This window comes from Kitasatospora sp. NPDC101447 (assembly GCF_044767225.1).
GTDB lineage: Bacteria > Actinomycetota > Actinomycetes > Streptomycetales > Streptomycetaceae > Kitasatospora.
Window position 1 is genome coordinate 17254 of the sequence record NZ_JBIWNL010000039.1, and the last position, 57432, is coordinate 74685.

At 73.1% G+C, this 57432-nt stretch carries 52 protein-coding genes (1 of these 52 only partly in view); 45 read left to right on the forward strand and 7 right to left on the reverse strand.

Going from position 1 to position 57432, the window contains the following annotated elements; all coding sequences use genetic code 11:
• Positions 1–236 precede the first annotated feature (236 nt).
• Positions 237–422, reverse strand: a complete 186-nt coding sequence (gene rpmB / locus ACIRST_RS35125) for a 50S ribosomal protein L28 (protein ID WP_014138233.1) — start codon at positions 420–422, stop codon at positions 237–239.
• Between the two features lie 303 nt (positions 423–725).
• Here rpmB and ACIRST_RS35130 point away from each other — a divergent pair, with 303 nt between their 5' ends.
• The 10 genes from ACIRST_RS35130 (at position 726) to mutM (ending at position 10762) form a co-directional block, all read left to right on the forward strand.
• A complete protein-coding gene (locus ACIRST_RS35130) occupies positions 726–2459 on the forward strand; it encodes a DAK2 domain-containing protein (RefSeq protein ID WP_402807609.1) in 1734 nt (577 codons plus the stop codon).
• Positions 2460–2531: 72 nt separating this feature from the next.
• Positions 2532–4757, forward strand: a complete 2226-nt coding sequence (recG, locus tag ACIRST_RS35135) for an ATP-dependent DNA helicase RecG (RefSeq protein WP_402807611.1) — start codon at positions 2532–2534, stop codon at positions 4755–4757.
• 105 nt (positions 4758–4862) lie between these two features.
• Positions 4863–5396 (forward strand): hypothetical protein, encoded by a 534-nt coding sequence (locus tag ACIRST_RS35140; RefSeq protein WP_350524609.1) that lies wholly within the window; start codon positions 4863–4865, stop codon positions 5394–5396.
• 122 nt (positions 5397–5518) lie between these two features.
• Complete coding sequence (gene rsmD / locus ACIRST_RS35145; protein WP_350524608.1) at positions 5519–6100, forward strand: 16S rRNA (guanine(966)-N(2))-methyltransferase RsmD; 582 nt, start codon at positions 5519–5521, stop codon at positions 6098–6100.
• A gap of 50 nt (positions 6101–6150) precedes the next feature.
• Entirely contained in the window at positions 6151–6642 is a 492-nt protein-coding gene (gene coaD, locus ACIRST_RS35150) for a pantetheine-phosphate adenylyltransferase (protein WP_350524607.1), read from the forward strand.
• Positions 6643–6859: 217 nt separating this feature from the next.
• Positions 6860–8035 (forward strand): ATP synthase F0 subunit B, encoded by a 1176-nt coding sequence (locus ACIRST_RS35155; RefSeq protein WP_402807614.1) that lies wholly within the window; start codon positions 6860–6862, stop codon positions 8033–8035.
• Positions 8036–8198: 163 nt separating this feature from the next.
• A complete protein-coding gene (locus tag ACIRST_RS35160; RefSeq protein WP_350524605.1) occupies positions 8199–8843 on the forward strand; it encodes a DUF177 domain-containing protein in 645 nt (214 codons plus the stop codon).
• A 2-nt stretch (positions 8844–8845) separates the two neighbouring features.
• Positions 8846–9019 carry a 50S ribosomal protein L32 gene (gene rpmF, locus ACIRST_RS35165; protein ID WP_030275709.1) on the forward strand — a complete coding sequence of 58 codons (174 nt, stop codon included), beginning with the start codon at positions 8846–8848 and terminating at the stop codon, positions 9017–9019.
• A gap of 20 nt (positions 9020–9039) precedes the next feature.
• Positions 9040–9828, forward strand: a complete 789-nt coding sequence (rnc, locus tag ACIRST_RS35170) for a ribonuclease III (protein ID WP_350524604.1) — start codon at positions 9040–9042, stop codon at positions 9826–9828.
• Between the two features lie 55 nt (positions 9829–9883).
• Complete coding sequence (mutM, locus tag ACIRST_RS35175) at positions 9884–10762, forward strand: bifunctional DNA-formamidopyrimidine glycosylase/DNA-(apurinic or apyrimidinic site) lyase (RefSeq protein ID WP_350524603.1); 879 nt, start codon at positions 9884–9886, stop codon at positions 10760–10762.
• Between the two features lie 6 nt (positions 10763–10768).
• On the opposite strand, the gene ACIRST_RS35180 is transcribed toward mutM, so the two are convergent.
• On the reverse strand, positions 10769–11692 hold the full coding sequence (locus ACIRST_RS35180) for a hypothetical protein (protein WP_350524602.1): 924 nt from the start codon (positions 11690–11692) through the stop codon (positions 10769–10771).
• A gap of 320 nt (positions 11693–12012) precedes the next feature.
• Here ACIRST_RS35180 and ACIRST_RS35185 point away from each other — a divergent pair, with 320 nt between their 5' ends.
• The 5 genes from ACIRST_RS35185 to ftsY all read left to right on the forward strand — a co-directional run bounded on the left by ACIRST_RS35185 (position 12013) and on the right by ftsY (position 19494).
• Positions 12013–13365, forward strand: a complete 1353-nt coding sequence (locus tag ACIRST_RS35185) for a hypothetical protein (RefSeq protein WP_402807619.1) — start codon at positions 12013–12015, stop codon at positions 13363–13365.
• A 129-nt stretch (positions 13366–13494) separates the two neighbouring features.
• Positions 13495–13794 carry an acylphosphatase gene (locus ACIRST_RS35190; protein WP_350524600.1) on the forward strand — a complete coding sequence of 100 codons (300 nt, stop codon included), beginning with the start codon at positions 13495–13497 and terminating at the stop codon, positions 13792–13794.
• A gap of 414 nt (positions 13795–14208) precedes the next feature.
• The gene (locus ACIRST_RS35195) at positions 14209–14412 is read left to right on the forward strand and encodes a hypothetical protein (protein WP_045702518.1); all 204 of its coding nucleotides are present in this window, start codon (positions 14209–14211) and stop codon (positions 14410–14412) included.
• 159 nt (positions 14413–14571) lie between these two features.
• Complete coding sequence (gene smc, locus ACIRST_RS35200; protein WP_402807622.1) at positions 14572–18201, forward strand: chromosome segregation protein SMC; 3630 nt, start codon at positions 14572–14574, stop codon at positions 18199–18201.
• A 48-nt stretch (positions 18202–18249) separates the two neighbouring features.
• Positions 18250–19494, forward strand: coding sequence for a signal recognition particle-docking protein FtsY (ftsY, locus tag ACIRST_RS35205; RefSeq protein ID WP_350524598.1), 1245 nt, complete (start codon positions 18250–18252; stop codon positions 19492–19494).
• A 94-nt stretch (positions 19495–19588) separates the two neighbouring features.
• Here the strand turns inward: ftsY and ACIRST_RS35210 are convergent, their stop codons facing one another.
• The gene (locus ACIRST_RS35210; protein ID WP_350524597.1) at positions 19589–20281 is read right to left on the reverse strand and encodes a bifunctional DNA primase/polymerase; all 693 of its coding nucleotides are present in this window, start codon (positions 20279–20281) and stop codon (positions 19589–19591) included.
• Positions 20282–20915: 634 nt separating this feature from the next.
• Here ACIRST_RS35210 and ACIRST_RS35215 point away from each other — a divergent pair.
• The 7 genes from ACIRST_RS35215 to ftsH all read left to right on the forward strand — a co-directional run bounded on the left by ACIRST_RS35215 (position 20916) and on the right by ftsH (position 31613).
• Complete coding sequence (locus ACIRST_RS35215; RefSeq protein ID WP_350524596.1) at positions 20916–22370, forward strand: hypothetical protein; 1455 nt, start codon at positions 20916–20918, stop codon at positions 22368–22370.
• Positions 22371–22668: 298 nt separating this feature from the next.
• Complete coding sequence (locus ACIRST_RS35220; protein WP_350524595.1) at positions 22669–24114, forward strand: ammonium transporter; 1446 nt, start codon at positions 22669–22671, stop codon at positions 24112–24114.
• Entirely contained in the window at positions 24114–24452 is a 339-nt protein-coding gene (locus tag ACIRST_RS35225; RefSeq protein WP_350524594.1) for a P-II family nitrogen regulator, read from the forward strand. Before ACIRST_RS35220 ends, ACIRST_RS35225 begins: the two co-directional genes overlap by 1 nt.
• A gap of 141 nt (positions 24453–24593) precedes the next feature.
• On the forward strand, positions 24594–27038 hold the full coding sequence (locus ACIRST_RS35230; RefSeq protein ID WP_402807627.1) for a [protein-PII] uridylyltransferase: 2445 nt from the start codon (positions 24594–24596) through the stop codon (positions 27036–27038).
• 124 nt (positions 27039–27162) lie between these two features.
• Positions 27163–28725: a signal recognition particle protein gene (ffh, locus tag ACIRST_RS35235; RefSeq protein ID WP_350524631.1), complete on the forward strand. Its 1563-nt coding sequence runs from the start codon at positions 27163–27165 to the stop codon at positions 28723–28725.
• A 118-nt stretch (positions 28726–28843) separates the two neighbouring features.
• Positions 28844–29368, forward strand: coding sequence for a GNAT family protein (locus ACIRST_RS35240; protein ID WP_350524592.1), 525 nt, complete (start codon positions 28844–28846; stop codon positions 29366–29368).
• A gap of 208 nt (positions 29369–29576) precedes the next feature.
• A complete protein-coding gene (gene ftsH, locus ACIRST_RS35245; RefSeq protein WP_402807630.1) occupies positions 29577–31613 on the forward strand; it encodes an ATP-dependent zinc metalloprotease FtsH in 2037 nt (678 codons plus the stop codon).
• 54 nt (positions 31614–31667) lie between these two features.
• Here the strand turns inward: ftsH and ACIRST_RS35250 are convergent, their stop codons facing one another.
• Positions 31668–32372, reverse strand: coding sequence for a class I SAM-dependent methyltransferase (locus tag ACIRST_RS35250; protein WP_402807633.1), 705 nt, complete (start codon positions 32370–32372; stop codon positions 31668–31670).
• A 355-nt stretch (positions 32373–32727) separates the two neighbouring features.
• On the opposite strand from ACIRST_RS35250, the gene proS reads away from it, so the two are divergent.
• The 18 genes from proS to ACIRST_RS35340 all read left to right on the forward strand — a co-directional run bounded on the left by proS (position 32728) and on the right by ACIRST_RS35340 (position 49444).
• The gene (gene proS, locus ACIRST_RS35255) at positions 32728–34140 is read left to right on the forward strand and encodes a proline--tRNA ligase (protein WP_402807636.1); all 1413 of its coding nucleotides are present in this window, start codon (positions 32728–32730) and stop codon (positions 34138–34140) included.
• A gap of 497 nt (positions 34141–34637) precedes the next feature.
• Complete coding sequence (locus tag ACIRST_RS35260) at positions 34638–35216, forward strand: hypothetical protein (RefSeq protein ID WP_350524588.1); 579 nt, start codon at positions 34638–34640, stop codon at positions 35214–35216.
• 459 nt (positions 35217–35675) lie between these two features.
• Positions 35676–36104 (forward strand): 30S ribosomal protein S16, encoded by a 429-nt coding sequence (rpsP, locus tag ACIRST_RS35265; RefSeq protein ID WP_045700219.1) that lies wholly within the window; start codon positions 35676–35678, stop codon positions 36102–36104.
• A gap of 2 nt (positions 36105–36106) precedes the next feature.
• Positions 36107–36346, forward strand: a complete 240-nt coding sequence (locus ACIRST_RS35270; protein ID WP_030056773.1) for an RNA-binding protein — start codon at positions 36107–36109, stop codon at positions 36344–36346.
• A 218-nt stretch (positions 36347–36564) separates the two neighbouring features.
• Positions 36565–37185 (forward strand): ribosome maturation factor RimM, encoded by a 621-nt coding sequence (rimM, locus tag ACIRST_RS35275; RefSeq protein WP_350524587.1) that lies wholly within the window; start codon positions 36565–36567, stop codon positions 37183–37185.
• 122 nt (positions 37186–37307) lie between these two features.
• Positions 37308–38126 carry a tRNA (guanosine(37)-N1)-methyltransferase TrmD gene (trmD, locus tag ACIRST_RS35280; RefSeq protein ID WP_350524630.1) on the forward strand — a complete coding sequence of 273 codons (819 nt, stop codon included), beginning with the start codon at positions 37308–37310 and terminating at the stop codon, positions 38124–38126.
• 154 nt (positions 38127–38280) lie between these two features.
• Entirely contained in the window at positions 38281–38631 is a 351-nt protein-coding gene (gene rplS / locus ACIRST_RS35285; RefSeq protein ID WP_063347674.1) for a 50S ribosomal protein L19, read from the forward strand.
• A 77-nt stretch (positions 38632–38708) separates the two neighbouring features.
• Positions 38709–39680: a signal peptidase I gene (lepB, locus tag ACIRST_RS35290; protein WP_402807640.1), complete on the forward strand. Its 972-nt coding sequence runs from the start codon at positions 38709–38711 to the stop codon at positions 39678–39680.
• Complete coding sequence (lepB, locus tag ACIRST_RS35295; protein ID WP_350524585.1) at positions 39664–40605, forward strand: signal peptidase I; 942 nt, start codon at positions 39664–39666, stop codon at positions 40603–40605. The genes lepB (ACIRST_RS35290) and lepB (ACIRST_RS35295) overlap by 17 nt, the downstream gene beginning before the upstream one ends.
• Positions 40606–40846: 241 nt before the next feature.
• Positions 40847–41851: a signal peptidase I gene (lepB, locus tag ACIRST_RS35300; RefSeq protein WP_350524584.1), complete on the forward strand. Its 1005-nt coding sequence runs from the start codon at positions 40847–40849 to the stop codon at positions 41849–41851.
• Between the two features lie 142 nt (positions 41852–41993).
• Positions 41994–42749: a signal peptidase I gene (gene lepB, locus ACIRST_RS35305; protein ID WP_402807644.1), complete on the forward strand. Its 756-nt coding sequence runs from the start codon at positions 41994–41996 to the stop codon at positions 42747–42749.
• A 112-nt stretch (positions 42750–42861) separates the two neighbouring features.
• Positions 42862–43335, forward strand: coding sequence for an NUDIX domain-containing protein (locus ACIRST_RS35310; RefSeq protein WP_350524582.1), 474 nt, complete (start codon positions 42862–42864; stop codon positions 43333–43335).
• A 54-nt stretch (positions 43336–43389) separates the two neighbouring features.
• Positions 43390–43716, forward strand: coding sequence for a DUF2469 domain-containing protein (locus tag ACIRST_RS35315; RefSeq protein WP_030056781.1), 327 nt, complete (start codon positions 43390–43392; stop codon positions 43714–43716).
• A 372-nt stretch (positions 43717–44088) separates the two neighbouring features.
• Positions 44089–44460, forward strand: coding sequence for a YraN family protein (locus ACIRST_RS35320; protein WP_402807695.1), 372 nt, complete (start codon positions 44089–44091; stop codon positions 44458–44460).
• A 1-nt stretch (position 44461) separates the two neighbouring features.
• The gene (locus ACIRST_RS35325; protein ID WP_350524580.1) at positions 44462–46171 is read left to right on the forward strand and encodes a YifB family Mg chelatase-like AAA ATPase; all 1710 of its coding nucleotides are present in this window, start codon (positions 44462–44464) and stop codon (positions 46169–46171) included.
• On the forward strand, positions 46168–47361 hold the full coding sequence (dprA, locus tag ACIRST_RS35330; RefSeq protein ID WP_402807647.1) for a DNA-processing protein DprA: 1194 nt from the start codon (positions 46168–46170) through the stop codon (positions 47359–47361). The genes ACIRST_RS35325 and dprA overlap by 4 nt, the downstream gene beginning before the upstream one ends.
• 438 nt (positions 47362–47799) lie before the next feature.
• Positions 47800–48633: an RNA polymerase sigma factor WhiG gene (gene whiG, locus ACIRST_RS35335; protein ID WP_396551928.1), complete on the forward strand. Its 834-nt coding sequence runs from the start codon at positions 47800–47802 to the stop codon at positions 48631–48633.
• Positions 48634–48862: 229 nt separating this feature from the next.
• Positions 48863–49444 carry a TetR/AcrR family transcriptional regulator gene (locus ACIRST_RS35340; protein ID WP_402807697.1) on the forward strand — a complete coding sequence of 194 codons (582 nt, stop codon included), beginning with the start codon at positions 48863–48865 and terminating at the stop codon, positions 49442–49444.
• Here ACIRST_RS35340 and ACIRST_RS35345 read toward each other — a convergent pair.
• Positions 49431–49802, reverse strand: a complete 372-nt coding sequence (locus ACIRST_RS35345) for a M23 family metallopeptidase (protein WP_350524577.1) — start codon at positions 49800–49802, stop codon at positions 49431–49433. The genes ACIRST_RS35340 and ACIRST_RS35345 overlap by 14 nt on opposite strands.
• A 1051-nt stretch (positions 49803–50853) precedes the next feature.
• On the opposite strand from ACIRST_RS35345, the gene rpsB reads away from it, so the two are divergent.
• From rpsB to ACIRST_RS35370, 5 genes are all read left to right on the forward strand, one after another.
• Positions 50854–51711 carry a 30S ribosomal protein S2 gene (gene rpsB, locus ACIRST_RS35350; RefSeq protein WP_350524576.1) on the forward strand — a complete coding sequence of 286 codons (858 nt, stop codon included), beginning with the start codon at positions 50854–50856 and terminating at the stop codon, positions 51709–51711.
• A 129-nt stretch (positions 51712–51840) separates the two neighbouring features.
• Positions 51841–52680, forward strand: a complete 840-nt coding sequence (gene tsf / locus ACIRST_RS35355) for a translation elongation factor Ts (protein WP_350524575.1) — start codon at positions 51841–51843, stop codon at positions 52678–52680.
• A gap of 257 nt (positions 52681–52937) precedes the next feature.
• Positions 52938–53702 (forward strand): UMP kinase, encoded by a 765-nt coding sequence (pyrH, locus tag ACIRST_RS35360; RefSeq protein WP_350524574.1) that lies wholly within the window; start codon positions 52938–52940, stop codon positions 53700–53702.
• A 98-nt stretch (positions 53703–53800) separates the two neighbouring features.
• The gene (frr, locus tag ACIRST_RS35365) at positions 53801–54358 is read left to right on the forward strand and encodes a ribosome recycling factor (protein ID WP_350524573.1); all 558 of its coding nucleotides are present in this window, start codon (positions 53801–53803) and stop codon (positions 54356–54358) included.
• Between the two features lie 287 nt (positions 54359–54645).
• Positions 54646–55938, forward strand: a complete 1293-nt coding sequence (locus ACIRST_RS35370) for a phosphatidate cytidylyltransferase (RefSeq protein ID WP_402807700.1) — start codon at positions 54646–54648, stop codon at positions 55936–55938.
• Positions 55939–56121: 183 nt separating this feature from the next.
• Here ACIRST_RS35370 and ACIRST_RS35375 read toward each other — a convergent pair whose 3' ends face one another.
• Entirely contained in the window at positions 56122–57363 is a 1242-nt protein-coding gene (locus ACIRST_RS35375; protein WP_402807651.1) for a tyrosine-type recombinase/integrase, read from the reverse strand.
• 3 nt (positions 57364–57366) lie between these two features.
• Positions 57367–57432, reverse strand: the 3' end of a protein-coding gene (locus ACIRST_RS35380; protein WP_402807654.1) for a helix-turn-helix domain-containing protein. The gene runs 165 nt beyond the window's last position; 66 of the gene's 231 nt are visible here — the last part of the coding sequence; the start codon falls outside the window, past its right edge; its stop codon occupies positions 57367–57369.

A 57432-nucleotide genomic window follows, 5' to 3' on the forward strand; every position in this document is an offset into this window, starting at 1 on the left:
GCCGCGTCCGGGCCCCGGGGGGGCCGGTGCGGGGGCGCGGTGTCCCCGTGGCCCCGTACCCCCGGGACGCCGGGGGGGCGTTGCCCCGGCGCGCGGCGCGCCCGGGGGGCCCCGGGCCGGGGCCCCCCCCACCACCGGTGAGTCCGGAATACGGCGTTGCCGGCCGTGGAAACAGCGAAGCCGGCCCATCCGAGGATGAACCGGCTCACTGGAGGACCGGCATGCCGGTCTGCGCGTCAGCGCGAGACCTTACCGGCCTTGATGCACGAGGTGCAGACGTTGAGCCGCTTCGGCGTCCGCCCAATCACAGCGCGCACCGTCTGGATGTTGGGGTTCCAACGACGGGGGGTACGGCGGTGAGAGTGGGAGATGCTGTTGCCGAAGCCCGGCCCCTTGCCGCAGACGTCGCAGTTGGCAGCCACAGGAGTCACTCCAAGACTTCAGATCAGATACTTTCGAAAACCCCGCCCACCCACCGGAGCACTCACGTGAACCAGACCGGATAAGGGGGTGAGCCTGGACGGTTCCAGGCAACCGGAAGAGCATACAACGCTTGCTTCCGTCCCACGAAACTACCATGACCGGCCGAGTGATCGCTCGGGCCGCCGGTCCGGACGGCCCACTCCGCCCCGCCCCCGATAGCCTGCCGGTATCACCCCTCGCCGCCGCCTCGAAGGTGCTGCCGCCCCACGGGCCGTCGCGGCGTCCCATCCGGAGGAGACCTGGTGCTGCACACGCTCGACGCGCCGGCCGTGCGCAGCTGGTGCCAGCTCGCCCTGCGCGCGCTCGGCCAGGCCCGCGAGGAGATCGACGCGCTCAACGTCTATCCCGTCCCGGACGGCGACACCGGCACCAACCTCTACCTGACCGTCGAGTCCGCCGCCGCCGAGGTGGAGAGCCGCTTCGCCGACCCCGCCGCCGACCCGGCCCCCGGACTGGCCGACGCGGTCCAGGCGATGGCCCGCGGCGCGCTGGTCGGCGCCCGCGGCAACTCCGGCGTGATCCTCGCCCAGTGGCTGCGCGGCACCGCCGAGACGCTCGCCGAGGGCGGCGGCGCCGAACAGCTGCGGGCCGCCCTGCAGCGGGCCGCCGACTCCGCCTACCAGGCCGTCGCGGAGCCCGTCGAGGGCACCCTGCTGACCGTCGCCCGGGTCGCCGCCCGGGAGGCCGTCCGGGCCGGGGACGGGCTCGCGCAGGTCGCCGACACCGCCTACCGGGCGGCCCGGGACGCCCTGCGGCACACCCCGGAGCAGCTCGCCGTGCTCGCCGAGAACGGCGTCGTGGACGCCGGCGGGCGGGGCCTGGTCGCCGTCCTCGGCGCACTCGCCGACGCCGTCGCCGGGCAGCAGCCGATGGGGCCGGTCGCGCTGCGCGGGGACGTCCGGGCCGTGGCGGGCTGCGAGGCGCACGTCCGCCCACCCGTCACCCGCCACCACCCTTCGCTCGGATCGCTGCGCGATGCCCCCTTCGCCGTCACCCGCCACCACCCTTCGCTCGGATCGCTGCGCGATGCCCCCTCCGTGGGCCCCGGCCACCCCGCGTTCGAGGTCATCTACCTGCTGGACGCGCCCGACGAGGCGCTCCCCGTGCTGCGCGAGCGGCTCGGCGCGCTCGGCGACTCCCTGGTGGTCGGCGGCGGCGACGGCCTGTGGAGCGTGCACGTCCACGTGGACGACGCGGGCGCCGCCGTGGAGGCCGGGGTCGAGGCCGGGCGCCCGCACCGGATCCGGATCACGCACTTCGCCGAGGCCGCCGCCAGGGCCGGCACCGCCACCGAGCGCGGCGAGCGCGAGGAGCGGGCGCGCGCGGTGCTCTCGGTGGTCTCCGGCGAGGGCCTGGCCGAGCTGTGCGTGCAGGCCGGCGCCGTCGTCCTGCACGCCGACCCGGACCGGCCGCCGGCCAGCGCCGAACTCGCCGCCGCCGTCCGCCGCTCGGCCGCCCGCGAGGTCGTCCTGCTGCTCAACGACCCGGAACTGCGCGCCGCCGCCGGCGCCGCGGCCGACCAGTTGCGCGAGGAGGGCGTCCGGATCGCCGTGCTGCCCACCCGCTCGCCGGTGCAGGGCCTGGCGGCGCTCGCGGTGCACGAGGGCGGCCGCCGCTTCGACGAGGACGTGGTCGCCATGACCTCCGCCGCCGGGGCCACCCGGTACGCCGAACTCGCCGTCGCCGAGGGGGAGTCCTGGACGATGGCCGGGGTCTGCCAGGCCGGGGACGTGCTCGGGCTGATCGACGGCGACGTCGCGGTGATCGGCACCGGCCTGGAGGAGGTCGGCGCGAGCGTGCTGGACCGGATGCTCGGCGCGGGCGGCGAACTCGTCACCCTGGTCCTGGGCGACGGCACCGACGAAGCGCTGGCCGAACGGCTGGTCACGCACGTGCGGCACGGGCGGCCCGAGGTGGACGCGGTGGTGTTCCACGGCGGGCAGGAGTCGGCGCCGCTGCTCATCGGCGTGGAGTAGCGGCCCGTCCGGGCGCGGCGGCGGGCGGCGCGAGGCCCGGTTCGTCGGTCCCGTGGTGTAAACAGGGCCCTGATGGGCGCTCTCGATGAACCACTGACCAAACTCGTCGGCGACCGCACCGCGAAGGTGCTCGCCGACAGCCTCAAGCTGCGCACGGTCGGGGACCTGCTGCACCACTATCCGCGCCGCTACGTCGAGCGCGGCCAGCTCACCAGCCTGGACGACCTGGAGATCGACGAGCACGTCACCGTGCTGGCCCGGATCGAGAAGGTCACCCTGATCCCGTTCCGCGGCCGCAAGGGCGACCGCCTGGAGGTCGTCGTCACCGACGGCCGCAGCCGGCTCTCGCTGGTCTTCTTCAACCAGGGCTGGCGGCAGAAGGAGCTCAAGGCCGGCGCCCAGGGCCTGTTCGCGGGCAAGGTCGGCGTCTTCAACCGCAGCCGCCAGCTGGTCTCGCCCGACTACCAGCTGCTCGACGAGGAGGCCGGCTCCGACGCCGCGAAGCAGTTCGCCGGCCGGCTGATCCCGGTGTACGGCGCCAGCGCGCAGATGCCCAGCTGGAAGCTGTCGATCTGCATCGAGACCGCGCTCACCAAGCACCTCGGCGACGTCGGCGAACCGCTGCCCGCCGAACTGCGCGAGCGCCACGACCTGATCCCGCTGCCCGAGGCGCTGGAGCTGATCCACCGCCCGCGCAGCCAGGCCGACCGCGAGCGCGCCCAGAGCCGGCTGCGCTGGGACGAGGCCTTCGTCCTCCAGGTCGCCCTGGCCCAGCGCCGGGCCGCGGACTCCGCACTGCCCGCCAAGCCGCGCAAGGCCCGGGCGGGCGGCCTGCTGGACGCCTTCGACGCCCGGCTGCCGTTCACCCTCACCGAGGGCCAGCAGAAGGTCTCCGCCGAGATCGCCGCCGATCTGGCCACCGAGCACCCGATGCACCGGCTGCTCCAGGGCGAGGTCGGCTCCGGGAAGACGCTGGTCGCGCTGCGGGCGATGCTCGCCGTGGTGGACGCGGGCGGCCAGGCCGTGCTGCTCGCGCCCACCGAGGTGCTCGCCCAGCAGCACCACCGCTCGATCGTCGAGATGATGGGGGACCTCGCCGAGGGCGGCATGCTCGGCGGCTCCGAGCACGCCACCCGGGTGGTGCTGCTGACCGGCTCGATGGGCACCGCCGCGCGCCGCCAGGCGCTGCTGGACATGGTCTGCGGGGACGCCGGGCTCGCCATCGGCACCCACGCGCTGATCGAGGACAAGGTCGAGTTCCAGGACCTCGGCCTGGTGGTGGTCGACGAGCAGCACCGCTTCGGCGTCGAACAGCGGGACGCGCTGCGCGCCAAGGGGCAGCAGCCGCCGCACCTGCTGGTGATGACGGCCACCCCGATCCCGCGCACCGTCGCGATGACCGTCTTCGGGGACCTGGAGACCTCCGTCCTGGACCAGCTGCCGGCCGGCCGTTCGCCGATCTCCACCCATGTCGTCCCCGCGCTGGAGAAACCCAACTTCCTCACCCGGGCCTGGGAGCGCGTCCGCGAGGAGGTCGACAAGGGCCACCAGGCGTACGTGGTCTGCCCCCGGATCGGGGACGAGGAGCCCGCAGCCGATCCGAAGGCCGCGAAGAAGAAGCGGAAGGCGGCCGAGGAGGACTTCGAGGAGGTCGCCGACGCCGGCGCCGCGAGCGACGAACGGCGGCCCCCGCTCTCCGTGGTGGAGACCGCGGAGAAGCTGGTCAAGGGGCCGCTCGCCGGTCTGCGGGTGGAGATCCTGCACGGCCGGCTGGCGCCCGACGCCAAGGACGACGTGATGCGCCGGTTCGCCGCGGGGGAGGTGGACGTGCTGGTCGCCACCACCGTCATCGAGGTCGGCGTCAACGTCCCCAACTCCACCGCGATGGTCATCATGGACGCCGACCGCTTCGGCGTCTCCCAGCTCCACCAGCTGCGCGGCCGGGTCGGCCGCGGCAGCGCACCGGGCCTGTGCCTGCTGGTCAGCGAGATGCCCGGCGCCAGCCCCGCGCGCGCCCGGCTGGACGCGGTGGCCGGCACCCTGGACGGCTTCGAGCTCTCCCGGATCGACCTCGAACAGCGCCGCGAGGGCGATGTGCTGGGCCAGGCGCAGTCCGGGGTGAAGTCCTCGCTCAAGGTGCTCTCGGTGCTGGAGGACGAGGAGGTCATCCTCACCGCCCGGACCGAGGCCACCCGGCTGGTCGCCGAGGACCCGGAGCTGGCCGCCCACCCGGAGCTGCGCACCGCCCTGGAGAGCCTGCTCGACGAGGACCGCGCGGCCTACATGGAGAAGGGCTGAGCGGCCCCTCGGGCGAGCCGGATTGTCAGACCCCCGGGAGAGAATGAAGGTGTTCAGGGCGCACCTCCAAGGTGCGTACCTGGCACGACACTTGGGGGTCCTGCCATGGCATTCCGTCATCTCAACGAGCTCCCGCTGGGCGACAAGGTCTTCCGGATCGAACTCGCCAGCGACGACGACCGCGAGGTCACCCTCACCCTCACCGGCTGGCGCGAGGGGGCGGCGGCCGCGCCGCTCGCCTCGGGCAAGCTCCGCCTGCCGGTCGAGGACGTCGCCTCGCTGCGGATCGCGCTGAACCGCGCGCTGCGCGCACTGGCGATCGTCGCCGACGTCTCCGAGCCCATCCCCGACCGCGACGTGCTGCGCGAGCTGTACCCCGGCCACGGCGCCCCCTGGGTCCCGCAGCACGAGGAGGAGCTGGTCCGGCGCTTCCACGACGGCGAGACCGTCGCCCGGATCGCCGCCCGCTTCGGCCGTACGCCCGACTCCGTCCGGACCAAGCTGCGCGAGCTCGGGCACGACCCGCGCCGCCCCGAGTTCTGCCCGCCCGACGGCTGCCTGTCCTGGTCCCGTTACGCCTCGCCGGCCCTGCTCGGCGGGTCGGTCCCGGGCCAGTCGGTGGGTTCCGAGGCGAGCTGACCACCCGAGTGCGCGGGTGCGGCCCGGTGGAGCCGTCCACCGGGCCGCACCCGCTCGGTGTGGGGCCGGTGCGGCGGGCGGGATAGCGTGGTCGGGCAGCGACGAAAGGACCTCCCACCACCATGACCCGCGTGATCGCCGGGGCGGCCGGCGGCCGCCGGCTGGCCGTACCGCCCGGCCGGGGCACCCGACCGACCTCCGACAAGGCCCGCGAGGCGATGTTCTCCACCCTGGAGGCGCTGCGCGGCACCGTGCACGGGGCCCGGATGCTCGACCTGTTCGGCGGATCGGGCGCGGTCGGGCTGGAGGCGCTGTCGCGCGGCGCCGAGCACGTCCTGCTGGTCGAGGCGGACAACCAGGCGGCCCGGGTGATCCGGGAGAACGTCCGCACGCTCGGCCTCCCGGGCGCCGAGGTGCGGGCCGCGAAGGCGGAGAAGGTGATCGCCGGCCCGCCCCCGCAGAGCCCGTACGACCTGGTGTTCCTCGACCCGCCGTACGCCGTGACGGACGCGGAACTCCGCGAGATGCTGATCACACTCCTGGCCGGGGGCTGGCTGGCGGAGGACACACTCGTCACCGTGGAGCGCAGCACCCGCGGCGGCGAGTTCGACTGGCCCGGGGGTTTCGAGGGACTGCGCTCCCGCCGCTACGGCGAGGGCACGCTCTGGTACGGTCGCGCCGCCGCGGCCGACCAGCAGGAGTAGCGGGCCGCGGGCCCGCAAGAGCCGTCACCCCACGAGGGAGCACACACGCCATGCGCCGAGCCGTCTGCCCCGGGTCGTTCGACCCGATCACCAACGGTCACCTGGACATCATCGAGCGGGCCTCGAAGCTCTACGACGTGGTGCATGTCGCGGTCGCGATCAACCGGAACAAGCAGGGCATGTTCACCATCGAGGAGCGGATCGAGCTCATCGAGGAGACCACCGCCAAGTACGGCAACATCGTGGTCGAGTCGCACCTCGGCCTGCTGGTGGACTTCTGCCGGGAGCGCGGCATCCCGGCGATCGTCAAGGGCCTGCGCGCCGTCAGCGACTTCGACTACGAGCTGCAGATGGCCCAGATGAACCACGGGCTGACCGGCGTCGAGACGCTGTTCCTGCCGACCTCGCCGACCTACAGCTTCCTCTCCTCGACGCTGGTCAAGGAGGTCGCCTCGTACGGCGGCGACGTCTCGCACCTGCTGCCCGAGACGGTGCACCGCCGGCTGGTCGAGCGGATCGCGGAGCGCAAGGCCGAGCAGTAGGCGGAGCGGTGGGCGGCCGGTCGGCCTCCCGGGGCAGGACGTCCCTTTCTGCCGGTTCGTCACGTCTTGTCCGATGGCCGGGAGGCCGGTTCGGCTCGGGTGTTGTGACCGTGCCCCGAGGTGGCCGTACAGTCTGTAGTCCTGCCCTGCGGTGAGGTCCACCGCGCCGGGCCTGCCTCCGCCGGACCGTCGGCGGCACACGGAAAGACGAAGCCCCGTGGACGTGCAGAACAAGGTCGACGAGATCGTGGCGGCGGTCGAGAACGCCCGCTCGATGCCGATGTCGGCCTCCTGCGTGGTGAACCGGGCCGAGCTGATCGGCCTGCTCAACGACCTCAAGGCGGCCCTGCCCGCCGAACTGGCCCAGGCCCAGTCGGTGATGGCCGACCACGAGCAGGTGGTGGCCGGTGCCCAGGCCGAGGCCGAGCTGATCATCCAGGGCGCGCACGCCGAGCGCGGCTCGCTGATCTCGGACACCGAGGTGGTCCGCCAGGCGCAGTCCCAGGCCGACCGGATCCTCGCCGAGGCGCGGTCCGAGGTCGACACCAAGCGGGCCGAGGCCGACGACTACGTGGACAGCAAGCTCGCCAACTTCGAGGTGGTGCTGACCAAGACGCTCGGCGCGGTCGGCCGCGGCCGCACCAAGCTGCGCGGGGACTCCGGCGTCTTCGAGACCGAGCACGACGGCGAGACGGACGGCGAGGAGTTCCGGCCGCAGCGGATCAGCCCGAGCCCCGAGGTCGACGAGTACGTCGATGTGAAGCTGGCCACGCTGGAGAACGTGCTCAGCGCCACCCTGGAGGCCGTCGGCAAGGGCCGCGACAAGCTGCTCGGCAAGCGGCCGATCGACGAGCTGGGCGCCTACCTGGCCGCCGCCGACGAGGCGCAGCAGGCCAAGGAGCGGGCCGAGGCGGTGGCGGCGGGCTTCGCCACGGACGCCGACGGCGAGGACATCGCCTGGTACCGCGAGGACGTCCCGCAGCAGCAGACCTGGCCCGAGCAGACCCCGGCCGCGGCGGGCTGGCAGGACCCCGGCGCCGACCAGTACGCGGCCGCCGCCCAGCAGCAGGGCGGCCAGTACGCGGAGGTGTACGGCGGCGGCTACGACCCGGCCGCCCAGGGGGACCCGTACAACACCCAGTGGGGCGGGCAGCAGGACGGCTACCAGCAGCAGGGCTACCCGGCCCAGCAGCAGGACGGCTACGCCTACCAGCAGCACCAGCACCACCAGCAGCAGGGCTACGGCGCGCAGCAGTACGACGGCTACAACTACCCGCAGCCGCCCGCCGCCCCGCCGGCCGTGCCGCAGCAGCAGCAGGGCCTGGACGAGACCAGCTTCTTCGACACCAGCATGATCGACATGACCAGGTTGCGGGAGCTCGGCGGCCGCTGAGCGGACCGTCGCGGAGTCTCCTGACGGGACCGAAGTTGGGCCTGGCGGGAGACTCCGGTAGTCTGACCACTCCGGCATCCCCATGTCCGGCCGTCGGCTTGCCCGCGCAAGGTCGACCTGTATGGGGAATCTTTCGATCGTTTCCAATGGAAGTCAGGACACCGTGAACCGCCTCGACCACCGCGACCCCCTCGTGTTCGACACGCACGAGCTCGGTCGTCGCCCGGGTTCGATGCGCAAGGTGTCCCGGACCCTGGAGGCCCCCGAGGGCTTCGGGATCATCGATGTGATCGGTGTTCCGGAGAAGAGCCCGATCGAGCTGGAGCTCCGCCTGGAGTCCGTGGTCGAGGGCGTGCTGGTCACCGGCACCGCCGACGCCCACGTCGAGGGCGAGTGCGTCCGGTGCCTGGAGCCCGTCGAGTTCGACGTCGACGTGGACTTCCAGGAGCTGTACTACTACCCGGAGTCCGACGAGCGCCATCGCGCCCGGACCACCGGGACCGAGGACCTCGACGAGGACTCGGAAGAAGAGACTTACCGCCTGGAGGGCGACTTCTTCGACCTCCAGCCGGTGCTGCGTGACGCGGTGGTGCTCGCACTGCCGCTGCAGCCGGTGTGCCAGGAAGACTGCCTGGGCCTGTGCTCCGAATGCGGAGCGCGCCTGAGCGACGACCCGACGCACCACCACGACGCCGTCGACCCCCGGTGGGCGGCTCTGCAGGGACTCTCCGCCGCCCCCGGCGACGAGGGTGACGGGATCAAGACCAGCGACACCCGTGAGGGTCTCGCCGAGAACCAGGAGAAGTAGCCGTGGCTGTTCCGAAGCGGAAGATGTCGCGCAGCAACACGCGCCACCGCCGGTCCAACTGGAAGGCCGTTGCCCCGGCCCTCGTGGCGTGCGACCGCTGCCACGAGCCGAAGCTCGCGCACATCGCGTGCCCGAGCTGCGGCACGTACAACCGTCGCCAGGTCCTCTCGGTCTGATCGGCGGGGTGTACGGATCGATGTCGGACGGTAACTCCACCCGCAAGGCGTCCTCCGCCCCGAAGGGTTCTTCGGGCGGCGGCAAGGCCGGCGGGCCGGCTTCGACCGAATACGACGTCCTGGAAGGGCGCCTCGGGTACACGCTTGAGCGCGCCCTTCTGGTACGTGCACTGACCCACCGCTCGTACGCGTACGAGAACGGGGGTCTGCCCACCAACGAGCGCCTGGAGTTCCTCGGCGACTCGGTGCTGGGCCTCGTGGTGACCGACACCCTCTACCGCGTCCACCCGGACGTCCCGGAGGGCACGCTCGCCAAGCTGCGCGCCGCGGTGGTCAACTCCCGCGCGCTCGCGGACGTCGGCCGGGGTCTGGACCTCGGCACGTTCATCCGCCTCGGCAAGGGCGAGGAGGGCACCGGCGGCCGCGACAAGTCGTCGATCCTCGCCGACACCGTCGAGGCCGTGATCGGGGCCGTCTACCTGGACCAGGGTCTGGACGCCGCCACCGACTTCGTCCACCGCCTGTTCGACCCGCTGATCGAGGAGTCCTCTCAGCTGGGCGCCGGCCTGGACTGGAAGACCAGCCTGCAGGAGCTCACCGCCTCGGTGGGCATCGGGGTTCCCGAGTACGTGGTCATGGAGTCCGGTCCGGACCACGAGAAGACCTTCACCGCGGCGGCCCGGGTGGCCGGCGAGGACTTCGGCAGCGGCGTCGGCCGCTCGAAGAAGGAAGCCGAGCAGAAGGCCGCCGAGAGCGCCTGGCGCGCGATCAAGGAGAAGTACGCCGACCGGCTTCCCGCCGGGGCGTGATCGCGAAGTAGCCTTTCCTCCTGCGGATCCGTATCGAAGCAGGAGGCTCCTTCCCGTGCCCGAACTCCCCGAGGTCGAGGTCGTCCGCCGCGGTCTGGCCGCCTGGGTCGCCGGTCGGACCGTCGCCGACGTCCAGGTGCTGCACCCGCGCGCGGTGCGCCGCCAGCCGGCCGGTCCGGTCGACTTCACGGCCCGGCTGACCGGCACCACCCTCGGCACCGCGCAGCGGCGCGGCAAGTACCTGTGGGTGCCACTGACGGGCACCGGCACGGGCTTCTCGCTGATCGGCCACCTCGGGATGAGCGGCCAGCTGCTCGTCCAGGACCCGTCGGTGCCGGACGAGACGCACCTGCGCGTCCGGCTGCGCTTCGCCGACGGCGGGCGCGAACTGCGCTTCGTCGACCAGCGGACCTTCGGCGGCCTGGCGGTCGAGGAGGCCGAAGAGGGCGACCCGGAGGGCACGCCCGTCTCCATCGCGCACATCGCCCGCGACCCGCTCGACCCGCGCTTCGACGACGGGGCCTTCGTGGCCGCGCTGCGCGCCAAGCGCACCACCGTCAAGCGCGCGCTGCTCGACCAGACCCTGATCAGCGGTGTCGGCAACATCTACGCCGACGAGGCGCTGTGGCGCTCCAGGCTGCACTACGACCGCCCGACGCCGACGCTGACCCGCCCGCAGGCCGCCGTCCTGCTGGCCAACGCCCGGGACGTGATGACCGCGGCGCTCGCCGTCGGCGGCACCAGCTTCGACAGCCTCTACGTCAACGTGAACGGCGAGAGCGGCTACTTCTCCCGGGACCTCGACGCCTACGGCCGCGAGCACGAGCCCTGCCGCCGCTGCGGCACCCCGATCCGGCGGGCGGCCTGGATGAACCGCTCCAGCTACTTCTGCCCCCGCTGCCAGCGCGTGCCGCGGGCCCGCAGCGGGGGCTGACCCGGCCTACTTGCGGCCGGCGAGCTCGGGATGCCCGGCGTCCGCCCCGTCGGGGGCGCCGTGGGTGTCCTGGCCGAAGTAGGCGACCCCGACCGCGGACACCACCGCGAGCAGGAAGCCGACCACGCCGAGCCAGCCCAGGCCGGCCTTGGAGGAGTCGCCGAGCCAGATCACGCCGACCGCGCCGGGCAGGACCGTCTCGCCGACCACAAGTGCGGCCGTCGCGCCGTTCACCGAGCCGATCTGCAGGGCCACGGTGTGGATGTACATGCCGCCGAGGCCGCCGACCAGGATCGCGTACAGCGCCGGGTCGGACAGCAGGGCGCCGAGCTCGAACGGGTCGACGCCGTTCAGGATGCGCACGCCGACGCCCAGGGCGCCGAAGCCGAGGCCGGAGAGCAGACCGGCGACGATCGCGCCGTTCGCGCCCATCCGGCGCACCAGCAGGCTGCCGCCGCCCAGCACCACGGTGGTGATGATCAGCAGCCACCAGTGGAAGGACATCGCCGCGTGGTGGCCGCCCTCCGGGCCCGCCGAGACGGCCAGCAGCACCAGCGCCGAGCAGAGCACGCCGATCGAGGCCCACTCCAGCTGCTTGAGCCGCAGGCCCAGCAGCTTGATGCTGAGCAGCGCGGTGATCACCAGGTTGGCGCTGATGATGGTCTGGGAGAGGAACAGCGGCAGCAGCCGGGCGGCCAGTGCGCCGAGCCCGAAGCCGATCAGGTCGAGCACCGTGCCGAGGATGAACTCCCAGGTGACGGCGGCCTTCGCGGTCGAGGACAGGCTCGGTCCGCCGTGCTCGGTGGTCGAGGTGGTGGCGCCCTTGGCGGCCTCCTCCCGGGCGGAACGGCGGGATCCGACGGCCTGCAGGACCGAGCCGGTGCCGTAGCAGGCGGATGCCGCCACGGCGGTGACGAGGCCGATGATCACCAAGTGCTCCGATCGGGAGGTGGGTCGAGAACGGGCTGGGTAAAGGAAAGGCAATGGGACCGGTGGTCCGGGACCACTATGCCCGTTCGCCCGGTACGGTCGGCACGCCTTCTGCGGCGCCCCGGAGCCGGGCCGGGCCCGCCCGGACCTACGTCCGGGGGCCTGCGGCGGTTCCCCCGCCCCGCCCGCGTCAGGGTCGGCCGGGGGGAACATCATCCCCGGGAAGGGGACCTGACCCGGCGGACGGCGGGGTGTTCCGTCCCTACCAGTATGCGAAGGGTATGGCGTGCTCCGACGCCGCTCACGGTAGCGTCGGGGACATGAGAACCCTTGCACGACGGTCCCGGGGCACCGGGCCGCTTGCCCTGGTGGCGGCGCTGCTCGGGCTGCTGCTCCTGCTGGCGCCGGCCGCCTCGGCCGCGGGCGGGCTGAGCGACGCCTCCGCCGCCCTCAAGAAGGGCAAGGTCTACGTCGACCCGGCGATGACCGACCGCTTCAGCCAGGCCCAGGCGGACGCCCTGACCAAGAAGATCGACAAGGCCGACAAGCCGATCTTCATCGCGGTCGTGCCCGACTCGCCGGCCTACGGCAAGGACACCGTCTTCAAGGACCTGCGGACCATGGTGGGCGTCGACGGCGTCTACGGGATCTGGCGCGGCAACCAGTTCGCGGCCCGGGCCGACCGCGGCGCGCTGGGCGCCGGCCTCCCGGAGCGGATCTCCGGCGCCGCCTTCCGCGCCCACAACGGCGACATCGACGCCACCCTGAACGACTTCGTGGACCAGGCGGCCCCGCAGACCAAGGGCGAGGGCGTCAACCACAGCACCTCGATCGCCTGGGTGGTCATCCCGGTCGTGCTGGTGGCCCTGGCGGGCGCCGGAGTCTTCCTCCTCTTCCGCCGCGCCAAGAAGCGCAAGGAGGAGCAGGCCCGGGCCGAGCTGGAGCAGGTGCGCCGGGTGGTCGACGAGGACATCACCGCCTTCGGCGAGGAACTGGACCGGCTCGACTTCGATCCGGCCGCTGCGGACGCCGACGACGCCCAGCGCACGGACTACACCCACGCCCTGGACGCGTACGAGAAGTCCAAGCGCCTGATGGAGGAGGCCAAGCGGCCGGACGACGTCAAGCAGGTCACCGAGGCGATCGAGGACGGCCGGTTCGCGCTGGCCACCCTGAGCGCCCGGCGGGACAAGCGCCCGCTGCCCGAGCGCCGGCCCCCGTGCTTCATGGACCCGCGCCACGGCCCGTCCGTCAAGGACGTCGACTGGGCCCCGGCCGGCGGCTCCGCCCGCTCCGTCCCGGTCTGCCAGGCCGACGCGGACCGGGTGGCGGCCGGCCTCGACCCGGCGGTCCGCACCGTGGACACCGAGTACGGCCCGCAGCCGTACTGGAACGCCGGCCCGGCGTACGCCCCGTACGCGGGCGGCTACTACAGCAGCTTCGGCGGCGGCCTGCTGCCGGGCCTGCTGGTCGGCACCATGCTCGGCTCGATGATGAGCACCCCGGCCTACGCGTCGCCGATGATGGACGGCGACCACGGCTACCAGGACCAGTACGAGGGCGGCGACTACACCGGGGCCGACTTCAACGCGGGCGACTTCAGCGGCGGAGACTTCACCAGTGGTGGTGACTTCAGCGGCGGCGGGGACTTTGGAGGCGGCGGGGACTGGTAGTCCCGGCCCGCACGCCCGACCCGCTCGCTCGACCCCACGCGGCCCCGCCGGTTCCTCCGGCGGGGCCGCTCCCGTGTGCGGGGCCCGGCCCGGGCGGTGACCGGGCACGCGGGCGGCTAGGGTCGGGGCATGCACGGTCGCGACGCCCACAGTGAGGAACCGGTCCGGGTCACCGCCTGGGTCCGGGGGAAGGTCCAGCAGGTCGGGTTCCGCTGGTGGACCAGGGCACGGGCGCTGGAGATCGGCTTGACCGGCTACGCGAGCAACCTCGGCGACGGCCGGGTGCAGGTCGTCGCGGAGGGTCTCGCGGCCGACTGCGAGCAGTTGCTGGCCCGGCTGCGCGGCCCCGGGACCCCGGGGAACGTCAGCGGCGTGACCGAGATCTGGACGGCCGTCGGCCCTGGTTACGAGGGTTTCGAGATCCGCTGAGCCGCCGCCCGCGGGCCCGCCGCCGGGCCCGTCGGGAAAAGATCCGGAACCGGCGGTGTCACGAGGTTGCCATCCGGGCAGACTCGTGGTTGACTCCGCATCGAACGATGATCCACGAGCACGTGGTGGACCCCTCCCGAAGACCCCCCAGGCGTGACCACACCGCCGGGCAGGTGACAGGGGCGCGGTAGCGTGCGGTGATCGTGTTGACCCTTTCCGTCTTTGGTGAGACGCTGGAAGCCCGCGCACACGACCGCGTCAATCCGGCAGGCGCATGCCCCCGTGAGCCCAGCTCACGGTGGTTGTGCCGTAGTGCCCAGCCAGCACTTCCGGCGGCGCGCCGCGCGTGCGTCCCCCTTCCCCCTAGACCTGAACCATTCCGGTTCGGTCACTCAGCGTGGAGGACCATTCATCATGGCAAAGGCGCTTCTCGGGTACGTCGGCGGCCCCGACCCGCGAATGCTCTCCGAGATGCGACGGCTCCAGCAGCGCGTCCAGGACCTTGAAGCCGAGCTCCTTCGGATGCAGGCTGAGAACGACGCTCTCACCGCTGTCGCTGACGAGCACTCGCTGCTCAACAGCATCGATCTGGATCAGCGGGAGCCGGCTCTCACCTGAGTCCCGCCCGGTCCTCGCAGATCGACGCCGCTGTGCACTGAGCCGCCCCGAAAGGGACGCAGCTTGCAAGGGACGCCCTGATGTGGCGTCCCTTCGTCGTGTCCGACTCCGGATACAGTCGCTCGCTGGGCCCCGGCGAGCGATGAGGAGACCGGCCGCGTGCACCTGAAGAGTCTGACGCTGCGCGGGTTCAAGTCCTTCGCCTCCAGCACCACCCTGCGCTTCGAGCCGGGCATCACCTGCGTGGTCGGCCCGAACGGCTCCGGCAAGTCGAACGTGGTCGACGCGCTGTCCTGGGTGATGGGCGAGCAGGGGGCCAAGTCGCTGCGCGGCGGAAAGATGGAGGACGTCATCTTCGCCGGGACCAGCGGGCGCGCCCCGCTCGGCCGCGCCGAGGTCAGCCTCACCATCGACAACGGCGACGGCGCCCTGCCGATCGACTACGCCGAGGTGACCATCACCCGGACGATGTTCCGCAACGGCGGCAGCGAGTACGCGCTCAACGGCGAGACCTGCCGCCTGCTGGACATCCAGGAACTGCTCTCCGACTCCGGCATCGGCCGCGAGATGCACGTCATCGTCGGGCAGGGCCAGCTGGACTCCGTCCTGCACGCCGACCCGATGGGCAGGCGCGCCTTCATCGAGGAGGCGGCCGGCGTCCTCAAGCACCGCAAGCGCAAGGAGAAGGCGCTGCGGAAGCTGGACGCGATGCAGGTCAACCTCAACCGGGTCCAGGACCTGGTGGCCGAGCTGCGCCGCCAGCTCGGGCCGCTCGGCCGGCAGGCCCGGATCGCCCGCCGTGCCGCCGGGATCCAGGCTGAGCTGCGCGACGCCCGGCTGCGCCTGCTCGCCGACGACCTGTCCACGCTCCGCCAGGCCGTCGAGGCCGAGGTCGCGGACGAGCTGGCGCTGCGGCTGCGCCGGACCACCGTCGAGCAGGAGCTGGCCCGCGCGGTGCAGCGCGAGCACGTCCTGGACGCCCAGGTCCGGCAGCTCGGGCCGAGCCTGGAGACCGCCCGGCAGACCTGGTACCGGCTCTCCGCGCTGGCCGAGCGCACCCGCGGCACCGTCGGGCTGGCCGAGGCACGGGCCCGGCACGCCGCCGCCGGGGGACGGACCGAGGAGCGGCGCGGACGCGACCCGCAGGAGCTGGAGCGGGAGGCCGCCGGGATCCGCGAGGAGGAGGCGGCGCTGGCCGAGGCGCTGGAGGAGGCCCGGTACGCGCTGGCCGAGGCGGTCGAGCGCAAGGACGGGCTGGAGCGCGAGCTGGCCGCCGAGGAGCGCCGGCTGCGGGACGCCGCCCGGGCCATCGCCGACCGGCGGGAGGGCCTGGCCCGGCTGCAGGGGCAGGCCGCCGCCGCCCGCTCCGAGGCCGCCGCGGCCCAGGCCGAGATCGGACGGCTCGCCGAGGCCCGGGACGAGGCGCTGCTCCGCGCCGAGGCCGCGCAGGGTGAGCTGGACGAGCTCCAGCAGCAGGTGGACGGTGCGGCCGGCGACGACGAGCAGGCCGAGGCCGGGCACCAGGAGGCGCGGGAGCGCCTGGCCGCCGTCGAACGGGAACTCGCCGCCGCCCGGGAGGCGGCCGGCGCCGCCGAGCGCGAGCGGGCCGGGCTCACCGCACGGCACGAGGCGCTCTCGCTGGGGCTGCGCCGCAAGGACGGCACCGGCGCGCTGCTGGCGGCGGGGGAGCGGCTGGGCGGGCTGCTCGGCCCGGCCGCGGCGCTGCTGCGGATCGAGGCCGGGTACGAGGTGCCGGTCGCGGCGGCGCTCGGCGCGGCGGCCGACGCGGTGGCCGTGGAATCGCCGACCGCCGCCGCCGAGGCGCTGCGGCTGCTGCGCGCCGACGACGCCGGGCGGGCCGCGCTGCTGATCGCCGGTGCCGGCGAAGTGGCCCACGGGGCAGGGGAGTTGCCGGACGGGGCCCGCTGGGCCGCCGAACTCGTCGACGGTCCGCCCGAGTTGCTCGCCGCCGTGCGCCAGCTGCTGGCCGGGGTGGCGGTGGTCGCGGACCTGGACGCGGCGCTGCGCCTGGTCGCCGGGCAGCCCGCAGGGCCGGCAGATCCTGCCGGGCGCCGTGGACTGCCCGCCGTCACCGCCGTCACCGCCGACGGGGACCGGCTGGGCGCCGGCTTCGCGCACGGCGGCTCCAGCGGCGCGCCGAGCCTGCTGGAGACCCAGGCCGCGGTGGACGAGGCGGCCCGCGCGATCGGGGAACTCACCGTCCGCTGCGCCGAGTCGGCCGAGCTACTGGCCGAACTCACCGATCGGCGAGGGGAGTCGGCCGCCGAGCTGGAACGGCTCGGCGAGCTGCGGCGGCAGGCGGAGAAGGAGCGGGCCCGGGTCGCGGGCGCGCTCGGCCGCCTCGGCGGGCAGGCCCGCGCCGCCGCCGGGGAGGCCGACCGACTGTCGGCCGCCGCCGCGCGCGCCGAGCAGGGCCTGGCCGATCTGCTGGACACCGCCGAGGAGTTGGCGGAGCGCCTGGCCGCGGCCGAGGAGTCGGCGGACGCGGGGGAGGACGAGCCGGACACCGCCGAGCAGCAGCGGCTGGCGGAGGCGGCGAGCAGCGCCCGGCAGGCCGAGCTGGAGGCCAGGCTGGCGGTGCGCACCCACGAGGAGCGGGTCCGCGCGCTGGCCGGGCGGGCGGACCAGCTGGACCGGGCCGCCCGGGCCGAGCGCGAGGCCCGCGACCGGGCCGCGGAGCGCCGGCGCCGCGCCGAGCACGACGCCGGGGTGGCGAACGCCGTCGCGACCGGCGCCCGGCAGCTGCTGGCCTGCCTGGAGGTGTCGCTGGCCCGCGCGGACGCCGGGCGGGAGGCCGTCGAACGGGCGCGCGCCGAGCGCGAGGAGGAGCTGCGGGAACACCGCGAGCACGGCCGCGGCCTCAAGGAGGAGCTCGACAAGCTGGTCGACGCCGGGCACCGGGACGAGGTGCTGCGGGCGGAGAAGCGGCTGCGGATCGAGCAGCTGGAGGCCCGCGCGCTGGAGGAGTTCGGCATCGACGGCGGCGAGCTGCTCGCCGCGTACGGACCGGACCGGCCCGTCCCGCCCGCGACGCCCGAGGAGGGCCAGGAGCCGGGGGAGCCGTACCCGTACGTCCGGGCCGAGCAGGAGAAGCGGCTGAAGGCCGCGGAGAAGGCGTACCAGCAGCTCGGCAAGGTCAACCCGCTGGCGCTGGAGGAGTTCGCCGCGCTGGAGGAGCGGCACCGGTTCCTGGGGGAGCAGCTGGACGACCTCAAGCGCAGCCGGCGCGACCTGCTGGACATCGTCCGGGACGTGGACCAGCGGGTCGAGCAGTTGTTCACCTCGGCGTACCACGACACGGCCGCCCAGTTCGAGGGCGTCTTCGCCCGGCTCTTCCCGGGCGGGGAGGGCCGGCTGGTGCTGACCGACCCGGACGACATGCTCGCCACCGGGGTCGAGGTGGAGGCCCGCCCGCCGGGCAAGAAGGTCAAGCGGCTGTCGCTGCTGTCCGGCGGCGAGCGCTCGCTGACCGCGGTGGCGCTGCTGGTGGCGATCTTCAAGGCCAGGCCCAGCCCGTTCTACGTGATGGACGAGGTGGAGGCGGCACTGGACGAGACCAACCTGCGCCGGCTGATCGGGATCATGGAGGAGCTGCGGGAGAGCTCCCAGCTGATCGTGATCACCCACCAGAAGCTGACCATGGAGTCCGCCGACGCGCTCTACGGCGTGACGATGAAGGGCGACGGCATCTCGCAGGTGATCAGCCAGCGGCTGCGGGAGGAGCACCGGGAACGGCGGCCGCGGACGGTTCGGACCGTATCGGCGTAGTCCGGCTGCGGTCCATCCGGGCTCCGGTCGCGGATACTGGTTGGCGTTATGGAATACGTGATCCTTGCCGTAGTCATCGCCGTGATCGCCATCGGTGCGATCGCGGGCCTCGTCGTTTCCGGCAGACGACGCCAGCAGCTGCCCCCGAAGTCGCAGGCGCCGGTCATCACGGCGCCGAAGCCCACCCCGCAGGAGCCCCAGGTCGGCGAGGAGTCCGCGCCGCCGACCGAGGAGCCCAGGCGCACCGTCGAGGAGGTGGAACTCCCGGCGGAGCCTCCGGCCGCCGAGGCTCCCGAAGCTCCCGAGGCCGTCGAGGTCGTCGAGGTCGAGCCTTCCGAGGCCGAGGCGGCTCCCGCCGTCGAGGTCCCCGAGCCCACCGCCGGCCGGCTGGTCCGGCTGCGCTCGCGGCTCTCCCGATCGCAGAACTCGCTCGGCAAGGGCCTGCTCTCGCTGCTCTCCCGCGAGCACCTGGACGAGGACACCTGGGAGGAGATCGAGGACACCCTGCTCACCGCCGACGTCGGCGTCGCCCCCACCCAGGAGCTGGTCGAGCGGCTGCGCACCCGGGTGAAGGTGCTCGGCACCCGCACGCCCTCGGAGCTCCGCGGGCTGCTGCGCGAGGAGCTGGTCGAGCTGATCGGCAAGGACGCCGACCGCAGTGTCCGCTCCACCAAGCACGAGGAGGGCCCGGCCGTGGTCCTGGTCGTCGGCGTCAACGGCGTCGGCAAGACCACCACCACCGGCAAGCTGGCCCGCGTGCTGGTCGCCGACGGCCGCACGGTGGTGCTCGGCGCCGCCGACACCTTCCGTGCCGCCGCCGCCGACCAGCTGCAGACCTGGGGCGAGCGGGTCGGTGCGCGCACCGTGCGCGGCCCGGAGGGCGGGGACCCGGCCTCGATCGCCTTCGACGCGGTCAAGGAGGGCATCGCCGAGGGCGTGGACACCGTGCTGATCGACACCGCCGGCCGACTGCACACCAAGACCGGCCTGATGGACGAGCTGGGCAAGGTCAAGCGGGTCGTCGAGAAGCACGGCCCGGTGGACGAGGTGCTGCTGGTGCTGGACGCCACCACCGGCCAGAACGGCCTGATCCAGGCCCGGGTGTTCGCCGAGGTGGTCGACATCACCGGCATCGTGCTGACCAAGCTGGACGGCACCGCCAAGGGCGGCATCGTGGTCGCGGTCCAGCGCGAGCTGGGCGTGCCGGTCAAGCTGATCGGCCTGGGCGAGGGCGCGGACGACCTGGCGCCGTTCGAGCCGGGCGCGTTCGTGGACGCGCTGATCGGGGACTGAGGCTCCCCGCCGGCCTCCCGCAGGCCGCTCTTCCGAAGGGTCCGCTCCGCTCGGGGCGGGCCCTTCCGGCTGCCCGGGTCCGGGCGGGGGCCTGCTAGGAAGCGATCCAGGCCGGCTCGGCGGTGCGCTCGCGGCCGCGGTGGCACGCGTAGGCGAGGGTGCCGAGCAGCAGCCGGGCCTCGGGCGGGCAGCCGGCGTTGTCGCGGGTGGGGCGGCGCAGCCAGCGGACCGGGCCGAGGCCGCCGAGGACGGTCGGCGGGGCGGCGACGTAGCTGCCCTCGCCGTGGCAGGTGAGGTCGAGCGCCGCGTCGTCCCAGCCCATCCGGTAGAGCAGGTCGGGCAGGCGGCGGGCGGTGCCGGCGGCGACCAGGAACTGCAGCCGTCCGGTGGGGGCGGAGAGCACCGGGCCGACCTGGGTGCCCATCCGCTCCAGCCGGACCAGCGCCTGCAGGCCGGCCTGCTCGGGGACGTCCAGCACGTCGAAGGCCCGGCCGGTGGGGAACAGGACCGAGGCCTCGGCCCGCCCGGTGCGGGCCCGGCCCTCGCCGCCCGGTACGGGGTGCAGGCCGGGCGCGGCGCAGCGGGCGGCTCCGCAGGGACAGCGGGTCGGGGCGGTGGCGCCGGAGCCCGGGGTGCCGGTGGCCGGGTCGCCGGTGGCGACAGCCCAGCCCCAGCGGCCGGTGTACTCCGCGGCGGCCTGGGACGCGGTGACCTTGGTGCGGCGGCGCGCGCCCAGCGGTGCCAGCCGCAGGCTCCCCAGTCGAAGTTCGCCGAACAGGTTGTCCATGCCTCCCCCAACAGGTTCTCGTTGCCGATGGTTACGGGACGGTGACTGTGTGTCGATTGTCAGGTGTGTGGTGCGTAGTGCGGTGGCGGCGCGCAGCGCGTGGCGTGCGCCTGTTCCGGTGGTGCGCCTCGGGCGCCGCCTTGTGGGGGCGGCGCGGATGCCGGATCGTCGTGTGCGCGAGACTGTTGCCGCCCGGAGTGGGCGCTGAACTCGCCTGTGGCTGCGGTGGATTGCTGGCCCTGCCGGGTCTCCCGGGATGGTCCGGGCGACTTGGCGGCCCGCATATGCCGGACCGTCGGGACTACCTAGTGAAGCGTGTGCCCCCTGACTTCGGTTCACTCCTGGGGGTGGCGAAAGGTGGCGTTTCGCCAGGGGCGCTCCCGCGGGCACCTCGCGGGGCATTACGTTCAGCACGCGGATGCCGTCGGGATCCCGCTCCGGGCCGCCGGAGAGCGGGAGTTGGGAATCTGACGGATCGTCCGCGACGATGGCACGCCAGTGCGAGGGCGCGGTACGGCACCACCACGGGCGCGGCAGGCAGCACGCACGGCAGGCACGTCTGGCAAGAGCCCGCAACCGTCGGGCGGTCACGATCGGGGGCCCCGCGAGGGGCCGGGCGGGATGGGACGTTCCCATGGCAGAGAAGCAACCCAATGAGAAGCTGACCACGTGGTTCGCCCGCAGCGGTTGGTCCAAGGGCGAGTTGGCGCGCCAGGTCAACCGACGGGCCCGGCAGATCGGCGCCCACCACGTGTCCACCGACACCTCCCGGGTGCGCCGCTGGCTCGACGGCGAGCAGCCGCGCGAGCCGATCCCCAAGATCATGTCCGAGCTCTTCTCCGAGCGCTTCGGCTCGGTGGTCTCGATCGAGGACCTCGGCCTGCGCGCCGCGATCCCGGTCTCCACCGTGGGCGGCGGCGTCGACCTGCCGTGGAGCGGTCCGCAGACCGTCCAGCTGATCAGTGACTACTCCCGCAGCGACCTGATGCTCAACCGCCGGGGCTTCCTCGGCACCTCGCTGGCGCTGACCGCCGGCGCCGCGCTGATCGAGCCGATGCAGCGCTGGCTGACCCCCGGCCCGACCGGCATCCCCACCCCGATCCTCACCGCGGCCAACGGCGGCGAGGCGTTCACCGGCCGGCTCTCCGAGCCCGAGCTGGAACTGCTGGAGCAGACCACGGTCATGTTCCGCCAGTGGGACGCCCAGAACGGCGGCGGGCTGCGCCGCAAGGCCGTCGTCGGCCAGCTGCACGAGGTCACCGACCTGCTCCAGGAGACGTACAACGAGGACACCACCCGGCGGCTGTTCCGGCTCACCGCCGAGCTCGCCCACCTGGCCGGGTGGATGTCGTACGACGTCGGGATGCACCCGAGCGCGCAGAAGTACTACGTGCTGGCCCTGCACGCGGCCAAGGAGGCCGGCGACCGCCCGTTCGGCGCGCTGATCCTCACCGACATGAGCCGCCAGATGATCCACCTCAACCGGGGCGAGGACGCCCTGGAGCTGATCCACCTGGCGCAGTACGGCAGCCGTGACACCGCCGGCCCGCGCCAGCAGTCCCTGCTGTACGCGATGGAGGCGCGGGCCTACGCCACCATCGGGGAGGTGAACCGCTGCGCCCGGGCGGTCCGGCTGGCCGAGGACACCTTCACCGACATCCGCGACGGCGACGACGAGCCGGACTGGCTGAAGTTCTTCTCGCCGGCCGAGCTGAACGCCGAGAACGCGCACTCCTTCCGCGACCTCGCGTACCACTCCGACAACGCCCAGCTGTACGCCTCGCTGTCGGCGCCGGTGATGGAGCGCGCGGTCGACCTGTTCCGCCGGGACGGCGACCACGTGCGCTCGTACGCCTTCAACCTGATCGGCATGGCCAGCGTGCACCTGCTGCAGAAGGAGGCCGAGCAGGCGGCGGTGATGGCCGAGCAGGCGGTGGACATCGCGACCAAGGTGCGCTCGGAGCGGCTGAACTCCCGGGTGCGCAAGACCACGGAGGCCGCGGCCGCCCGGTTCCAGGGCGTGGACGCGGTGAGCCGGCTCAAGGAGCGGGTCGTTCAGGACATCCCGGAGTACGTCTCGGTGGTCTGATCGGCGCACCTCCCGGGCACTTCCCGGACTCCACCGACCGTGCCGGCCGCCGCCGTCGCGGTCGGTGGTTCCCGCGTGGGCGGGGCCGGGCGCGCGGCGGCACGGTAGCCCGTCCGGGCGGTTCCGGGGCTGTGGTTCACGCAGCCGTAACCCGCGCGTCGCACGCGTCACGGTCGCGAAACAACCGGCCGCACTGGCCGAAACCAGCCTTCGGCACGCTCCTCTTCAACGCCGACACCCCGGGTGGCACGGGACAGGTACCCGGGTGCGGATCGGCTTGGACGCAGAGGAGACGCCGATGCCGGACGGCTTCAGCGCGGGCGACACCGCCTTCGTGCTCATCAGTGCAGCCCTGGTCATGCTCATGACCCCGGGCCTGGCCTTCTTCTACGGGGGCATGGTCAGGGCCAAGAGCACCCTGAACATGCTGGCGATGAGTTTCCTCTCGCTCGGCATCGTCACAGTGCTCTGGGTCCTCTACGGGTACTCGCTCAGCTTCGGGCCGGACTCCTTCGGCGGGCTGATCGGCAACCTGGACTTCCTGGGGATGCGCGGCATCGGCCTGAACGAGCTGACCGGGACCATCCCGGTCACCGCCTTCGCGATGTTCCAGCTGATGTTCGCGATCATCACCCCGGCGCTGATCAGCGGCGCCATCGCGGACCGCGCCAAGTTCGCCGCCTGGGGCCTGTTCATCGCGCTCTGGGTGACCGTCGTCTACTTCCCGGTCGCGCACTGGGTGTTCTTCTTCGACGGCGGCCACGGCGGCTGGCTGGGCGACCGGAACGGCGTGATCGACTTCGCCGGCGGCACGGCCGTGCACATCAACGCCGGTGTGGCGGGTCTGGCGCTCTGCCTGGTGCTGGGCAAGCGGGTCGGCTTCAAGAAGGACCCCATGCGCCCGCACAGCCTGCCGCTGGTGATGCTCGGCTCCGGCCTGCTGTGGTTCGGCTGGTTCGGCTTCAACGCGGGCTCGGCGCTGGCCGCCAACGGGGTCGCCGCGATGGCGATGGTCAACACGCAGGTCGCCACCGGCGCGGCGCTGGTCGGCTGGCTGGTCTTCGAGAAGCTCAAGCACGGCGCCTTCACCACGCTCGGCGCCGCCTCCGGCGCGGTGGCCGGACTGGTCGCGATCACCCCGGCCTGCGGCTCGGTCAGCCCGCTCGGCGCGGTCGCGATCGGTCTGGTCGCGGGCGCGGTCTGCGCCGCCGCCGTCTCGCTGAAGTACCGCTGGGGCTTCGACGACTCGCTCGACGTGGTGGGCGTGCACGCGGTGGGCGGGGCGATCGGCTCGCTGCTGGTCGGCCTGTTCGCCACCGGTGGGGTCGGCCAGACCGCCAAGGGCCTGTTCTACGGCGGCGGGCTGGGCCAGCTCGGCAAGCAGGCGATGGGTGTGGCCGTGGTCGCGGCGTACTCCTTCGTCCTCTCCTGGCTGCTGGCCAAGGCGGTCGACAAGCTGGTCGGCTTCCGGGTCGCCGAGGAGGTCGAGGTGGCCGGCATCGACCAGGCCGAACACGCCGAATCCGCCTACGATTTCAGCGCTGTCGGGGCGGGCCTGGCCCGCGCCCTGTCGGGTCCGGCCGCGGCCGCCGCGCCGGCCGGTCCGACCGGCGGTGCGTCCCTCGGTTCGACGGCCGGGTCGTCCGCCGCGAAGCCCGCGCCGACGGCAGCACCGAAGTCCGCCGAGAAGCCCACCGAGAAGGCCGCCGGAAAGGCCGCCGAGAAGACCGAGGTCGACGCCTGATGAAGCTCATCACCGCCGTGATCAAGCCGTACCGCCTGGACGAGGTGAAGGCCGCCCTGCAGGCCTTCGGGGTCCACGGCCTGACCGTCACCGAGGCCAGCGGCTACGGCCGCCAGCGCGGCCACACCGAGGTTTACCGGGGCGCCGAGTACACGGTGGACCTGGTACCGAAGGTCCGGATCGAGGTCCTGGTCGAGGACGAGGACGCCGACGACCTGATCGACGTCCTGGTGAAGGCCGCCCGGACCGGGAAGATCGGCGACGGCAAGGTCTGGAGCATCCCGGTCGACACCGCCGTACGGGTCCGCACCGGCGAGCGCGGCCCGGACGCCCTGTAGCCCCCGCCCGTCGGCGGGCCCGTGATCCCTCCGGGGGCCGCGGGCCCGCCGACGGCGTACCCCGCTCGGCCGAACCGCACCGCACCGGATGCCCGGCGCACCGCGGGACGGCTCACCCGCACGACGGACGGGACCCAGCGCATGACCACCGAGACCAGGCCCTCCGAGCCCGCCGACCACTCCGCCGCCCGGGCCGCGCTGCTCGCCGACCCAGGCCCGGTCGGCCGCCCCCGCCGCGAGGCGCTCGCCCGGCTCACCGACGACTGGCTGGCCGGGCTGCTCGCCGCCGCCGGAGCCCCGCCCGGCGTCGCCCTGGTCGCCGTCGGCGGGTACGGGCGCGGCGAGCTCTCCCCGCGCAGCGACCTGGACGTCCTGCTGCTGCACGACGGCCCGATCCCCCACGAGCTGCCCGAGCGGATCTGGTACCCGGTCTGGGACGCGGGCGCCAAGCTCGACCACTCAGTGCGCACCGTCGCCGAGGCCCGGGCGGTCGCCGCCGCCGACCTCAAGGCCCAGCTCGGCCTGCTGGACGCCCGCCACCTCGCCGGGGACCCGGCGCTCACCGCCGAGCTGCGCGCCGCGGTGTTCACCGACTGGCGCGCGAGCGCCCCCGCACGCCTGCCCGAGCTGCGCGAGCTGGCCCGCGAGCGGTCCGAACGCCACGGCGAGCTGTCCTTCCTGCTGGAGCCGGACCTCAAGGAGGCCCGCGGCGGCCTGCGCGACGTGGTCGCGCTCGACGCCGTCGCCGCCAGCTGGCTCGCCGACGCGCCCCGGGACGGCCTCGACGCCGCCGCGCTGCGCCTCGCCGACGTCCGCGACGCGCTGCACCTGGTCACCGGCCGGGCCACCGAGCGGCTGAGCCTGCAGGACCAGGACCAGGTCGCCGAACGGCTCGGCGTGCTGGACGCCGACACCCTGCTGCGCCAGGTCTACGAGGCCGCCCGGACCATCGCCTACGCGAGCGACGTCACCTGGCGGGCGGTCGAGCGGGTGCTCGCCGCCCGCAGCGGCCGGGGCCGGCGGGCCGTGCGGCGCGCCTTCCCGTTCGCCGCGCCGTTCACCGGAGTCGGCCGCGGCGCGGGCGCGGTGGCCCGGGGCGCGGTCGAGCGCCGCCCGCTCGCCGAGGGCGTGGTCGAACAGGACGGCGAGGCGGTGCTGGCCCAGGGCGCCCGCCCGGCCGCCGACCCGGTGCTGCCGCTGCGCGCCGCGGCCGCCGCCGCGCAGAACGGGCTGACCGTCTCGTACGCGACGGTGCGCCGGCTCGCCGCGGAGTGCCGTCCGCTGCCGGTGCCCTGGCCCGACGAGGCGCGCGAGCAGCTGGTCACCCTGCTGGGCGCGGGGGAGGCGGCCGTCCCGGTGTGGGAGGCGCTGGAGGCGGAGGGGCTGGTCACCCGGCTGCTGCCGGACTGGGAGCGGGTGCGCTGCCGTCCGCAGCGCAACGCCGTGCACCGCTGGACCGTGGACCGGCACCTGGTGGAGACGGCGGTGAAGGCCGCCGCGATGACCCGCCGGGTGGCCCGGCCCGACCTGCTGCTGGTCGCCGCGCTGCTGCACGACATCGGCAAGGGCTGGCCCGGGGACCACAGCGAGGCCGGCGAGGTGATCGTCCGCGACCTCGCCCCCCGGATGGGCTTCGGCCCCGAGGACACCGAGACCCTGGCGGTGCTGGTCCGCCACCACCTGACCCTGGTGGACACCGCCACCCGGCGCGACCCGGACGACCCGGCCACCGTCGAGGCGATCACCAAGGCGATCACCACCCTGCCGGAGCTGGAGCTGCTGCACGCGCTCACCGAGGCGGACGCACTGGCCACCGGCCCGGCCGCGTGGAGCAGCTGGCGGGCCTCGCTGGTCGGCGGCCTGGTGGCCCGGGCGGCCGCCCGGCTGGCCGGGGCCGGCACCGCGCCGGTGGAGGCGGCGCCCACCGCCGAGCAGGAGCGGCTCGCGGTCGAGGCGGCCCGCACCGGTGAGCCGGCACTGTCGCTGCACGCCCAGGCCGAGGGGGCGGACCCGGGCACCGAGCCGATGGGCGTCGAGCTGACCCTGGCCGTCCCCGACCGCCCCGGGCTGCTCGGCACCGCCGCCGGGGTGCTCGCGCTGCACCGGCTGACCGTCCGCTCGGCCGGACTGCGCGAGCTCGACCCGATCGGTGCCGGGCCCGTGCTGCTGCTGTCCTGGCGGGTGGCGGCCGAGTTCGGCGAGCTGCCCGAGGCGGCCCGGCTGCGGGCCGACCTGCGCCGGGCGCTGGACGGCTCGCTGGACGTCGAACGGCGCCTCGCCGAGCGGGACGCCGCCGCCCCGCGCCGCCGGGGCATCCCGACCCCGCCGCCGCTGGTCGCGGTGGCGCCCGCGGTGGCCTCGGCGACCGCGACCGTGCTGGAGGTCCGCGCGCACGACGCCCCCGGGCTGCTGCACCGGATCGGCCGGGCGCTGGACGGGGCGGGCGTCCGGGTGCGCACCGCGCACGTCTCCACGCTGGGCGCGGAGGCCGTCGACTCCTTCTACCTGACCGACGCGCAGGGCCGCCCGCTGGCCGCCCGGCGGGCCGGGGAGGTGGCGGCGGCGGTCCGGGCGGCGCTCGGCTGACGGGCGCCGGGAGCCGGGGTCGACGATGTCCGCGAACGGGGGTGGAGACCTCACCCGGGGCGGTTGGATACCCTGGGGGACGACGACCGTACCGATACCGATGCCGCAGAGGACCCGCGACGACGTGTTCGACACCCTTTCCGATCGCCTCGCAGCGACGTTCAAGAACCTCCGGGGCAAGGGCCGCCTCAGCGAGGCGGACATCGACGCCACCGCCCGCGAGATCCGCATCGCGCTGCTGGAGGCGGACGTCGCGCTGCCGGTCGTCCGGGCCTTCATCAAGCAGGTCAAGGACCGCGCCCTCGGTGCCGAGGTCTCCGGTGCGCTGAACCCGGCGCAGCAGATCATCAAGATCGTCAACGAGGAGCTCATCGCGATCCTCGGCGGCGAGACCCGCCGGGTGCGGTTCGCCAAGAGCGGCCCGACGGTCATCATGCTCGCCGGTCTGCAGGGTGCCGGTAAGACCACCCTCGCGGGCAAGCTCGGCCACTGGCTGAAGCAGCAGAAGCACACCCCGCTGCTGGTCGCCTGCGACCTCCAGCGCCCCAACGCGGTCAACCAGCTCCAGGTCGTCGCCGAGCGCGCCGGTGTGGCCTTCTACGGCCCGCAGCCGGGCAACGGCGTCGGCGACCCGGTGCAGGTGGCCAAGGACTCGATCGAGTACGCCAAGCAGAAGCAGTACGACGTCGTCGTCGTCGACACCGCCGGCCGCCTGGGCATCGACGCCGAGCTGATGCAGCAGGCCGCCGACATCCGCGCCGCGGTGAACCCGGACGAGGTCCTGTTCGTCGTCGACGCGATGATCGGCCAGGACGCGGTCACCACCGCGCAGGCCTTCCTCGACGGCGTCGACTTCACCGGTGTCGTGCTCTCCAAGCTCGACGGCGACGCCCGCGGCGGTGCCGCGCTGTCGGTCGCGCACGTCACCGGCCGGCAGATCATGTTCGCCTCCAACGGCGAGAAGGTCGACGACTTCGACGCCTTCCACCCGGACCGGATGGCCTCGCGCATCCTCGGCATGGGTGACGTCCTCTCGCTGATCGAGAAGGCCGAGCAGACCTTCTCGCAGGCCGAGGCCGAGAAGATCGCCGCCAAGCTGCGCGGCGGCCCGAAGCAGTTCACCCTGGACGACTTCCTGTCGCAGCTGGAGCAGGTCCAGAAGATGGGCTCGATCTCCAAGCTGCTCGGCATGCTGCCCGGCATGGGCCAGATCCGGGACCAGATCAACAACATCGACGACAAGGACGTCAACCGGGTCGGCGCCATCATCAAGTCGATGACCCCGACCGAGCGCGCCGAGCCGGAGCTGATCAACGGCTCCCGCCGGGCCCGCATCGCCAAGGGCTCGGGCGTCCAGGTCGGCGAGGTGAAGAACCTGGTCGAGCGGTTCTTCGAGGCCCGCAAGATGATGTCCGCGATGGCCTCCGGCAAGGGCATGCCCGGCATGCCGGGGATCCCGGGCATGGGTGGCGGCTCGAAGAAGTCCGGCAAGAAGGCCCCGCAGGCCAAGGGCAAGCGCAAGAGCGGCAACCCGCTGAAGCGGGCCCAGGAGGAGGCCGCGGCCGCCGAGCGCCGCGCGCTCGGCCCGGGCGCCGGCCAGCCGGCCGACGGCGGGGCGTTCGGCCTCGGCGCGGGCAAGGGCCCGGCCGACTTCGAGCTGCCCAAGGAGTTCAAGGACCTGCTGTAGGTCCCGACCGGTCCTGGATCCGTCCGGGACCGGTCCCGATCGGCCCCGGTCGGTCCTGGTCGGCCCGTCGTCCGGAGTTTCCGGGCGGCGGGCCGATCGTGTGTCCGATGATGGGGGCATGCGAGTGACGATCAGGGCCCCGAGGGCAGAAGACGCGGTTGTGTACGCCGACGCGGTCCGGCGGTCCGCCGACCACATCGGCCGGTGGAACCCGGTCGAGCCGGACGGGCTGCCCGAGCTGCTGGAGCGCCAGGGCGCGGGGCTGCGCACCTTCCTGATCCTCGACGGGGAGACCGGCGGGCTGGTCGGCAAGGTGAACGTCGCCAACATCGTGATGAGCCGGTTCTGCAACGCCACGCTGGGCTACGACGCGTACCTGCCGTTCGCCGGCACCGGGCGGATGACCGAGGGCATGCGGCTGGTCCTGGACCGCTGCTTCGCGCCGCAGTCGGCCGGCGGGCTGGGGCTGCACCGGCTGGAGATCAACGTGCAGCCCGACAACGAGCGCTCGGTCGCGATGGCCAAGCGGCTGGGCTTCCGGCACGAGGGCTTCTCGCCGCGGATGCTGTTCCTGCAGGGCGACTGGCGCGACCACGAGCGGTTCGCGCTGACCGCCGAGGAGTGGCCCGGCGCCGCGGCCTAGGCGTCGGTGGGGGCGCCCCGGCACAGCTGCCGGCGGGCAGGCGGAGCTGCTGGTGGGCAGGCGGAGCCGCTGGTGGAGGCGCCCGGCGCAGCGGCTGGTGGGAGGGGTTCGGGGCGGCCGCGCGGCCGGCTCCGGGCGCCCCCGGGCGGGCGCTCGGGCGCGGCGTTGCGGTTGGCCCGCCCGAGCACCTGTCCGTATCGTCCGGTGGGTGACCGAACCTGTGCCGCCGCGTCAGACCCCCGACCAGCCCTGGCGCTCCGAGGGCGCCCCGCCCCCGCCCCCGCCCCGACGGCGGATGCCCGGCGGCTGGACCGGTCTCGTCCTCACCGCCCTCGTGGTGTTCCTGATCTCCGACGTGCTGCTGTCCGTCTTCGGCAACGAGGGCGCCACCACGATCTCGTACACCGAGTTCAACAACCAGCTGAACAAGGGCAACATCACCAAGATCTACGCCAAGGGCGACGCGATCGAGGGCACCCTCAAGACCGCTCAGCCCAAGCCGGACGGCGGCAAGGGCGACTACACCGAGTTCGACACCCAGCGGCCCTCCTTCGCGAACGACAACCTGTGGGCCACGCTGCAGCAGCAGGGCGTCGAGGTCACCGCCACCTCGCCGGTCCAGCAGCGCAGCTTCCTCACCAACCTGCTGCTCTCGCTCGCCCCGATGCTGCTGCTGATCTTCATCTGGGTGCTGCTCGCCCGCCGGATGGCCGGCGGCCTCGGCGCCGGACCGCTCGGGCGCAAGACGCCGCCCAAGCCGGTCACCGCCGAGCAGGGCAAGCGCACCACCTTCGCCGATGTGGCCGGCATCGACGAGGTCGAGGCCGAACTCACCGAGGTCGTCGACTACTTGAAGAACCCCGACCGGTACCGCAAGCTCGGCGCCAAGATGCCGCGCGGCGTGCTGCTGAGCGGGCCGCCCGGGACCGGCAAGACCCTGCTGGCCCGGGCCGTGGCCGGCGAGGCGGACGTGCCGTTCTTCTCCGCCTCCGCCTCCGAGTTCATCGAGATGATCGTCGGCGTCGGCGCCAGCCGGGTCCGCGAGCTGTTCGCCGAGGCCCGCAAGGTCGCCCCGGCGATCATCTTCATCGACGAGATCGACACCATCGGACGCCAGCGCGGCGCGGGCGGCGGCATGGGCGGGCACGACGAGCGCGAGCAGACGCTCAACCAGATCCTCACCGAGATGGACGGCTTCAGCGGCTCCGAGGGCGTCATCGTGATCGCCGCGACCAACCGGTCCGACGTGCTCGACCCGGCGCTGCTGCGCCCCGGCCGCTTCGACCGGCGGATCACCGTCAGCCCGCCCGACCGGGAGGGCCGCGCCGCCATCCTGCGCATCCACACCCGCACCGTCCCGCTGGCCGGCGGCACCGACCTCCGGCAGCTGGCGAAGGTCACCCCCGGGATGACCGGCGCGGAGCTCGCCAACCTGGTCAACGAGGCCGCCCTGCTGGCCGTCAAGCGCCAGCAGGACGCGGTCAACGAGCGGGACCTCTCGGACGCCCTGGAGAAGGTCCAACTGGGCGCCGTGCGACCGCTGGTGATGCCTCAGGAGGAGCGCGAGCGGACGGCGTACCACGAGAGCGGGCACGCGCTGCTGGGCATGCTCCAGCCCGGCGCGGACCCGGTCCGCAAGATCACCATCGTGCCGCGCGGTCGGGCGCTCGGCGTCACGCTCTCCACCCCGGAGAACGACCGCTACTCGTACACCGAGCCCTACCTGCGCGGCCGGATCATCGGCGCGCTCGGCGGCATGGCGGCCGAGCAGGTGGTCTACGGGGTGATCACCACCGGCGCGGAGAGCGACCTGGAACAGGTCACCAACATCGCCCGCGGGATGGCCGGGCGCTGGGGGATGAGCGAGCGGGTCGGCCGGCTCACCGCGGTGCCCTCGGACCCGCAGGGCGCGTACGGGCTCTCCGCCGCGCCGACCACCCTGGACGCGGTGGACGAGGAGGCCCGGCGGATCGTCTCCGAGTGCTACGACGACGCGGTCCGGCTGCTGACCGAGCAGCGGCACCGGCTGGACGCACTGGCGGCGGCGCTGCTGGAGGCGGAGACGCTGGACGAGGAGGCGGCGTACCGGGCGGCGGGGGTGCCGCGGGACGGGGCCGCCGAGGGGGCCGCCGAGGGGGTCGAGGGAGCCTCCGCGGGGTCCGCGGGGTCCGCGGGGGCCTCTGCGGGGGCCGAGAAGCGTGAGGGGCCTGAGGGGCCCGACGGGAAGTCGCTCGGCCGGGCGTGACGCCGGCTGCCGGGGGCGCTCGCCACTGCGGCGGGCGCCCCCGGTTCACGTCTCCTAGCGAGGCCGCTCGGCGACCAGGTAGCGGAACACGTTCTCCATCCGGACCGAGCCGTCGGCGCGCAGGTACGGCTGCAGCGCCTCCTCCAGCTCCTTGGCCACCAGCGAGGCGCCGGAGAACTCCTCAGCCGCCTCGAACAGGCCGGTGGAGAGCAGACCGCGGACCGCGCTGTCGAGGTCCGCGTAGGCGAACGGGCAGCTCACCCGGCCGCTGCCGGCCGGGCGCAGGCCGGCCGGGCCGAGCAGGTCCTCCAGGGCTCCGGGCGCGCTGAGCTCGAACGGGTCGCGCGAGGTGGTGCGGCCCGCCATCCGCCGGGCCACGTCCAGCACCGGGGCGCTCTCGCAGCGCTCCGGCGGGCCCCAGGCGGCGAGCACCACGTGCCCGCCCGGAAGGGTGAGCCGGGCGGCCTCGGCCACCACCGGGAGGGGATCGACGGCGCCGGGCAGCTGCTCGAAAACCGTCACCAGCGAATGGGCCGAGCGGGCGACGGCGGCGGTCGGCCGGGGCCCGGCGCACACCCGCAGCCGGCGGTCGCGGGCCAGCTCGCGCAGCTCGTCCCGCGGCTCCTGCCCGGCGACCTGTGCGCCCCGCCCGGCGGCCAGCAACAGGGCCAGTCCGGACCGGCAGCCCAGGCCCAGCACGCTGCTCGCCGGGCCGACCTCCAGCCGGTCGTAGACCGCCTCGTAGAGCGGCACCAGCATGCGTTCCTGGATCTCCGCCCAGTCGCGCGCCCGCGCGGGCCCGGCTGCCCCGGGCTGCGGGTGGTGCGCGCGTGCGCCTGTTGGTCGTACGGTCGTGCCGGTCGTCCGAGCTGAAGCCATCGCGGCCTCCCATCCGGTCCTTCGGTGTGCTGCTACGGCTCCCCCAAAGTCCCGCCCCACTCCAGCGAACAGCGGGTCGGGCCCGGCGTCCAGAGGGGTGCAGGGTGGTGCGCGCGTGTCGCGGTGGTGCGCCCCCCGCCCCGCGGGCCGGTCCGGCGCCGACCGCGGGCGTGACACCGACGCGGGTGTGAATCCGATTCGAAGTCAGGGGGTCGCTCCCCGTACCATTCGCCCCATGGCTAAGGCACCCGTTCTCACCCCTCAGGCGGAAGACTTCCCGCGCTGGTACCAGGACCTCATCAACAAGGCCGAGCTGGCCGACAACGGTCCGGTGCGCGGCACCATGGTCATCCGACCGTACGGCTACGGCCTGTGGGAGCGGATGCAGCAGGAGATGGACGCCCGGATCAAGAAGGCCGGCGCGCAGAACGCCTACTTCCCGATGTTCATCCCGCAGTCCTACCTGACCAAGGAAGCGGAGCACGTCGAGGGCTTCGCGCCCGAACTCGCGGTGGTCACCCACGGCGGCGGCAAGCAGCTGGAGGAGCCGGTCGTCGTCCGGCCCACCTCCGAGACGATCATCAACGAGTACTTCTCGAAGTGGGTGCAGAGCCACCGCGACCTGCCCCTGCTGATCAACCAGTGGGCCAACGTGGTCCGTTGGGAGCTGCGCCCGCGCGTCTTCCTGCGCACCACCGAGTTCCTCTGGCAGGAGGGCCACACCGCCCACGCCACGTACGAGGACGCCCGTGAGTACGCCTCGATGATCCACACCCAGGTCTACGGCGACTTCATGACCAACGTGCTCGGCATCGACGTCGTGCTGGGCCGCAAGACCGCCAAGGAGCGCTTCGCCGGCGCCATCAACACCCTCACCCTCGAAGGCATGATGGGTGACGGCAAGGCGCTGCAGATGGGCACCAGCCACGAGCTGGGCCAGAACTTCGCCAAGGCGTTCAACACCACCTACCAGCTCCAGGGTGCCGAGCGCGAGCACGTCTGGCAGACCTCCTGGGGCGTCTCGACCCGCATGGTCGGCGGCCTGATCATGTCCCACGGCGACGACAACGGCCTGCGGGTGCCCCCGCGTCTGGCCGCCGTCCAGGCCGTCGTGCTCGCGATCAAGGGCGACGACGCGGTCATCGCCAAGGTCCGCGAGATCGGCGCCCGGCTGGAGGCCGTCGGCGTCCGGGTCGTGGTCGACGACCGCACCGACACCCCGTTCGGCCGCCGCGCCGTCGACTGGGAGCTCAAGGGCGTTCCGCTGCGCATCGAGGTGGGCCCGCGCGACCTGGAGAACGGCACCGCGATGCTGGCCCGCCGCATCCCGGGCGGCAAGGAGCCGGTCTCCATCGACGCCCTGGCCGAGCTGGTCCCGGGCGTGCTGGAGGAGGACCAGGCGCTGCTGCTGCGCCAGTCCCGCGAGCGCCGCGAGTCCCGCACGGTCGACGTCAAGAGCATCGACGAGGCCGTCGAGGCCGCCGCGACCGGCTGGGGCCGCATCTCCTGGGCCGAGCTCGGCGCGGAGGGCGAGGCCAAGCTGGCCGAGCAGGGCGTCACGGTGCGCTGCATCGTCGCGGCCGACGGTTCGGTGCCGCTGGCGGATGACCAGGACGGCAACATCGCGATCGTCGCCCGCGCGTACTGAGATCGGCTCCACCTCCGTTCCGGGCCGTTCCAGGTCGTTCCGGGCCGTTTCGCGGCTCTTCCGCGATCCGGGGATGTCCGCCGGATGTGCGCCGGTTGTTCGTTACCCGCAGGTAATGACCCTCGGCGGCGACATTTGCCCGGAATGCGGATGGGTAAGAATCCGGTAACTCTTCCGGGGGACTCCCGACCGTGGACATCCCTACTGGCCGGTCAACTCCCGGTATTAACGGAATAGCGGTACGGTGTACGGCCCGTGGCCCTGTCAATCAGGCGGGACCACGGGCCGTACGTCCTGGGGGCGACAGCCCGCCCCCCGGGACGGAATTCACCAGGTCCGCCGACTCTGCGACGGGCCGAAACAGGCAGGGGGTTGGTCTTGCGTCAGATCCGGAGCGTGCAATTCGCGCGCGACCTGGCATTCCTGGGAGTTCCCTGTGAATTCCCGAAGAACGGGAACATGCGGAACATCGGCTCGCACTCCATCGTTGGTCTAGCGTGAGCACGACACAGCCCCTCGTTCTCGCGGCCGAACTGGCCGCCGCCTGGAGCGACATCCAGGCCTACCACCAGGACCTCCCCGACCTGGCCTCGCCCGAGGCCCTGATCGGCGAATCCTCCTCGGCCTGTGGCACGCGGCTCGGTTTCGAGCGGCTCCTCCACGAGGCTGCCCACGGTCTGGCCGCGGCCCGGGACATCCGGGACACCTCGCGGGCCGGCCGCTACCACAACCGGCGCTTCCTGATGCTCGCTTCCGAGCTGGGCCTGGCGCACCCGGTCGAGCCGCACGCGAGCAGCGGCTTCTCCCAGGTGACCATGCTCAAGGAGACCCAGGAGCGCTACGCCGGGACCATCGAGCGCCTGGACCGCGCCCTCGGCGCACACCAGGAAGCGGTGGCCGGCGACGGCTCGACGCGTGCCTTCCGCGGTCCTGCCGCCCGGCACGGCTCCTCCGGGGGCGGCGTCCGGGTCAAGGCGGTCTGCGGCTGCGGACGCAACGTCCGGGTCGTGCCGTCGGTGCTCGCGCAGGCGTCCATCGTCTGCGGCGCGTGCCAGCAGCCGTTCAAGATCGCGTAAGTGGTCGACGGCCCGGCGGGGCTGCTGTGCGGGCAGCGGTCCGGCCGGAGCGAGCGGTACGACGGGCGCGTGAGCGCGTACGCGCCGTGCGGCGGGACGGTCGCACGGCGGATCGGTACGACGGCAGGGCGGTGACCGGCGCTACGAGCGGATCGGCGGCCACGGGCGGAACAGCCGCCACGGGCGGCTCGACGGCCACGAGCGGGACAACAGCAGAGCAGTACGACGGTGACTTCGTGGGCTGGACCGGGAGCGGGGGCTCCCGGTCGAGCCCTGTTCCGTCTCCCGGCCCGTGTGCAGGCGGTTCGCGCCGGTATGGCAGAATGGACAGCTGAGTACTCGGCAGCCGAGCAGGACCCCTCTCTCCTACGGCTGGCGTGTCCCTTGAACGGTCCGCCCCGCAACCCCACGCGACGGCGCGCCCGCTCACCCACGTCAACACCAGGAGAATCCACTCCCGTGGCAGTCAAGATCAAGCTCAAGCGTCTCGGCAAGATTCGCTCCCCGCACTACCGCATCGTCGTCGCCGACGCCCGCACCAAGCGTGACGGCCGCGCGATCGAGGAGATCGGCATCTACCAGCCGACCTACAACCCCTCGAAGATCGAGGTCGACAGCGACCGCGCCCAGTACTGGCTGTCCGTCGGCGCCCAGCCGACCGAGCCGGTGCTCGCCATCCTGAAGCTGACCGGCGACTGGCAGAAGTTCAAGGGCCTGCCGGCTCCGGCCCCGCTGAAGGTCGCGGAGCCGAAGGTCGAGGACTTCTCGCACCTGTTCGCCAAGGCCGTCGCCGGCTTCGAGGACGCCACCACCGGCGTCGCCATCACCCCGAAGGCCAAGAAGTCGGACAAGGCCGAGGCTGAGGCCGACGCCGCCGCCGAGGCCTGATCGTGATCGAGGACGCCCTCGACCACCTGGTGAAGGGCATCGTCGAGCACCCCGACGAGGTGCAGGTGCGTTCGCGCAACCTGCGTCGGGGCAACACCATCGAGGTGCGAGTGCACCCCGATGACCTCGGCAAGGTGATCGGCCGGGGCGGCCGCACGGCACGCGCTCTGCGCACCGTGGTCGGCGCCCTCGGCGGTCGCAACGTCCGGGTCGACCTGGTCGACGTGGACAACATCCGCTGACGCAGCTGCTCGTTCAGCCGTCAGGGCTTGGGGCCGACCGGGACGCATGTCGTCCCGGTCGGCCTTTTCTCGTTTCCCGGCAGCGCCCCGCGGCGCCGCCCTCGCACCACCGCACCACCGCACCAGCCCATCGCACCATCGCACCAGCCCTGCGCACCGGCCCTTCGCATTGCGTCGGGCGTTCGTCTCGGCTCAGGAACTCCAGGAGAACGATCACCGTGCAGCTCGTCGTCGGCAAGATCGGCCGTGCCCACGGCATCAGGGGGGACGTCAGCGTCGAGGTCCGCACCGACGAGCCGGAGCTCCGGCTCGGCCCGGGCGCCGTCGTGCTCACCGACCCCGCGTCGGTCGGGCCGCTGACCGTCGAGTCCGGCCGGGTGCACAGCGGCCGGCTGCTGCTGCGCTTCGCCGGCGTCAAGGACCGCAACGCGGCCGAGGCGCTCCGGGGCACCCTGCTCATCTCCGAGGTCGACCCGGAGGAGCGTCCCGACGACCCGGAGGAGTACTACGACCACCAGCTGATCGGCCTGGACGTGGTGCTGCTCGACGGCACCCTCGTCGGTGAGCTGACCGAGGTCGTCCACCTCCCGTACCAGGACCTGCTCACGGTGAAGAAGGCCGACGGCACGGAGGTGCTGGTGCCCTTCGTCACCCAGATCGTGCCGACCATCGACCTGGAGAACCAGCGTGCGGTGATCACCCCGCCGGCCGGGCTGATCGACCCGGAGCAGGCCGACGTCGCCGGTACGTCCTCGGCGGAGCGCGCCGAGGATGCGGCCGAGGAGTCGGCTGAGGGCTCGACCGAGGGTGCGGCCGAGGGGCCGGAGGAGTCGCGGTGACCGTCGAGGAGAACGGTGCCGTGCAGGGCGACGCCGTGCCCGGCGGTGCTGCGCAGAGTGGTGCGGTGCAGGGTGGTGGCGTGCCTGGCGGTGGCGTGCAGGGTGGTGGCGTGCAGAGCGGGATGCGCATCGACGTCGTCACGATCTTCCCCGAGTACCTGGAGCCGCTGAACATCTCGCTGGTCGGCAAGGCCCGTGCGCGCGGCCAGCTGGACGTGCACGTCCACGACCTGCGCGAGTGGACCCACGACGTGCACCGCACGGTGGACGACAGCCCGTACGGCGGCGGGCCCGGCATGGTGATGAAGCCCGAGCCGTGGGGCGAGGCGCTGGACGCGGTGGTCGCCGGCGGGCCCGAGGGCGAACTGCCCACGCTGGTCGTCCCGACCCCGAGCGGGCGCCCGTTCACCCAGGAGCTCGCCCAGGAGCTGGCCGGCCGCCCCTGGCTGGCCTTCACCCCCGCCCGGTACGAGGGCATCGACCGCCGGGTGATCGAGGAGGCCGCCACCCGCATGCCGGTGGTCGAGGCCTCGATCGGCGACTACGTCCTGGCCGGCGGCGAGGTCGCCGTCCTGGTGATGGTCGAGGCGATCGCCCGGCTGCTGCCCGGGGTGCTCGGCAACGCCGAGTCCCACCGCGACGACTCCTTCGCGCCGGGTGCGATGGCGGACCTGCTGGAGGGCCCGGTCTACACCAAGCCCGCCGAGTGGCGCGGCCGGACCGTGCCGGACGTGCTGCTCAGCGGCAACCACGGCCGGATCGCCCGCTGGCGGCGCGAGCAGGCCTTTGCCCGCACCCTGGCGAACCGCCCCGACCTGGTCGAGCGCTGGCAGTACGGCGCCTTCGACAAGAAGGAGCGGGAGGCGCTCAGCATCCTCGGCCTGGCCTGGGACGAGCAGCTCGGCCGATTTCGGTCCGTGGCCGGTGGTGTGGAAGAATAGGCCGCTGCTGTCTGTCGTTGGTCCCCTCCCGTAGGGGGCACGTGGACCGGCGCCCCCGCCACGGGGGGATCGTCGTCAGCCGATGCGGCCCGCAGCAGACCCCATTGTGACGATATTCCGTGGGCGGCCCGTGGCGCCTGCGATGGAGAGCAACATGAGCAACAAGCTCGCTGCTGTCGACGCGGCCTCGCTGCGTTCCGACATCCCGGCCTTCCGCGCCGGTGACACCCTGAAGGTTCACGTCCGGGTCATCGAGGGCAACCGCTCCCGTGTCCAGGTCTTCCAGGGCGTCGTCATCCGTCGCCACGGCGCCGGCGTCGGTGAGACCTTCACCGTCCGCAAGGTCAGCTTCAACGTCGGCGTGGAGCGCACCTTCCCGGTGCACACCCCGGTCGTCGAGAAGATCGAGGTCGTGACCCGCGGTGCGGTTCGCCGCGCCAAGCTGTACTACCTGCGTGACCTCCGCGGCAAGGCCGCGAAGATCAAGGAGAAGCGCGACCGCTGATCCACCGGCCCCCGGCCTCGCCGGGGGATCGGAGCGCTCTCGGGGGTCGAACGACCGCAAGGTAAGCTCACCCCCCGATGAGCACGCACGAACCACCCGCGGACCGCGACGGCAGTCCCGCACCCACCGGTGCGGACTCGCTGTCGCGGTCCGCGGTCGTTCCCGGCGGAGTTCCGGGCGTCGTCTCCGATGACGCGGAGGCCGGTACGACTGCCGCCGCCCCCGCCGACACCGCCCGGGATGGCGCTGAGCAGGGGGGCGCCGGGGAGCCGGGCAAGGGCGCTGAGCCGGAGCACGCGGAGCGGGAGGACGGCGCAGAGCAGCAGGACGGCGCAGAGCGAGAGGACGGCGCCGAGCAGGAGGAGGAGCCGGGCCATTCGCGTTCGCGTGACCTGCTGCTCTTGGCGGGGATCTGCCTGGCGTTCCTGCTCCTGGTGAACGCCTTCGTCGCGCGTCCGTTCGCGGTGCCCTCCGGGTCGATGGAGGACACCCTGCGCACCGGCGACCGGCTGATCGCCAACCAGCTCGCGTACGCCTTCGGAGGCCACCCCCGGCGGGGCGACGTCGTGGTCTTCGACGGGACGGGATCCTTCCGGCCGGAGTCCGCGAAGCCGCAGGGCTTCTGGGCCGACGCGCGGTCGGTCGCGCTGGACCTCGGCCTGGCCCCGGCCGGGGACACCATCTACGTCAAGCGCGTGATCGGTGTCGGCGGTGACCGGGTGACCAGTACCGGGCCGGGCGCGCCGATCACCGTCAACGGAGTGCCGGTGGACGAGACCTCCTACCTGTCCCCGGGGGACGACCCGTCGAGCGTGGCCTTCGACGTGGTGGTGCCGGCCGGCGAGCTGTGGGTGATGGGAGACCATCGCAGTGCCTCCCGTGACTCCCGCGACCACCTGGGCGAGCCCGGGGGCGGTTTCGTGCCCGAGAAGAAGGTGATCGGCCGGGCGGACTGGGTGGTCTACCCGTTCTCGCGCTGGACCGGTCTGGACCGGCCCGCGGCCTTCGCCGCGACTGCGGGGACGGGTGGGCATGGGGACCAGAGGTAGGGGTCGGCTCGCCGACCGACCGGCCCGCGAGCCGGACGGCGGAGGTCCGGAGGGCGCCCGCCCGACCGGGACCCCGCCGGTGCGCGGCCGGGCCGACCGCCGCCGCAGTGCCCGCCGGGCGGCGAGCCGGCGCAAGCGGTCGCTGGTGCGCGAGATCCCGATGATCATCCTGGTGGCCCTGCTGGTGGCACTGGTGATGAAGACCTTCCTGGTCCAGGTGTTCGTGATCCCCTCGGGTTCGATGGAGCAGACCATCCTGGTCGGCGACCGGGTGCTGGTGGACAAGCTGACCCCCTGGTTCGGCAGTGAGCCGCAGCGCGGCGACGTGGTGGTGTTCAAGGACCCGGGCGGCTGGTTGGAGAGCGACCGCAAGCCCTCCGACGACGGCCCGGTGCTGGGTGCGGCCAAGCAGGTGCTGACCTTCGTCGGGCTGCTGCCGTCCGACAACGAGCAGGACCTGATCAAGCGGGTGATCGGTGTCGGAGGGGACACCGTCGAGTGCTGCGACGCGCAGGGGCGGCTCAGCGTCAACGGGCACCCGGTGGACGAGACGTACCTCGCACCCGGCAACCCGCCGTCCCGACAGCCCTTCAAGGTGAAGGTGCCGCAGGGCCGACTGTGGGTCATGGGCGACCACCGGGACGTCTCCGCGGACTCCCGGTTCCACATGGGCAACCCGGGCCAGGGCACGATCCCGCTGAGCGGCGTGGTGGGTCGCGCGTTCGTGATCGCCTGGCCGCTGGACCGCTTCCATCAACTCGACGTGCCGAGTTCACTCTCCTCTCTCGACCGGGCTCCGCAGGCCGGTGGAACTGCCGGGGAATCCGTGGGCGTTGGGCCGGTTCCTGTGGAACCCCCGCTCGTTATGGGTGTGTTGGGCATCCTTCCGCTCGTCGTTCGTCGGCGGGGGCGGCCTCCGGAGTGAGCCGCGCCGGCCGCCGACCGGCCGGGCCTCGCGTGTGGGACCGCGAGCCGGATGCCTTGGAGTGATAGAGAAGTGCAGGTGCGGCCGGGAGCGGTCCCGGTCGTGCGTCAGGCTGTGCTGGTGTCAGGGGAGCCCGTAGTGGGCAGTCCTGGGGCGGTCATGGTCGTGGCGAGCGTGGTGCCCGCTGTGCGGCACTCTGAGCGCGGGCGCGCGGGCGTCCGCACAGCAGGGAGGAGACGTTGTGGGGGATTTGGTGATCGGTGCCCGTTCGGGCGCCGGAGAGCCCGAGGGCCCAGGCCGTCGGGCGGCCCGGTCCGCCGAGCCCTCGGCACCCTCGGCCGCGGTCGACGACGCGGCGGCCCAGACCGCCGACGAGCAGGGCGCGGGGTCCGAGGAGTCGCCGGAACCCTCGCGCTCGGAGAGCGGATCGGCGGACGGGTCGGAGTCGGAGTCTCCGGCCACGCCGCGCAAGCCGCGCTCCTTCTGGAAGGAACTGCCGATCCTGATCGGCATCGCGCTGATCCTCGCGCTGGTGATCAAGACCTTCTTCGTCCAGGCGTTCTCCATTCCGTCGGAGTCGATGCAGAACACGCTCCAGGTGGGTGACCGCGTCCTGGTGGACAAGCTGACCCCTTGGTTCGGGGCCGAGCCCGAGCGCGGCGAGGTCGTGGTCTTCCACGACCCGGGCGGCTGGCTGAACGACGAGCCGTCCCAGCAGAGCAGCAACTCCTTCGTCCGCGGTGTGCAGGACGTGCTCAGTTTTGTCGGCCTGATGCCCTCCGCCAACGAGAAGGACCTGATCAAGCGGGTCATCGCGGTCGGGGGCGACACCGTCGAGTGCGAGGGCGAAGGACCGGTCAAGGTCAACGGGGTCGCGCTCAACGAGCCCTACATCTACCCGGGCAACACCCCGTGCGGTGACCACCCCTTCGGGCCGGTCAAGGTGCCGAAGGGACGGATCTGGGTGATGGGCGACCACCGCGCCAACTCGCTGGACTCCCGCTTCCACATGGACCAGCCCGGTGGTGGCACCGTCCCGGTGGACAACGTGATCGGGCGCGCCTTCGTGGTGGCCTGGCCGATCCCCCACTGGTCGACGCTTCCGGTGCCTGCCACCTTCGACCAGAAGGGCCTGGCGGCGGCCGCGCCGATGGCACCCCCCGCGGCCGGTGCGGTGGGGGCCGTCGCCCTGCTGCCGCTGGTGCGTCGGGTGCGGGGCCGGGCGGAGGACCGGAAGGGGTCCTGAGCTCCACCGGGTTGTCCCCGACTCTTGCGCGGGCCGTGGTACCGACGAGTAATCTGCTCGGACGTGCCACGGCCCGTCGGCGTTCCCGCCGGTGCCTCCGGCGTGCCAGTGTTCTCCGGTCGGCCAGAGGTGGACGGTGTCGATGAGCAGTGTCGTGGAGCAGACGGCCGACCGCCCGTCCGCGCCCGTCCGCGAGCGCCCGCGGCTCGCCGCGGTGCTGCAGGGCGTCGCGCTGGCGCTCGGGCTGGTGCTGATGATCGGCGGCTTCGCCCTCATCGCGGTCGACTACCGGCCGTACAACATCCCCACCGCGTCGATGCACCCGACGCTGCAGGTCGGGGACACCGTGCTCGCCCGCAAGGTCGGGGGCGCGGCTGTCGGGCGGGGCGACGTGGTGGTCTTCCGGGACGAGGCCTGGGGCGGCGAGCTCATGGTCAAGCGCGTGGTCGCGGTCGGCGGGGACACCGTCGCCACCAGCGGGGACGACCGACGGCTGACGGTCAACGGACAGCCGGTGGACGAGCCCTACCTCGCGACGCAGGGCCGGCAGGGCGAGTCGTTCAGCGTGACGGTGCCGCAGGGCCGGCTGTTCATGCTCGGCGACAACCGCGTCGGCTCGCTCGACTCCCGCACCCACCTGGAGGTCGACGGCGGCACCGTCCCGGCCACCGCCGTCGAAGCCAGGGTCGAGGCCACACTGAAGCCCTTCGGACGGGCCGGCCTGCTCGACCGCACCCCGGCCTTCGACGGTTTCGCGGGGCCGAGGGCGTCGCAGCCCGGCCCGCTGGAGCCCGCCGCGTACGCCACCGTCGCCGGTGCGGCACTGATCCTGGTGACCTCGGCGTTGGGCGGGGTGGCTGGCCTGGCCCGTCGGCTCCGCCGGGGGCGCAGCTCCTGAGCGGGGCCGTCGCGGCGCGGGCCGCTCTGCCGAACATCGCCCCGGACGGACGCGCCGGGTGGCAGGATCGGTAGCGCCACCGATGCGAACGGAAGGAGCGTGAAGAGCTGCCATGACGGCACAGCGTCGCAAGGCGGCGCGGATCCTGCTGCTGGACGGGCTGGACCGCATCCTCCTCTTCCTGGGCGCCGATCCGGCCGTTCCCGGGGAGACGTGGTGGTTCACGCCCGGGGGCGGCTTGGAAGCAGGGGAGGACGTGCGCGAGGCCGCCGAGCGGGAGCTCGCGGAGGAGACCGGCTTGCGGGGTGTGGACCTCGGGCCCTTGGTGGCGTACGGCACGGTGTCGTTCTCCTTTCGGGGACAGCGCTACGAACAGGAGCAGTGGTTCCACCTGGCCCGGACCACGGAGACGGGCCTTGACCGGTTCGGCACGGGCGCCGACGAGCACGCCCAACTGCTCGCGGCGCGCTGGTGGACGGTCGAGGAACTGAGGGGGACCGGCGAGACGGTCTATCCGGCCGGCCTGGCGGACTTCCTGGAACGGCTGCTGGTCGAGGGCCCGCCGGTGGACCCGGTACGGCTCTGACCGTGGGTGCGGTGGTCCACAATGGGTGGACGTGACAAATGAGGGGACGCCTGGATGAGTGCCGAAGATCTCGAAAAGTACGAGACCGAGATGGAGCTCAAGCTCTACCGGGAGTACCGGGACGTCGTCGGCCTGTTCAAGTACGTGATCGAGACCGAGCGACGGTTCTACCTCACCAACGACTACGAGCTGCAGGTGCACTCGGTCCAGGGCGAGGTGTTCTTCGAGGTGTCGATGGCGGATGCGTGGGTCTGGGACATGTACCGGCCGGCCCGGTTCGTCCGCAAGGTCCGGGTGCTGACCTTCAAGGACGTGAACATCGAGGAACTCGCGAAGAGCGATCTGGAGCTGCCCTCGGACGAGTCCGGCTTCGGGAACTGACGTTGAACGACTCCGCCCCGCGTTGTCCAGCCGAATTTCGCGGGGACGGGGCTTCTCACCCCTGCGGGTGACAGAAGTTGTCCACAGGCCCGAGTTATCCACAGGGAAACGTGATTTCCGGGCCTCGTGGTGCGCGGTGGTGCAGCCTCCTCGGCGGAGGTGGTCACCATGCAGCACACCGTCACGCAGGACCAGGCCGTACCGGACACGGCCGCGCTGGAGGCCGTACCGGACACGGCTGTTCCGGGTCCGGCCGTACCGGACACCGCCGCACCGGCCCCGGCCGGAGCCGGGAAGAAGCCGCGGGGAGCGTCGGACCGCAGCACCCGGACCGGGCTCGGCCGCTACGGGGAGCGGGTCGCCGCCCGCCGCCTGGCGGAGGCCGGGCTCCGCATCCTCGACCGCAACTGGCGCTGCGTCGAGGGCGAGCTGGACATCGTCGCCCTCGACGGCGACACCGTGGCGGTCTGCGAGGTGAAGACCCGCTCCGAGCGGGGGTTCCAGCAGCCCACCGAGGCCATCGACCGGGCCAAGGCCGCACGGCTGCAGCGCCTGGCCGAGCGCTGGATGGCCGAGCGCTGGCCCGGCCACTTCGCCCGGCTGGCCGGGGCCGACGACGACGTGGCGCCGACGGATCCGCACTGGCCGCCCGCCCCGCCGGGCGGGGTGCGGATCGACCTGGTCGCCGTGGTCAACCGGGCGCGGGGTGCGGCCCTGGTCGACCACCTGCGGGGGGTGGTCTGAGATGGCCTTCGCCCGTACCTGCTCCGTCGCGCTGGTCGGCGTCGACGGGGTGATCGTCGAGGTCCAGGCCGATCTGGAGCCCGGGGTGGCCGCGTTCACCCTGGTCGGCCTGCCCGACAAGGCGCTCACCGAGGCCCGTGACCGGGTCCGCGCCGCGGTGGTGAACAGCGGCGAGGCCTGGCCGCAGCGCAAGCTGACGGTCGGCCTCAGCCCCGCCTCGGTGCCCAAGAGCGGCAGCGGCTTCGACCTCGCGGTGGCCTGTGCCGTGCTGGCCGCCGCCGAGCGGCTCGACCCGTCGTCCATCGCCGAACTGCTGGTCATCGGCGAACTGGGGCTGGACGGCCGGGTGCGGCCGGTCCGCGGGGTGCTGCCCTCGGTGCTGGCCGCGGCCGACGCCGGATACGAACGGGTCGTGGTCGCCGAGCAGACCGCGCCCGAGGCCTCGCTCGTCCCCGGCGTGACGGTGATCGGAGTCCGCAGCCTGCGCCAGCTGGTCGCGATCCTCACCGGGGCGACGGCACCGGAGGAGCCGCCCGATCCGATCAGCGGCCGACCGGATCCGTTGATGGCCGGGCTGATGCTGCCCAGCGCCGGCGTGCGGGGCCTGCCCGACGACAGGGCGGCCCGCCTCGACATGGCCGACGTGGCCGGTCAGTACGAGGCACGGCGAGCCCTGGAGATCGCCGCCGCCGGAGGACACCACCTCTACCTGAAGGGGCCGCCGGGCGCGGGCAAGACCATGCTGGCGGAGCGGCTGCCCGCGCTGCTCCCGCCGCTGACCCAGAAGGAGGCCCTGGAGGTCACCGCCGTGCACTCGGTGGCGGGCCTGCTCCCGGTCGGGCGCCCGCTGATCGACACCGCGCCCTACTGCGCCCCGCACCACTCCACCACGATGCCCGCGATCGTCGGCGGCGGCAGCGGGCTGCCGAGGCCGGGAGCCGTCTCACTGGCCCACCGGGGCGTGCTGTTCCTGGACGAGGCGCCGGAGTTCCCGGTCCGGGTGCTCGACGCGCTGCGGCAGCCGCTGGAGTCGGGGCAGGTGGTGATCGCCCGATCGGCCGGGTCGCTCCGGCTCCCGGCCCGCTTCCTCCTCTGCCTGGCCGCCAATCCCTGCCCGTGCGGCCGGCACTCACGGCGGGGCGAGGGCTGCGAGTGCACCCCCACGATGGTCAGCCGCTACCAGGGGCGGCTCTCCGGGCCGTTGCTGGACCGGGTCGACCTCCAGGTCCAGGTCGCTCCGGTGACGAGGGCCGAACTCATGGAGCGGGACGCCTCGGCGGAGAACACCGAGACCGTCGCCGCCCGGGTGCTGGCCGCCCGGGAGCGTGCGGCGGCCCGGCTGGCGGAGACGCCGTGGCGGACGAACGCGGAGGTGCCGGGCCACGAGCTGCGCACGCGCTGGCAGCTCGCGCCCGGCGCGCTCAACGACGTCGCGCGCCAGCTGGAGCGGGGCATGCTGACCGCCCGGGGTCTGGACCGGGTGCTCCGGGTCGCCTGGACGGTCGCCGACCTCGCCGGCCGCGACCGGCCGGACCAGCGGGACGTGCGCACCGCCCTGGTCCTGCGCACGGGGGTGGAGCACGGGCTGCCACTGACCGAACGGATCTTCGGCCGCCTCGGGGGCATCCCGGCCCAGCGCGGCGGTCCGCCGGAGGACGGACCGCCGGGGCGGGGCAGCGAGCGGACCGGGAACGCGGAGGACGAGGCATGAACCAGCCGGTGCAGCACCCCCACGGCACGACCGGGGTCGAGGCCGACCCGGCCGTCGCCGCGACGGCGTCCGAACCCGAGCGCCTCGCCCGCGTCGTGCTCAGCCGGCTCAGCGAACCGGGCGACGCGGTGATCGGCCGCTGGCTCGGACAGCTCCCCGCCGTCGAGGTGGTCCGGGCGATCCGGGACGGTACGGTGCCCGACCACCCCGGGCTCGACTCCACCCGGCTGACCGGGTACCAGGCGAGGCTCCCGGGGCCGGACCCGGAGACGGACCTGAAACGGGTACGGCGCGTCGGTGGACGGTTCATCATTCCGGGGGACACGGAATGGCCCAGTCAACTCGACGACCTCGGGGACGGACGTCCCATCGGCCTCTGGACGACCGGCACCGGCTCGCTGCGGCTGCTCGCGCTCCGCTCGGTCGCGATGGTGGGCTCCCGCGCCTGCACGGCCTACGGCGCTCATGTCGCCGGAGAGCTGTCGGCCCAACTCGCCGAGCGCGGTTGGGTGGTGGTGTCCGGCGCCGCCTACGGGATCGACGCGGCCGCGCACCGCGGCGCACTCGCCGTCGGCGGGATGACAGTCGCGGTGCTCGCCTGCGGAGTCGACGTGGCCTATCCCAAGGGGAACGCCGAACTGATCCGACGGATCGGTGTCCAGGGCCTGCTGGTCAGTGAACTCCCGCCCGGGGAGCACCCGACGCGCTTCCGCTTCGTCCTCCGCAACCGGGTCATCGCGGCACTCACCCGGGGCACCGTGGTGGTGGAGGCGGCGGTCCGCAGTGGAGCCCTGAGCACGGCGAGACGCGCGCGCGACCTCAACCGCCACACCATGGGCGTCGCCGGCCCGGTGACCTCGGAGCTCTCGGCCGGTGTGCACGCCCTGATCCGCAGCGGCGGCGCCACCCTGGTCACCGACGCGGCCGAGATCACCGAGCTGATCGGGGCGATCGGGGACGACCTGGCCCCGCAGCGCAGCGGACCGGTGCTGCCGCGCGACCTGCTGGAGCCCGCGGTGGCCAGGGTCCTGGAGGCCGTGCCGGCGACGGCGGAGGGCGCGCCGGTGGAGCGGCTGGCCCGTAAGTCCGGGCTTCCGCCGGACGAAGTGCTCCAGCGGCTCTACGAGTTGGGCTCGCTCGGCTACGTCGAGCGACACGGCGCGCACTGGCGCATGGTGCGGAGGAGGTGACCGCCGGAGCGGAGAACACCCGTGCGCCGGGGGAGGGCGTGTCCGAACCGCCCGGCTGACCTGCTGATCCGGTTCTTCCGCTCGTGTGCCCGGATCCGGTGAGTGAACGCCACCGGATCGGGGGACGACCGAGTGGCGGTAGCGCTTTGCAGTGAGTCGGTCACGCTACGCTCCACATGCCTTCCCTATCAGCACATGACTCGGCAGAACGGCGCAGACCAACGCATGCCCACACACATTCCCGGACACAGAGTGACCGGTGGCGCTCGGTCCTCGGGAGGGCCGAGGACCGAGCGGCGCCCCTCGACCGAGTTCCCGTCCAAGTCGGCGGGGACGATGGGAGGCCTGTCGCGGCAGGGCGGCCGGCCGACGGTGGTGCCAGGCCAGCCCGCGGAGGCGACCCAGGGGGCCGAGGCGGTCCGTGCCGCCGACGTGCCGGTGGGCACTCCCGCCGACCCGCCCGGAGACACCGGGCAGGCCGGGCAGGCCGGCAGGGACGTCGCGGTCCGGGGCCGCAGCGCACTCGAAGAACTCTGGCGCTCCTACAAGGAGACCGGCGACCAGCGGCTGCGTGAGCAGCTGATCCTGCACTACTCACCGCTCGTCAAGTACGTGGCGGGGCGGGTCGGGGTCGGTCTGCCCTCCAACGTCGAGCAGGCGGACTTCGTCTCCTCCGGGGTCTTCGGGCTGATCGACGCGATCGAGAAGTTCGACATCGACCGCGCCATCAAGTTCGAGACCTACGCGATCAGCCGGATCCGCGGCGCGATCATCGACGAGCTGCGCGCCCTGGACTGGATCCCGCGCTCGGTGCGGCAGAAGGCGAAGGCGGTCGAGCGGACGTACGCGACGTTGGAGGCCCGGCTGCGCCGGACGCCGCACGACCCGGAGGTCGCGGCCGAGATGGGCATCGCGATCGAGGACCTGCACGCCATCTTCAGCCAGCTGTCGCTCGCCAACGTGGTGGCGCTGGACGAGCTGCTCCACCCGGTGGGGGAGGGCGGCGACCGGCTGAGCCTGGTGGACACCCTGGAGGACCACGGCGCGGACAACCCGGTCGAGGTGGCCGAGGACCGCGAGCTGCGCAGGTTGCTGGCCCAGGCCGTCAACACCCTGCCCGAGCGGGAGAAGACCGTGGTGACGCTCTACTACTACGAAGGTCTCACCCTCGCCGAGATCGGGCAGGTGCTGGGGGTGACGGAGAGTCGGGTGAGCCAGATCCACACCAAGTCCGTCCTCCAGCTGCGCGCCAAGCTCTCGGACGTCCGCTAGCGCGCGGATCCGGTCGCGCGCCCACTCGGCAGCGGGGCCGCCGCGGCCGCCGGACCTGCCCGGGACTGCCGCGGCCGCCGGGACTGCCGGACCTGCCGGGACTGCCCGGCTTACCAGGACTGCCGGCGTCGCCTGCGGCTGCCCGGGCCGGCTCCTCATGCGCGGCGCCTTATCGGCCGCGCGTAGGGCTCCGTACAGTGGGAGCGTGCCGAAGATCCGAGCGGCCACGGTGGCCGAGCATCGCCAGCTGCAGCGGGCAGCCCTCCTCGACGCTGCCCGCACCCTGCTCACCGAGGGCGGCAAGGAGGCCCTGACCTTCCCCGCGCTCGCCGCGCGCACCGGGCTGGCGCGCTCCTCGGTCTACGAGTACTTCCGCTCCCGGGCCGCCGTGGTCGAGGCGCTCTGCGAGGTGGACTTCCCGCTCTGGGCGGCCGAGATCGAGGCCGGGATGGAGAGCTGCGACACCGCCGCCGAGCGGATCGAGGCGTACGTCCGGGGCCAGCTGGCGCTGGCGGCCGACCCGCGTCACCGGGCGGTCGTGGCGATCTCGGCGCTGGAGCTCGACGAGGCCGCGCGCGAGCGGATCCGGGCGGCCCACGGACGGCTGGCCGGCCTGGTCGTCCGCGCGCTGGAGGATCTGGGCCACGAGCGGCCCCGGCTCGCTGCGGCGCTGCTGCAGGGGGTCGTGGAGTCGGCCGTCCGCCGAGCCGAGCAGCCGGCCACCGCGCGCACCGGTTGCCTGACCGAGAGCCCCGAGGAGATCGCGGACACCGCCGTCGCCCTCGCGCTGCACGGCCTCAGCCGGGCGTGACCGGCCGTTCGTCCTGCTGCGGCCCCGGGTGCAACGGCAGCAGCCGTGCCGCGCCCGCACCGAACAGGGCCAGCGGGTCCAGGTAGCGGCCACCGCGCAGCAGCCCCCAGTGCAGGCACGCACGCGCGGCACAGTGTCGCCCGTCCGGGGCGAGCCGACCGATCACTTCTCCGGCGGCCACCGCGGTGCCGGTCGGGAGGAGGCCGGTGACCGGCAGGTAGGTGGTCCGGAGCGGGGGAGTGCCCGAGCCCGGGTGGGTGACCGTGACCACGGGACGGCCCGCCACCAGTCCGGAGAACGTGACCACCCCGCCGGCCGCCGCCCGTACCTCCGCCCCGTTCTCGGCGGCGAGGTCCACCCCGCGGTGTCCGGCGGCCCAGGGTTTCGCGGGCGGATCGAAGCGCCCCAGGAGCGCCCCGGGCCCGCCCAGCGGCCACGCCCGCGTCCCGCGCGGACCGGAGCCGCCAGCCGAGTCACCTCCGGCGCCACCGACCGAGTCACCTCCGGAGCCACCGCCCGAGCCGCCCCCGGAGCCACCGCCCGAGAGCCCCACCGCGGGTCCCGCACCCACCGCCCCCACCACCCGCCCCGCTCCTGCCACCCGCCCCGCTCCTGCCGTCCTCACCCTCCCCACCGCCCCCGCCGTCGGCGTCCCGAGCACGCCCACCACCCCCAGCACCACCCCCACGGCGACCAGCCGCCGAACCCCGACGCACCATCTACGAGCAGTCATGCGCGAAGGCTCGCCGCCGGGCCGCCCCCGCGCCACCCGAATCCGGATTCCTGTGGACAAAACGCTCCCGCGACCGACCGACGTCCCCCAAACGGGTGTACGAACGCCGCCATCCGGTGTACAGGCGGCATATCCGCGACGGGCCGCGGGCAGGCGGTCGACCGGCGGGCACACCCGTTCCCGCGCCGCCGACTCAGCAACTGCCACCACCGCTGCCGGCACCGCCGCCGCCACCGCCGCGACCCCCGCCGCCACCGCCGCGACCCCCGCCGCCACCGCCACAGCACCGTCGTCACCGCCACCGCCGATACCGTCCGGCCCAGCCGCTCCCAGGCTCTTCCCAGGTGCTCGGCGGGCCTCCGGCCGCTCGTGAAGTCGCCCGCCGCTCGGCGCTTCCCGTACACTTCACACGCGACCCGGTCCGCCGGGTCGACTTCGCACGCCCCGCCACCGGCGGTCGGACGCGGTTCTTCCGCAGCCCCGCCAGGTGCGAGTGCCGCTCGGTCCGCCGAGCCCGATCGGTCTCCGGCCGAGCGGGTCGGAGCGGCTCGGCACGTTCGGGGCGTCAGGCGTGGCTGTCACCTGGCCGCCACGGACAAACCGAGACTGACCCGGCTGCGGGCGATCGCTGAGACCAGCTGCCGCCGCCGGGCCGTAACACCTGAGGAGCACGGCAATGGCCGTCGTCACGATGCGGGAGCTGCTGGAGAGCGGCGTCCACTTCGGTCACCAGACCCGCCGCTGGAACCCGAAGATGAAGCGCTTCATCATCACCGAGCGCAACGGCATCTACATCATCGACCTCCTGCAGTCGCTGAACTACATCGACCGCGCCTTCGAGTTCATCAAGGAGACCGTTGCCCACGGCGGCAGCGTCCTCTTCGTCGGCACGAAGAAGCAGGCCCAGGAGGCCATCGCCGAGCAGGCCACCCGCGTGGGCATGCCCTACGTGAACCAGCGCTGGCTCGGCGGCATGCTGACCAACTTCTCGACCGTCTACAAGCGCCTGCAGCGCCTGAAGGAGCTCGGCGAGCTGGACTTCTCGGACGTGGCCGGTTCCGGCCTCACCAAGAAGGAGCTCCTGGTCCTCCAGCGCGAGCACGACAAGCTGGAGAAGACCCTCGGCGGTATCCGCGACATGCAGCGCGTTCCCAGCGCCGTCTGGATCGTGGACACCAAGAAGGAGCACATCGCGGTCGGCGAGGCCCGGAAGCTCAACATCCCGGTCGTCGCCATCCTCGACACCAACTGTGACCCGGACGAGGTCGACTACAAGATCCCGGGCAACGACGACGCCATCCGCTCCGTCACCCTGCTGACCCGCGTGATCGCCGACGCCGTGGCCGAGGGCCTGAAGTCCCGCGCCGGTGTCGCCAAGGGCGACGCCAAGGCCGAGCCGGGCGCCGACCAGCCGCTGGCCGACTGGGAGAAGGACCTCATCGAGGGCGAGAAGAAGGCCGAGGAGGCCCCCGCCGCCGCCGAGGCTCCGGCCACCGAGGCCCCGGCCGCCGAGGCTCCGGCCGAGCAGGCCTGACGTACCAAGGGTGAGGGGCACCCGCCGGTACGACGCCGGCAGGTGCCCCTCTCTCCCGCGCCGGGGCCGAACCATCGGTCCCGGCGCCACTCCACGCAGACACGCGAGACGCGAGAAGAGATTCACACCATGGCGAACTTCACCGCCGCGGACGTCAAGAAGCTCCGTGAGCTCACCGGCGCCGGCATGATGGACTGCAAGAAGGCCCTGGACGAGGCCGAGGGCAACGTCGAGAAGGCCGTCGAGCTCCTTCGCATCAAGGGCCAGAAGGGCGTTGCCAAGCGCGAGGGCCGTGACGCCTCCAACGGCGCCGTCGCCGCGCTGATCGCCGAGGACAAGAAGTCCGGCGTCCTGGTCGAGCTCAACTGCGAGACCGACTTCGTCGCCAAGGGTGACAACTTCGTCAAGGTCGCCGACGCGATCGCCGCCCACGTCGCCAAGACCGCCCCGGCCGACCTGGACGCCGCCCTGGCCTCCGAGATCGAGGCCGGCAAGACCGTCCAGCAGTTCGTGGACGAGGCCAACGCGACCCTGGGCGAGAAGATCGTCTTCCGTCGCTTCGCCCAGTTCGACGGTGACGGCTTCGTCGCGGTCTACCTGCACAAGACCAGCCCCGACCTGCCGCCGGCCGTCGGCGTCCTGGTCGAGCTGGACAAGGAGAACGCCGAGGTCGCCAAGGACGTCGCGCAGCACATCGCCGCCTTCGCGCCGAAGTACCTGTCCCGCGAGGAGATCCCGGCCGAGGAGCTCGACAACGAGCGCCGCGTCGCCGAGGCCACCGCCCGCGAGGAGGGCAAGCCGGAGGCCGCCCTGCCGAAGATCGTCGAGGGTCGCGTCACCGGCTTCGTCAAGGAGAACTCCGTCCTGGAGCAGGCCTTCGCGAAGGACAACAAGAAGACCGTCGCCAAGGTCCTTGAGGAGAACGGCGTCGCCCTCAAGCGCTTCGCCCGCTTCCGCGTCGGCGCCTGAGCCACGTTCCACCGGGTTCCCGGCCCCCTTAGGCTGGGAACCGCCCCCGCCCGCTGACCAGGGCGGGACGCCGAACGGGCTCACCCAGCGCCATCCGCTTACGGGCGGGCTCGCGTCGGCACCATGAACGACGAGGAGGCCATTGCCGTGCAGGACACCGAACCGGTTCCCGCGGCAGTGGCCTCCTCGCGTGTACGCGCAGGCGGGGCATCCGCACACCCGCGCCTGTGACCAGTAGGTGCAAAAAGGAGAAGTCCATGCAGGAGACGCAGGAGACCGCGCAGGACCCCAAGGCCGGCACGAGCCGCCGGGTGCTGCTCAAGCTGTCCGGTGAGGCCTTCGCCGGTGGTGGCGGGCTCGGCGTCGACCCGGACGTCGTGCACGCGATCGCCCGGGAGATCGCCACGGTCGTCCGCGCCGGTACCGAGGTCGCGGTGGTCATCGGCGGCGGCAACTTCTTCCGGGGCGCCGAGCTGCAGGTCCGCGGCATGGACCGGGCCCGGTCCGACTACATGGGCATGCTCGGCACCGTCATGAACTGCCTGGCGCTGCAGGACTTCCTGGTCAAGGAGGGCATCGAGACCCGGGTCCAGACCGCCATCACCATGGGCCAGGTCGCCGAGCCGTACCTGCCGCTGCGCGCCGTCCGGCACCTGGAGAAGGGCCGCGTGGTGATCTTCGGCGCGGGTATGGGCATGCCCTACTTCTCCACCGACACCACGGCCGTCCAGCGCGCGCTGGAGATCCACGCCGACGTCCTGCTGATGGGCAAGAACGGCGTGGACGGCGTCTACGACTCCGACCCGCGGACCAACCCGGACGCGGTCAAGTTCGACGCGCTGGAGTACTCCGAGGTCATCGCGCGCGACCTCAAGGTCGCCGACCTCACCGCGATCACGCTGTGCAAGGACAACAACCTCCCGATGCTGGTCTTCGAACTGCTGGCGGAGGGCAATATCGCGCGCGCGGTGAAGAGTGAGAAGATCGGCACACTCATCAGCCAGGATTCTGTCCGGGCCTGAGCAGCAACCAGCCGTACGGGACGGTGCGGGAGCCGCGACCGGCCGCCGCTCCGACACCGGTCGGAACAACCGCAGATGAACCGGACAGGGAGACCACAGTGATCGAAGAGACCCTCCTCGAAGCCGAGGAGAAGATGGAGAAGGCCGTCGCCCACGCGAAGGACGACTTCGCGGCCATCCGCACCGGCCGTGCGCACCCGGCGATGTTCGCCAAGATCGTCGCCGAGTACTACGGCGCCAAGACGCCGATCAACCAGCTGGCCTCGTTCTCGGTGCCGGAGCCGCGGATGGCGGTCGTCTCGCCGTTCGACAAGACCGCGCTGAAGGCCATCGAGCAGGCGATCCGCGACTCCGACCTGGGTGTCAACCCGTCCAACGACGGTTCGATCATCCGCGTGGTGCTGCCGGAGCTCACCGAGGAGCGCCGCCGGGAGTTCATCAAGATCGCCCGCACCAAGGGCGAGGACGCCAAGGTCTCGATCCGTTCGGTGCGCCGTAAGGCCAAGGACGCCATCGACAAGCTGGTCAAGGACGGCGAGGTCGGCGAGGACGACGGCCGCCGTTCCGAGAAGGAGCTCGACGACACCACGGCCCGGTACGTGGCCCAGATCGACGAGCTGCTGAAGCACAAGGAATCCGAGCTGCTTGAGGTCTGATGAACGACGCCCCTGACGCCCCCGGCTACTGGGGCCCGTCCGACCAGCAGTTCCAGCCCTACCGCCCGGCGCCGCAGCCGCAGGCACCCCGTACCCCGGCCCACCCGGCGCCGGGGTACGGCGAGCAGCCCTCGGCGCCGGTCCGGGGACACCACCCCGACCACCCGGGCGGCCACGGCATGTCCCCGGGCGGGCCGGGTGCCGTCCCGGCGGACCAGGGCCTCCGTTCGGATCACTCGCAGCAGCCTCCGGTGTACTGGGGCGGTGACGCGGAGGAGACTCAGGTCATGCCTCCCGTACCGGCCGACCCCGGCCCGCTCCCGGGCGTGCCCGGCCTCGGCGGTCCGCTCGGCCACGGCCCGTCCGGCCACCGTCCGCCCGGTCGCGGTCCGGCCGGCCACCGTCCGCCCGGTCGCGGTCCGGCCGGCCACGGTCCGGCTGCGGGTCGGTCCGACGCCGGTGGTCCGGCCGACCCCGCCGAGGGCCCGGCCCGGGAGGCCGGCCGGCTGAGCGGCCCGCTCTTCCGGGACGAGCAGCCCGGGACCCCGCCGTCCGGCGTGACGGAGACGGTCGTGCTGCGCGCGATATCCGACGACGCCGCCCCAGCCCCCGGCCACGGCACCCCGCCGTACCCGGGGGCTCCGGTGCATCCCGCGCCGCCGCCCAGCCACCCGGCGGCCGGGCAGCCCCACTTCGTGCCGTCGTCCCACCCAGGGCAGGAGACACCCGTGGCCGCCCAGCCCGACCCGCAGCCGCAGCCGCGCAAGCAGCGCGGAGGCCGTAACCTCCAGGCCGCCATAGGCGTCGGGGTCGGCCTCGGCGCGGTGATCGTCGCCTCGCTGTTCGTGGTGAAGGCGCTGTTCCTGGTCGTCGTGATGGCCGCCGTCGCGGTCGGCGTCTGGGAGCTGACCAGCCGGCTCGCCGAGCGCAAGGAGATCAAGGCGCCGCTGATCCCGCTGGTCGCGGGCGGCATCGCCATGGTCGCCACCGGCTACTGGTCCGGGATCCAGTGGGCCGCGGCCTCGCTCGCACTGACCGGGCTGGCGGTGATGGTCTGGCGGATGGCCGAGCCGCCCGAGAACTACCTGCGGGACATAACGGCAGGGGTGTTCACCGCCTTCTACGTGCCGTTCCTGGCCACCTTCGTGGCGATGATGCTGGCGGCCGACGACGGCCCCCAGCGGATCGTGCTCTTCCTGATCGTCACGATCTGCAGCGACACCGGCGCCTACGCCGTCGGCTACAAGTTCGGCCGGACCAAGCTGGCCCCGACGATCAGCCCCGGCAAGACCCGCGAGGGCCTGGCCGGCGGCATCGGCCTGTCGATGCTGGCCGGCGCGCTGCTGATGCAGCTGATCATCGACGGCGGCAGCTGGTGGCAGGGCCTGATCCTGGGCGGCTGCGCGGCGGTCACCGCGACCCTGGGAGACCTGGGCGAGTCGATGATCAAGCGCGACCTCGGGATCAAGGACATGGGCACGCTGCTGCCCGGCCACGGCGGCATCATGGACCGGCTGGACTCGCTCCTGCCGACCGCGCCGGTGGTCTGGCTGCTCCTGGCGGCCTTCGTCGGCACCTGATCCGCGCAGTGCCCGCGAGGGCCCCGGACGCCCGGCGTCCGGGGCCCTCGCGCGTCTGCGACACTGGAACAACCATGCCTAAGCCCGGAGAACAGTGACGGGCTAAACGACAAAAGGCCCCCTACCAGCGGGTTTCCCGCCGATAGGGGGCCTTTGCGTTTGCCCTGGGCCGTCCCTGGGCCGTCAGGCCGCCGGTTCGCCCGGCAGGAACAGTCGGTCGACGGCCTTTCGGGCCCGGTCCTGGCTGTTCGGCATGAGGTGGGCGTACACCCGGAGCGTCAGGGCCGGGTCCGCGTGGCCGAGGTAGTCGCTCACGGCCCGGATGCTCTCCCCGGCGTCCAGCAGCACCGAGGCGTAGAAGTGCCGCAAGGCGTGCATCCCGTGCTCCCGTGCGGAGGCGTAGGCCTCGCCTGGGCGCGGGGTCGGGATGAGGCCGGCCGCAGCAATCGCGGGCTTCCACTCCTGGAGGTTGAAGTTGCTCCGCCAGACCAGCCCGTCGGCGGTGTTGGTGAACAGCAGCCGATAGGTCCTCTTCGGCCCGTCGGGGGTCTTCCACGGGAGCGTGACCGGTACGGGCTTGTACGCGTCCATGTGGGCGCGGATGGCAGCGGCGACCGAGCTGGGGAGCGGGACGTCGCGCTCCTTGCTGCACTTCGGGGGAGCGAACACCGCCTTCCCCCGGATCTGCTTCACCTGCCGGAGGACCCGCACGGTGCCCGTCTCGAAGTCGAGCGCGTCGTCCTCCGCGAGTCCGACGATCTCACCCTGGCGAAGCCCACATCCCGCGCCGAGGTCCGCCATTGCCTGGTAGCGCTCCGGCAGGGCCCCGCGAACCGCGAAGACCTGCTCAGGAAGCCAAGGCACGATGCGTCGGGCCTCGACGGCTGGCGGGCGGACCGACGCGGCACCGCACGGGTTGCGGTTCAGAAGACCGTCGTCCACGGCGGCCGAGAGCACCGCCCGCACATCCGAGTAGATGTTCCGGGCGTAGCTGCCCGAGATCGGGCTCTGCTCCAGCTCCTTGACCAGCTCCTGGATGTGGGACGGCCGGAACGAATCGAGCGGGCGCCGGCCGATCCGGGGGAACGCGTGCAGCCGCAAGCGCGTCTCCACCAGAACCTGGCTCGCCGGGTCGGTGGTCTGCGCCGCCAACCACCTCGCCGCGAACTGCTGGAACGTCGTCCGGGACGCCTTCGGGTCGACGTACTGGCCGCGGGACATGTCAGCCTCGGTGTCGATCAGCCAGATCTCGGCCAGGCGCTTCTGGCGGTCGGGGAAGCTCTTGCTCTTCTCGTTGCCATCGGGGCCGACGTAGCGGGCCCGGTAGCGCATCCCCTTGCCGTAGCGGTCGGTGCGGACTCGCCGCGGCTTGTCGTCGGGGCCGATCTCGGTCTTGTACCAGCGGTCCTGGATGTGTCCAGCCATGGGTCAGGCCGCCTCTCGGCTCTGGTCCGCCACCCACTGGGCGACGGCGTCGGGGTGGTAGCGGAGGTG

Excerpts from the sequence above, each read along its gene's own strand:
- ACIRST_RS35190 (WP_350524600.1), top strand. The coding sequence starts at position 13,495 with ATGCACGGTCGCGACGCCCACAGTGAGGAACCGGTCCGGGTCACCGCC.
- ACIRST_RS35140 (WP_350524609.1), top strand. The coding sequence starts at position 4,863 with ATGGCATTCCGTCATCTCAACGAGCTCCCGCTGGGCGACAAGGTCTTC.
- lepB (WP_402807640.1), top strand. The coding sequence starts at position 38,709 with ATGAGCACGCACGAACCACCCGCGGACCGCGACGGCAGTCCCGCACCC.
- ACIRST_RS35315 (WP_030056781.1), top strand. The coding sequence starts at position 43,390 with ATGAGTGCCGAAGATCTCGAAAAGTACGAGACCGAGATGGAGCTCAAG.
- tsf (WP_350524575.1), top strand. The coding sequence starts at position 51,841 with ATGGCGAACTTCACCGCCGCGGACGTCAAGAAGCTCCGTGAGCTCACC.
- dprA (WP_402807647.1), top strand. The coding sequence starts at position 46,168 with ATGAACCAGCCGGTGCAGCACCCCCACGGCACGACCGGGGTCGAGGCC.
- rplS (WP_063347674.1), top strand. The coding sequence starts at position 38,281 with ATGAGCAACAAGCTCGCTGCTGTCGACGCGGCCTCGCTGCGTTCCGAC.
- ACIRST_RS35195 (WP_045702518.1), top strand. The coding sequence starts at position 14,209 with ATGGCAAAGGCGCTTCTCGGGTACGTCGGCGGCCCCGACCCGCGAATG.
- coaD (WP_350524607.1), top strand. The coding sequence starts at position 6,151 with ATGCGCCGAGCCGTCTGCCCCGGGTCGTTCGACCCGATCACCAACGGT.
- ACIRST_RS35185 (WP_402807619.1), top strand. The coding sequence starts at position 12,013 with ATGAGAACCCTTGCACGACGGTCCCGGGGCACCGGGCCGCTTGCCCTG.
- recG (WP_402807611.1), top strand. The coding sequence starts at position 2,532 with ATGGGCGCTCTCGATGAACCACTGACCAAACTCGTCGGCGACCGCACC.
- ACIRST_RS35325 (WP_350524580.1), top strand. The coding sequence starts at position 44,462 with ATGGCCTTCGCCCGTACCTGCTCCGTCGCGCTGGTCGGCGTCGACGGG.
- ACIRST_RS35240 (WP_350524592.1), top strand. The coding sequence starts at position 28,844 with ATGCGAGTGACGATCAGGGCCCCGAGGGCAGAAGACGCGGTTGTGTAC.
- ACIRST_RS35220 (WP_350524595.1), top strand. The coding sequence starts at position 22,669 with ATGCCGGACGGCTTCAGCGCGGGCGACACCGCCTTCGTGCTCATCAGT.
- rpsB (WP_350524576.1), top strand. The coding sequence starts at position 50,854 with ATGGCCGTCGTCACGATGCGGGAGCTGCTGGAGAGCGGCGTCCACTTC.
- ACIRST_RS35310 (WP_350524582.1), top strand. The coding sequence starts at position 42,862 with ATGACGGCACAGCGTCGCAAGGCGGCGCGGATCCTGCTGCTGGACGGG.
- lepB (WP_402807644.1), top strand. The coding sequence starts at position 41,994 with ATGAGCAGTGTCGTGGAGCAGACGGCCGACCGCCCGTCCGCGCCCGTC.
- lepB (WP_350524585.1), top strand. The coding sequence starts at position 39,664 with ATGGGGACCAGAGGTAGGGGTCGGCTCGCCGACCGACCGGCCCGCGAG.
- ACIRST_RS35225 (WP_350524594.1), top strand. The coding sequence starts at position 24,114 with ATGAAGCTCATCACCGCCGTGATCAAGCCGTACCGCCTGGACGAGGTG.
- pyrH (WP_350524574.1), top strand. The coding sequence starts at position 52,938 with ATGCAGGAGACGCAGGAGACCGCGCAGGACCCCAAGGCCGGCACGAGC.
- ftsY (WP_350524598.1), top strand. The coding sequence starts at position 18,250 with ATGGAATACGTGATCCTTGCCGTAGTCATCGCCGTGATCGCCATCGGT.
- ACIRST_RS35230 (WP_402807627.1), top strand. The coding sequence starts at position 24,594 with ATGACCACCGAGACCAGGCCCTCCGAGCCCGCCGACCACTCCGCCGCC.
- rsmD (WP_350524608.1), top strand. The coding sequence starts at position 5,519 with ATGACCCGCGTGATCGCCGGGGCGGCCGGCGGCCGCCGGCTGGCCGTA.
- rnc (WP_350524604.1), top strand. The coding sequence starts at position 9,040 with ATGTCGGACGGTAACTCCACCCGCAAGGCGTCCTCCGCCCCGAAGGGT.
- ACIRST_RS35210 (WP_350524597.1), bottom strand. The coding sequence starts at position 20,281 with ATGGACAACCTGTTCGGCGAACTTCGACTGGGGAGCCTGCGGCTGGCA.
- ACIRST_RS35250 (WP_402807633.1), bottom strand. The coding sequence starts at position 32,372 with ATGCTGGTGCCGCTCTACGAGGCGGTCTACGACCGGCTGGAGGTCGGC.
- trmD (WP_350524630.1), top strand. The coding sequence starts at position 37,308 with ATGCGCATCGACGTCGTCACGATCTTCCCCGAGTACCTGGAGCCGCTG.
- ACIRST_RS35215 (WP_350524596.1), top strand. The coding sequence starts at position 20,916 with ATGGCAGAGAAGCAACCCAATGAGAAGCTGACCACGTGGTTCGCCCGC.
- proS (WP_402807636.1), top strand. The coding sequence starts at position 32,728 with ATGGCTAAGGCACCCGTTCTCACCCCTCAGGCGGAAGACTTCCCGCGC.
- ACIRST_RS35375 (WP_402807651.1), bottom strand. The coding sequence starts at position 57,363 with ATGGCTGGACACATCCAGGACCGCTGGTACAAGACCGAGATCGGCCCC.
- ACIRST_RS35370 (WP_402807700.1), top strand. The coding sequence starts at position 54,646 with ATGCCTCCCGTACCGGCCGACCCCGGCCCGCTCCCGGGCGTGCCCGGC.